Origin of the sequence: Paraburkholderia sp. WC7.3g, from assembly GCF_050436345.1 — a bacterium.
GTDB lineage: Bacteria > Pseudomonadota > Gammaproteobacteria > Burkholderiales > Burkholderiaceae > Paraburkholderia > Paraburkholderia podalyriae.
Genome location: NZ_JBNDMA010000003.1, coordinates 1 through 54,890 on the forward strand (window position 1 = coordinate 1; position 54,890 = coordinate 54,890).

The window sequence follows — 54,890 nt, forward strand, 5'->3', positions numbered from 1 at the left end:
GCCATCCGAAGCATTTGCCTGTGGCGCTCGTGCTCAAAGGGATTGCTGTCGAGCCGCCATGGATCGTCTGCGTCCAATTCCCGACGCAGCAATTCGAAGTTCGTTTGATGTGTCAATTCCGCCTACCTTTATGGTGCGCCGCTGCAAGTGTCCGGACCTTGGGCCGGGACTGGTGCTCCGCTGGAAACCGGCGTGTTGGTACAAGAACTGCACGGCGGCCAAACGCTATTGTTTAACGTTCTAAAAATAGCTCGCGAGCGCTGTTACCTAGTTTCAGAACTTCAGCCACTCATTGGAAGGGCGTCGTTACCCGTGACAACGCCCGTGAGGGATGTAGCCGAACCCGACGCTGTTCCCACAATCCGCGCAGCTCATTGACGAGGGCTTCACGTCGAATCTGCTCAGGCGTAATCGTATCGAGAAGATGTCCGAGCACGGCTTCGCCTTCGATCCGCATCAGCAGATCGAACAACTCATGTGAAATACGCACACTGTCACAGTTCGAGCCGCCAGTGCGAATTTCGCACACCGTCTCCTGACGATCCCGCGCTGTGTGAGCGCGGACTCGATAGAGCGATGCATGGGGCGGCAGTGAAACCGCGAGCGCAGTCCAATGTTCCTGCGTTGCGGGCCGCTTTTTGACGAGGAACGGCCCGACTACAAGTCCATCCAGCTCTGTCGTCAGAAATGTGGCAATCGCGTCTGCAACTGAATCTACGATCGGCTCAGCGTTGTTATTAAAGGAAGTATTGAGCAGAATTGGGATTCCTGTGCGCTTCTTGAACGCATTAATAACGTCCCAGTAGGCGGGATTGGTCTTGCGCGATACTGTTTGCAGCCGCGCTGTACCGTCAATGTGCGTGATGGCGCCGAGCAAGGCACGCTTGGAGTCGCGCACGCGAACTAAAAAATTCATAAAAGGGAATTCGCGGGTACCCTCTGGGAGGTCAAAAAATTCGTGCGCATCGTCCTCGAGCACTGATGGCGCGAACGGTCGGTAACCCTCGCGCTTCTTGACCATGGCGTTGATCCGGTCCTTGTTTGCGGCCGGCCGGGGATCGGCAAGAATGCTGCGGTTGCCAAGCGCGCGTGGCCCGAACTCCGAACGACCCTGAACCCAGCCGATCACGGCGCCATTGGCCATCCAGTCGGCTGCTCTGCCTGCCACGTCATCACTGCGTTCAACGTCGAGGTGTCCGGCCCACGCATTCAATTCTTGCTCCACGACTAGATCGCGCCCAATATCGGGCCCCCAATAAACGTCCTGCAATCGCTCACGCGGCGGGGGCCGACCGAAGTCGTTTGACATCATAAGGGCAGCGCCTAGTGCGCAACCGGCGTCGTGCGCTGCGGGCTGCACGAAGATGTCTTCGAAAAGTCCCGAATACAGCAGCTTACCGTTCATGGTGCAGTTATGAGCTACTCCTCCGGCTATACACAGCCGCTTCATACCGGTGACCTCGCGATGATGGCGGAGAATGTGAAACACGATGCGCTCAAGCGCTTCCTGCAATGAAGCACCCACATCTCGATGCTGCTGTGTGAATGGCATTCCCTTTCGCCGGACCTGGATGCTGCGGAGCAACGTCGGACCGATGCGGTCCAGGTAGACGCGGTACTCACCGTTGGCGGACAGTTGATAGAATTGCTCAAAGAGCCCGCGATAGGGAGCGGGATCCCCATAAGGTGCAAGCCCCATGACCTTGTATTCGTCGAACAAGCCGTAACCGAGATACCGGATGGTTTCGAGATAAAACAGCCCTAGAGAATCATGCTCTGCGAAAGTCGCGAGTTGCGTAATTTCGGTTCCAGATCCGAGCGCCAAGAGCCCCGAGAGGAAATCACCGCCGCCATCGACCGCGAGGATCAGACTTTGCTCGAATCCAGACATCGCAAACGCGCTCACGGCATGCGCCAGATGGTGACTCACGAATGAGACTCGCGAAGGATCGACCTCGGTACCGAATTCTTGCATTAGTAAGTTACGCAGAAACAGCTTGGCATCCACCGGAATGGAGATGTTCGGCTGGGACAGGAACAGGCGTTCGAGCATAACGTTGCAATAGGCCTCGGTAGCGTAAAACGCGATGCGGTCGATATCGCTGAGCTGAATCCCTGCGGATGCGAGGCAGTATTGAATTGAACTGCTCGGGAACTTGTTAGAGTGCTTGATCCGGTTGAGGCGCTCCTCTTCGACGGCCGCTATTACGCGTCCGTCCCGGACAAGCACCGCAGCGCCGTCGTGCAGAAATGTGTTCGGCAGTGCGAGTGGATTTTCATGAACTTTGTCTAGCCCGCCGCTCACTCCTAAGCACAGCATGTCTCTCTCCTTCATCGTGGTAGGAAGCCCCTATTGGCAAGACTCGAACCCTACCACCTAAGTAAGGTAGGGTATCGCTCGCCGCTGCGAACATCGGTCAGACGTCACCAGCCCCAAAGAATCTCGCGTAGGGTCCGTCTGCAAAATGGCGCCGCAATTCATGAAAATTCTGTACCGTTTGGTCCAGGGGTCGCGTTTCCTGGCGCTGAAGGATGGCGCGACCAGAAAGCTGAAGCGCTGGAACCCCGAGGAAATCCCCAATCGTTGCCAAACATGCGGCGGGTTCGCGAGGAGGCTCCCGATGCATGTGATTGATCGACAACTGCTGCAACGTCATTTCCTCGGCTTCGCTCAGTTCTACGACACACTTCATCCACTACCTCGGCACCATGAAGGGGCCAGCAGGTTTGCGAAATTGAAATGGATCTACCAGGAACACTATCCTCCATGCCGTATAATTCGTAAAATCGATTGTTTTGATGGAATACATTTACATTATGGATAACTTGGGATCATGCGTTTCAAGGGCCTCGATCTAAATCTCCTCGTCGCGCTCGATGCTCTGATGACCGAGCGTAATCTCACCGCTGCGGCACGCAGCATCAACCTGAGCCAGCCGGCCATGAGCGCGGCCGTCGGCCGGCTACGCGCCTATTTTTGCGATGAACTATTTACGATGAGGGGCCGGGAATTTGTCCCAACACCGCGTGCAGAAGGGCTCGCTGCTCCAATCCGCGAGGCTCTGGTGCACATCCAGCTCTCCGTTATTTCCCGGGACGTCTTCAACCCAGCCAAATCGGATCGCCGCTTCAGGATCATCCTTTCCGATTTCATGTCAGTCGTATTTTTTCGAAAGATCGTGGAGCGTATTGCACGGGAAGCTCCCGCCGTCAGCTTCGAATTGCTGCCACTTGCCGATGACCCCGATGAGGTTATCCGGCGCGGCGAAGCCGATTTTCTGATCTTGCCGGAAATGTTCATGTCGAGCGCGCACCCTAAAGCGAAGCTGTTCGAGGAGACACTCGTGTGCGTAGGCTGCCGCACGAACAAGCAGCTATCAGGGCAGCTTACATTCGAGAGATACATGTCGATGGGGCACGTTGTGGTCAGGTTCGGGCGTACGCGGCAGCCCTCCATCGAGGAATGGTTTTTGCTTGAGCACGGTCTCAAGAGGCGGGACGAGGTCATCGTGCAGAGCTTTAGCATGATCCCGCCTATGCTATTAAACACTGACCGTATAGGGACGATGCCCTTAAGGCTGGTCAAGTATTTCGAAAAAACGATGCCTCTGCGGATCGTCGAACTTCCGCTGCGACTTCCCGCATTTACCGAGGCCGTCCAATGGTCTGCCCTTCACAACAGTGATCCGGCAAGCAATTGGATGCGGGAGATAATATTGCAGGAGGCGTCACGCATGGTTCCTCCGCGTGAGACCACGCGAAGACCAATCCACCCAAGTTAGGAAATGGGATCTTTCAGCAAGGTTTTTGCGGCATGGATTTGTGGGGTTTCGAGGGTTTTGTGGCGATATAACGTGTATCGCCACACCAGGCCTCATTCGGCGCGGTGACGGCAAACGCCTGGATCGAGCAGGTTCGGCGCGACCGGCAAGCCGTGTGTCAATTTGGTTGTTTCCTGAATGGCGCCGCGGTGATGGACAACGCTGCAACTGCGCGATCGCTGGGTGCTGAAGATCATCATTAATGAAGTCTATCGCTCACAGTACGTGTGTGGGGCGCCACGGGGAGCGTCGTCGGTCCACGCCAGCGGCCGTTATGTAATACAGGTTTCTCGGACGGTTGTGAGGTATCCGTCAGCGTAACCCGTCAGAAGTTGGAATATAGTACGAGACCAACAACGCCGCGAGAGATCAGGACGAGGTGAGCGAGATCCCGCTGCGACAGTGCGACGGCTCTCTGGATGTCAGAACGCGTAACCTTGATCGTGCCAGTAGTGCCAGTCAGCGACGGCGAGTCGTGTCGGTTTATCGCTGTTCACCGGGACGATCTGAGCCAGGGGTGCCACCACGTCACGTTGGCCCCACCGCGCCCAGACGAAGATGCCAACCCGACATAGGTCTTCATGAGCGAGTCCGGTGACCGAAACGTGTTCCCCCGGGTGCAGTGGTGAAGAGGCCATTGCCTGGCGAATGCCGGCCTCGAATGGAAACGAGAGCTGCTCTTCCAGATAGCAGTACCACGACATCGCCCGCTCTTCCTCGGTATAGGCGTCGACCACCACTTCCATCTCAATGCGATGTTCACGTTTTGCGTCGATCTTGGGCTTGGCCATGATGTTGTCTTCCGACCAGAGTTGATAGGGCTATAGATCGACGATACGCCACAGCAGACCGTAGGAAACACGCCAGTGACCCTCGGAATCTGTCACGGCAATCGAGGCCGTTTTCGAGTTGAGTCTGACGATGGTGCCGACACGCTCGCTCAGGTGTTTGTCGGTGAAACCGACGGTGTCGCCGACGAGGAACTCGTCGCGTTGTGCGCGCGGTGGCGGTGCCGGTTCAGGATGAATCGGGGCTGCGCTATCGGGAACGATCGCCGCGTACGGTAGCGCCCAGCGGCGCCGGCTCGCATTGTCCTGAACGACCGCCTGTGTTTGCCGAAGCTCAACGACGGTTCCCTGCAATGGAGGGGCCAGCGGGTTGTCTGGGATATAACTGATAGCCATGCCGAGGTGCAGGCGCTGCCGTACTTCCAGGATGCGTCGGGGATCATCGAGCATTTTTCCGACGGCGAGATAAAGGCGATAGAGTTCGGCGCTGGGCGCCTGCCGGAGTGAGTCGAGAATGTCCATGAATGTGATGGCGTTTAACGGGCGAGCGGCAACAGTTCGTGCACGCGATTGACAGGATACGATGGCAGCTTCTCGAGCGTGTCCTTGAGCCACGCGTACGGCTCGAAACCGTTCAGGCGAGCCGTGCCGAGCAGCGAATACATCGTGGCGCTCGCGCGGGCGCCGCGCGGGGAGCCCGCGAAGAGCCAGTTCGCCCTTCCGAGGGCAATGGGTCTGATTTGCCGCTCGAGAGCGTTGTTGTCCGGCAGCAGGATACCGCTCTCAGTGTAGCGAACGAGCGCCGGCCAGTGACGTAACGCATAGCCGAAGGCCTTTGCAAGCGGCGCCTGAGCCGGCAAGCCGATGACGTTGCCTTCCAGCCATTGCCGGAACAGCACGAGTAGCGGCAGTGCCTCAGTTTGCCGCGCCGCATATTTGAGCTCAGGCGTCTGGTCCTTGATCCGCGACTCGATCGCATACAACTGCGTGATCCACTGCAGCGCCTGCGCTGCAAGTCCCGGTTTGCTTTGCGCCTTCGCGATTTCGAAGAAGCGTCGGCGGCAATGGGCCCAACATCCAACCTCGACGATATCTCCGGTTTCGTAGAGTGCGCCATGTCCACTGTATGCGTCCGCCTGCAGATAGCCTTTGTACTTTTGCAGGTAGCGCAGCGGATGCGAACCGGAGCGCGACTCAGCGAATTCGAACACGACCGCCGGCGGGTGGTCAACCCAGACACCGTTCTCCTCGCGCTGCCCCGCGCCCAGGTATCCCCATAATCGTGCGGTGCGCGTCGCCGTGCGACCCTTCTCGAGTAACGGCAGCGTTGTGTCGTCCACGTGCATGCGCGGGGCCTGCAACTGGTGAGCCCGTAGCGGCGGCAGCAGCACTTCGAGCAGCTCGGCTGCCGCCAGCTTCCATTCACACAGCGTTGCCCGGGGCAGGTACACACCACGGCGCGCGTAGCGCGTCTCCTGGCGATTCAAGGGAAGATGATCGACGTAGGTATTGACCAGGATGTTAGCCAGCAGGCTCGCGCTCGCATTGCTCTTCGGCAGCGGTGAAGGCTGGGCGCTCGCCGTCACGATGGTCGACTCACCATCCTTCTTCGCCGCGTATCTGAAGCGGATGTGCTCAATGACGGTGAGCCTGGATGGCTCGTAGTGCAGCGTCTCGCTGCGCTCTTCGCCGATGCATTCGAGTGAATCGAATGCCGCCTTCTGTTCGTCGCTCAGATCGTATTCAATGCGCGTGCGCGGCAGGTCCTTCGGCAGGGCAGGACGTCCCTTGCGGGTGTGGCCTGCAACCGGAACCTCATCCGGCTCGGGCGGAACCGGTAACTCCGTAGCGGCATCGAACAGATCCGCCTGGGCCGCCAGCCGCTCGGAGCTGACCCCGAAGTGCGCGCGGTTCGCCTGGGCAATCTGGTGCTGCAGGATTTCCAGTTGCTCCCACAGCACGCATGCCAGCCTGTTCTGTTCGAGCGCGAAGGCTTGCAGCGCATCGGGCTCGACCGGCAAATCCGCGACAGTGATGGCGGTGGGCGGCATGCCTGTCATGATGCCCAACTCGCGCGACGTTTACAAGATCGGAGAGCGTTGTATCTGCGCAGGCAATAGCCAGTTCAGCTCACGCGCTTCACTGCGACGGCACGATGCGGCTCGCGCGCCGGGATCTCGATGCCTTCCAGCCAGGCGTTGAGTTCAGCGAGCGTGAAGCCACGTTGGGCGAGTGACGACGGTGATGGAAAATGTCCGTGTTCAAGCCGCTTGTACCAGAGCGCGAAACCGGTGCGATCCCAATATAAGCACTTGACCTTCGTGCGATCCCGACCAACGAACACGAACAGATTGCCAGAGGCCGGCTTCTGGGCCAGAAGCGGTTCGACCAGATACGACAGGGTGTCGATCGACTTGCGCATGTCGACCGGATCACGGCAGATGTAGGCACGAACGTCGGCGGCGATCAGCAACGCGCACCTCCAAGCTGCCCGAGCACGAAGCGCACGATGCGCTCGGCGTGCGCGCCCGTCAGTTCGATGCGAACGCCGGCGAGGGACAGCGTCACCCGATCACGCGTAGACGACGTGTCCACTGTCGGTGATGGCACCGCTGGCGGCGCCCCGATGCCCGCATGGGCAACGACGAACGCCGCGTCAGGGGTGACCGCCAGCGGACGCTCGGTTTCATCCTCCAGGTTCGACAGTTTCTTGCGCCACAGATCGAACGTACTGACGGCAAGTCCCTGCTCACGGCAGAAGTGACGCTCGCCAAGTCCGCTTCCTTTCCATGCCATGACCATCTCTCGCCAGAACGCCTCGCCCTGCCGAGGCCGCCGCGTGCCCGTCGATACAGTCTCTCCCGCGGTGTTCTCCATCGCATTGCTCCGTCGTTACGATGGCTACACCTTCGCACCGCGCGTATGTGCGTTCAAGACGGGATGCGCTGACGGATACGTTGTGAGTGATCGCGATGGTTCGGCAGCCTGCCACCACTCCGTGCACCGAACTCACAACTTAACGCCGGACTTCCACGGCCAGCGAGCGCTGGTTTCAACATTTTCTCGGTCCTTCTGGATCTGCTCGTGGTTGAGCCTGGCTTCGCTGGGGACCGCAACTTGGTTCGTCCAGATTCGGTCAGCGTCGGCTTCAGTCGATCCCGCATGCACCTCCTCGCTAGCTCTCAACAACGGCAGACCGACGCCAAACCGCGAAACTTCGCCCTTTAACGCGGCGGTATCCGCCTGCCATGTCTCCGCGTTACTGACAAGCAGACCGCGCTGGACTGTGGAAGTGAGACGCTTGCGATTCAACTCAGGCGCCAGCTTCACTCCCTACAGGGAACAAATACTTGGTAATCTGTTCCCGAGTATGTTCTATCTCGATGACATCAGTAATCAGCCCATTAATTTTCAACGATTCTGGGTTTTCAATTTCATCGGTCAGTTTTCGCATTATGGATCTGGTGGTCTCATCAGATTCAGACATCACTTTCTTCATCGTGTCCGGGCTGAAAACGCCGATGTGAGCCTGCGGATACGCCAGTACGGCCACAGGGCCAAATCCAGGACCGCACATGGCGTAGACGCCACCCGTATACGCTTTTCTCGCAACGAGCAGTAACTTTGGTACCTTGCATCGAACATGTGCTCTGAATAATTCCGCTGCGGCCGAAAATATGCCACTATTTTCAGCTTCTCTGCCGATCATAAATCCTGGGATATCGGCAATGAATACGATTGGCATGTTGGTTTTTGCGGCAATATTTATCATTTTTACCATTTTTGAGGCGGATTTCCGATAAATTGCACCTCCATTATGTCGGGGGTTGTTGGCGATAATTGCAGCGAAATTTCCTTTGATGCTCGCGTAGGCGGTCAACACTTCCTCCGCGTATTCGGCGCTTATTTCCGTAAAGCTGCCTTTGTCGATAAAGGAATGCAGCAAATGATGCATATCATAGGGTGCGCGATGATCTGATGGAATTATTTTTTCAAAATCAGCCGCATCGGGCTCTTCATATTCAAGGCCATAGGTTGCGTTGCCTTTGAAACTTCCGTGCAGTAATTTTCGTATGCACTCGAATAAACCTTCTTCATCTTTGAATACCAGTTGAACCGAGCCCGAGCGCTTGCTGTGAACGTCTGTTCCACCTAGCGAATAGAGATCGGACTCCTGGGCCAGCATTGCCTTCACCATATCCGGACGGCCCATACATAGAGCGCCTTTCTCAGTCATCAACACCAGGTCTGCGAGCATCAACGGTAAAGCAAGTGGGCCTGAGGTCGGACCGAGTATGACGGAAATTAGCAAATTCTCTTCTGCAAATTCTGCGAGGGATGCACTGACCCTGCCCATTCCAAATGGGGATAAAAGTAATCTGGCCATGTCCGGCGAGAGCACTTTCGTGGTGTCGAAACTGCCTGTCCCTCCTGCCTTGTCCTGAATGTAGATTAAGGGGGCGCCTTTATCCCGTGCCTGAGTTACTGTGCTGATGATCTGCTCGGCAGTGCGCCACTGTCCGCCTCCCTGAAATTCACAGTCTGCTCCCCGATTCATGACCAGAAACGTTTTTACCGAATTTATGGTTCCTTCGCCGCAGATGAAATGACTTTTTGCGGCAGGTTGACGGTCAACAAAACTATCTGCGTCAAAGAGCACGTTTATTCTTTTCAACGAGATTTGCATTAGCTATATACCTCCTGGCAATGCGTATGAATGTTGGCTGTTATCGGTGCCGAGCGTCTGTGCGGTGTTGAAGAGCAGCCTCATTTTCAGGAAGCCAAAATGTCTTCTATAGACGTTGCTGCGGCCAGAAGACGGCGGTCCTGACCCCGCGCGGCGTCAATGCTCAACCCCACCGGTAATGCATCATCGGGAGCAACTGGAAGGGTGATAGAAGGTATCGCGGCGTTGCTGGCCAAGTCGGTGTTACGTATCACTTCGGCAAACAGTCCCGGCCTGCTGGCATCGCTCAGATGAGGGACGCTACGCGGAACTGTCGGGTACACGAGAAAATCGATCCCTTGAGTGCTGAACAGCGAGTCTATTTGTAGACGTAAGACGCCTATATTCTGGATTGCTGATGAATAATCTGCGGCAGAGATAAGCTGTCCACCAAGATTGGCGTGAATGATGTTGCGGACAATTTTGTCGCGAATATTATCAAATACGACATTTATCCTGTTTCCCCATCCTAGGGAAAGCAATGTGCGGGGAAAGTCCGTGAAGAATTCGTAAACCGGAATGGTGAAGGTTCCGGTTCTATTCAGGTCAGCAACAACCGCGTCATCCAGTTCAACGCACTGGAAACCAGCGCGGGTCATTCGCCTGACGGCATGCCAGCAATACTTTCTGACATCATCCTCCAGGTCAGTCCACATTGAGGCCGGAAGGCCTATTCGGCCGCGAGTATCTTTCTGTTTTGTCGGAAGGTGGCTATCAGGGGACAGCAGATCATATAGAAGCAATGCATCTTTCGCCGTCCGCGTCAGAAGGCCCGGAGAATCCTTCGTGCGAGAAACTGGAATGATTCCGACCGAAGACCAGCGACCACTTGTGGGCCTGAAGCCGGTGATACCACAGAAGGCGGCCGGTATCCTCACAGAGCCGCCGGTGTCCGTTCCGATCGCCATCGGAACGATACCGGCTGCCACTGCAGCGGCACAGCCGCCACTGCTGCCACCAGCCAAATGCCCCGGAGCCGCTGGATTTCCCACCGTTCCCCATTGAGGATTGACCGATGTGATACCAAAGCTGAGTTCATGCATGTTGTTCTTGCCGGCAACGACAGCACCGAGCGATTTCAGCTTTCTGACAACAAGCGCATCGCGCGTGGCTATACAACCTTCCATCCCCGGTGTCCCGGCGGTGACAGGGAGCCCCTTAACACAAATATTGTCCTTTAAAGAAAAGGGAATGCCGTAGAGCGGTGCGCCTTTCAGGGCATCATTCGCTTTAGCGAAATGCGCGTCTGGGCCGCAAGCACGGATGAAACAGTTGAGCTTTTTCAGATGCAAATCAGCGCCGAGTGCACGCTCCCGGATTTCAGCCGCTGAAAGTGCCCCGCTACGTATGGCACCGCAAAGCGATTCCACAGTGTTTTTCAAATACATAAAATTTCCACGAATAGGAGGTCATCGTGAGCGATATCAGTAACGATAAGCACTGCGGATCTCGTCAAGAGGATTGCCCGGTAAAAGATTTCCTCCTGCGCTGCGTATGACGGCGCAGGCGCTATTCACAGCCGTCTGCACAGCTCCCTCAATCCACCCCCCGGTAAAAGAGCAGCCACATCCTGCCAGATAAAGGCCGGAATCCCATGCGGGATCATTCGCGGTCTTGAACTGAAAGAAGAGACGCTGCGAGTAAACATCTTCGCCCGGATAGTTGAGCTTAAAGGCACCCGAAGAATGCGGATCGGTCAGCCAGTCATGGTGCAGGACGCTACGTTCATAGTCATCATCGGGGGGAACAAGGTGCCGCGCAAGTTCTGGATGGAATGTAGCAAGGTCGTCAACAAAGCGCTCACACCGTTGTTTTTTGTCGGGAACGCCCAGTAGCTTGTGAGCGTCATCCTCCCAAGTGTAACTAAGCAGAACCACACCCTGACCATCTGGCTTATCGGGTTCGTAATCAAGGCAATATACTCCTCTCGCAAAACTGTCAGACTGGATGGTGACTGGCAGGTCTTTCGTGATCCAGAACTTGTCGCGGGTGAGCATGAACAGCTTTGAGGAACCCGTAAGATGCGTTTCCCTGACGGCTCGTGAGACGTCGCGGCTGAGAAACGTTTCGTCGTCGGTCAGGCAATGAACCATCTGCATTGCCCTGTTGTTGCTAGTGACGATCACTCGGTCGAAAACCAATGCCTCGTCTTCGTCAGTTACCAGCTTTATCTTTCCATTTTCTTTGTAGATGCGACCCACGCTATTGAAGCGAACCCGTTCAGCAACGGAACGCCCTGCGATCTCCGCTCCCGCAAGGCGCTCAGCCAGTGTAGAGATTCCGCTTGAAATCAGGCGTTGATCATCCAGATAGCCGTTAACGACCAAGCGCAGTATTTCGGTGAATCCGGCCTGATAAACAGGTAGGAAACCGCCGGCTCCTATTCCCAAAGAGCCAAACAGCTCAAAGTCATAAGGCCTTTCCCAAGGGATACCTCCGGGGGGGCGAGGGCCAGTGAAAATCGCGACAATGGCGGCATAGAAAGAACTGTCACGGAACACATCGAGCCACGTTTGCCATGCCGCACGCGCTTCCTGAAAGCGATGTGACTTCAACATAACCGTGATTTCCGCCGGCGCTACAAGAGATGTGCCATTGATCACGCACCCGTCCTGTAAAAAGGCCCTCCAGCCTTCATGAACGACCCTGAACAAAGGTGGCGGCGAATCCCCCGCCGGCCAGGTATGGCGAGTGCCGCGATAATGCAATTCGGTATCAACCACTCCTGGATCGGGGAAAGACGCGGTCGTGGAAATGCCGTGTTTGTTCAAATAATGGAAAAGACCGGTTGCACTCGGAGGGACCCGCATTGCGCCCATTTCAGCAATAAGGCGCGGGTACCGCGGATCAAATACTTGTGACCATATTCGTCCTCCAATGCGATCGCGGGCCTCAAAGACCGTAACGTCGTTTACGCCTGCCCGCATCAATTCAGTCGCCGCCACAAGACCGCTGATACCGGCCCCCACGATGGCAACGCGCGGAGTTGGGGTGCCTGATGAAAAGGAGCCGATTCCCCCTTCAGACTCGCAGAGCTGGAGGAACGGCGCGTAGTCATACAATAGGTCAACAGTCGGTGATGGACTTTGTGAAGATGCGACGTGATTCTTCATGGATTTTCTCCTTTATGGCAATGCATCCACCTGCGGAACGATGATGGCTGGAAATAGCGCAGGGACCGTCGACAGAGGAGATCGAGGTTATTCATTCCGTTGCCGATAGCTGTGTTGCTCGTGGGCAGCAAAATGCTATTCATCGTGAATAGATGGATGCGACGATATCAAATCGGCTGTGGTCATATCAAACAAATAAAATTGATGTTTGTAGCAAGCTAACGTGAGGTTAGCTTGGTCTGCCATGACTGACTACTGATAAAGGGAGCTCGTTGATTTGTGAGAAGATCTTTCGGGCGTGCGCAAGCTATTTCGTCTGCATGAACAATCCGTTTGGCGTGGTGCCGGCTCTACACCGTCGCGTCGGCGGCAATGCTGCGGTTAAGAAAAGCAGCAAGAACGAAGACGCAAAGAAGCCTTAGCTTCCTGAGGATCATTCGAATTAGTAAGGCTACCGTTATCGGCGTGATCAAATTTGAGCGCTTTCAGCGCTTCGGCGAGGCGCAAATCGAGCGTTGGGCGATCGGTGGGGGTAACCAGCGCATGTTCGACGCGGGCGCGAAAGTCCGTCAGTTTTAGCACTGTACCGCCGATGTGCGAAGGAACCTCGACCTCTTCAAAGCCGGGCATCGCGCGCACGCGTTCGACCGCAGCGGCGCCGGCGAAGCGCCCAGTTACGGGCGTGAAGAACCGCACACCGCTCACGTACGTCGCAAGCCCTGCATCACAGAGGGGCGCTGGATCGGTGTCGCCGAGATGACTGCGTATCATCACTTCTGGCAAGGAGATGGACTTGCTGAGTTCGACCAGCCGGTAGATTCGATCACCTCCGAGCCGTGCGGCGATCTCGATGAGCACGGGGCCGTCGCGCGTCATGCGCGCCTCTGCATGGAAAACGCCGAGGTTGAGGCCGATTCGCGCGGCGACCTTCTCGACGTAAGCGACCAGCGCTGTTCGATGCTCTGGCGCCAACGCCGCTTCGACAATGTGCCCCATCGACGAAATACGGCTCGGCACTCAGCAGCTTTTCTGCCACCGCAAGCACGCGGGGCCCATGTCGGCCGACGTAACCTTCGATGCTGTACTCCGGACGCTCGAGAAATTGCTCAAATAGTAACAGGTGGCCGATTTCGCGGCCCATATCTACAACCCCGTGGCGCATGGCGCGCTCGACCGCGAGCTGCATCTCGACAAGAGAATTGACGCGCGTCACGTGCTGGCTACCGCGGCCGTCGACAGGCTTAGCAACGGCTGGAAAGCCGACCTGCGAGGCGGCCGTCACGATGTCACGGCGATCTGCGACTCGGGCGAATCGGGGCCCCCCAGTCCCGCAGCTGCGAGGCGTGAGCGGCTGCGGTACTTGTCGCGAGTGAGCGCTTCGAGCGGCAGATGCGGGAGACCGAGCGGAGCGGCCGCTTCTGCCGCTACGTCGACGGAGTATTCGAACCCAGGTACGATGCCATCGGCGCCAATGGCGCATGCGGCGGCTGCGACGGCGCTCGACGAAGCAGTGTCCACCACCGTGAACGACGTGACGGCCGCCCGCAGGTCACGCGGCACGAAGCGCTCGTCGCGGTCGGCGGAAAACACGTGCGCAGCGGCACCAAGGCGCGCAGCGGCGGCGACAAGCGCCGTGCCGGACGACGCCGGTTCAATCACTATGACGGCGGTCATGGGGACGCTCCTTATACAGCAACTGTTTCGCGTCGAAACATGGTCGCCACAAGTAGCTCGTCGAAGTATTCGTGGAGCAGTTCGACGAAGTGGCGCAAATAGGTTTCAGCCTGTTCGATTCCGCCCCAGCCGTCGATTGCCCGCTGCAGACCGACCCACATCACGTCATCGTGACCGTGAGATCCGTCGTGCTGAATGTGGCCGAGCGAACGCTTCACGAGATCGTGCCCGAACGCGCGCGCTCCCGATTCAGTGATGATCTTGTTATAACGATCCGAATACCATTGGACAAACCAGTTCCACACCATTGTCGGCAGCGGACCGTCGCGGCTAATACTCAAGTAAAGATAACCAATCAGCTTGTCGGTGCTGTGAAAAGGTGCGATGCAGTCGACCTCGGCTGCAGACAGGCCGAATTTTTCGATATCGCGCAGAAATAGCCCCTCGTGCCCATATTCTTCTGCGAGGTATTGCGCGAGAATTTGCGCGAGCGTGTTGTCCTTGAAGCCGATTTTGTACAGCGCGAACGCGTCGACCTCGTTGTTAAGGCGGATTCGCAACACTGTTTCGATGAGGTGGCGGCGATAGTATTCACTGTCGATCCAATCACCACGATGGAAGGCGGCGGTCTCCGGGGAAGTAGCGAACATCTGGGCGACTGCGTCTTGAGCGACTCGCTCAAGACGGGCTCGATCGTTGCTTGTATTCATATAACCATCCAGATGGAATGAAAAAACAAGGCGCACCGGTTGCTGTTTATGCCTTGGGCCGGACGAAGCAAGGACACGGCTGCCTTTACAATGCGCATGAGTCCCGTGGAGAGTCTGAGAATTCCCATACTGTGGGGGGCTAAGCCGCGCTGCAGTCGCTTTGCGGTGAGAGGGCGTACTGTCGGGCGCGCCTAGACGATTTTTGATGAGGGTGGCCTTTGCGAGCGGATTCGTGCCAATCGTTGCGGAACGCTCTCTCCTCGAATGTTTTTTGCCGACTGAAGCGAGCTGGTTCGATCCTCTCGTGTACCGCCGCCACATGGAAACTCCTTTCTAGAGGGGGGCTGGACCATGGCCACGAGCGCTAACACCGCAAAGCGGAGTGGTAGCCAGGTTGTGCTAATCGTGCTGTATGCCATCGCCGCGGGCAACGGCACGGTACGTCATTGGACCGCGCATATGGATGCGACGGTGGACATCGGCGCGATAGCACGCGCGAATGTCACGGATGCTTTCAGCAACGCGTATCTGGTTTGCTGTCCGTTCAATTCCCCCTCATCTATGCTCTCTGCGTGAGTGACAAGGATATTAACCGCAGCTGTATGCGTGGTATAACCTGATAATTTTTATGTCTGCATGAGGGAAATTGATGATTCGCGATCTCGACAGCACGCTGCTGCGTACGTTCGTGACGGTGGTAGAAGCCGGTAGCGTGAGCAATGCTGCGGTGGCACTCCATCGCACCCAGGCTGCCGTGAGCATGGCCCTTCGGCGTCTCGAAGACGAAGTCGGCCAACGCCTGCTCGAACGTTCGCCACGCGGCGTGAAGCCGACCTCGGCGGGCAGCGTGCTACTGCCGTATGCACACAAGGTCCTCGAAATTGGCCTCGCGGCCCGTTCCGCACTGACTGTCGGTGACGTCTCAGGCACGGTGAGGGTCGGCATTCTGGAAGACATCGCAATGAGTCACCTCCGCCACGCATTGCGGCAATTCTCAGCATTGTTTCCCGATGTCTCGCTGGAGATAGTCGTTGATGCGAGCCCGGCGTTATCGCAGCGGCTCGCAAGCAACACACTTGATTTCGCGATCGGCGATCCTGCACTGATCCACGCGGAGCCGCTCGTTACCTGGCGGCATCCGCTTCGCTGGGTCGCCGCACGTTCCCGCAATGCCGATCTGCGTGATGGCCCCCTGCCGATCGTCGCATTCGCCGGAGCATGTCGATGGCAGGAGAACTTCTTTGCGACGTTGCTTGACGCCGGCATCGCGTGGCGCGTCGCCTGCACGAGCACGAGCTTGTCGGCGATCCAGTCGGCCGTTGAGGCCGGACTCGGCATTGCTTTACTGCTCGACTGGCACGTGCGCCGCGATACTATGCGCGCGATCGATCCGCATGCTGTCGGGCTGCCGATGCCGCCTGTAGCTGAATTCGGTCTATTTAGCCACGCGAATTCGAACGACCGCACGTCCGCAGCAACCGCACTGCAGTGTTTCCTCTTTCGCTCTCTGCAACTCGGTTTGTCAGAAGACGGCGCACTCGGCAGAGAACACGCCGCCATGCCGCTACGTTTTCCCAATTGATCTACGTCGTGCCGTGGGTTGCGTCGAAGGGGCGATCTTTCGACGCGTCGACACCCGCAGAATAGTTGCGCTGAACTGCCTCGATCCTAGCGCAGACGGCCAGTCGGAGATTTGTTGCGAGATCAAGAAGCCAGCGGGCGAACTTTGACCAATGTCAATGAAAAGTCCGGATCAAATGTATTGACATTGTTTCCACGATTGTGGATACCGCAGAATCATCTTGCGCCAAAACAGAGATGACTGGTCAATTGGCCGGATTAGGCGATCTACCTGGATTCTCTACCACACATAGCGTCGAAAATGGCTCGTTGCCCGATTGATGAACGATGTCGTCAGATGCAACAGGGGCCGCGCTTCGAAGAAGGTGGCGTCACTCAGACATGACGCTCCTATAGAGCAAGACGTGCCGTTGTTTCCATCGAGCATCGATATATGTCAGTAAGCAAAACTAATCATGAAAAATGGGATGACGTGAAATTTTCGTAAAACCTACGATTTTTTGGTTAGTATCGTAGGCGCGCAGGGGACTGTTGTTGCCATTGTCGCGCCTATCCGACATCCTAGCTGCGTTTTGTCGACTTGGGCGACGCGCGTGCACTTATGGCATCCGGAGTCGCCGTGGCCTACGCGAATGTGACGCCTCCATTGTGTCGAGCCGTGTATCCGACGCCGTTGGCGAGCTATCGCCGGAGCTTACTCATAAGTCAGGAAGTTTGCGGACAGAAAATCTAAGCGTCGAGCATCGTGACTGGTCGGAGTTTTTTCATGAAAAGGGACGGCCGAGCCTTGGCTCATAGCACGCTTGAGGAAATGCGCATACTTGCTGCGAAACGCATGGCTGAAGGTGAGCCCCGGAGGATGTCGCGGCGTCGTTCGGGATGAATCGGTCGTGGGCGTATAAGGTTGAGCGCCCCGGTCAACACCAGAGCGTCAGTGCGGCATCCGCGGTCAACTCCAAGGGCGCTTTCTGGTTTGACACCTACCGGGGCGGACTCACGGGCATACTGTTCGTCATTTGTTCAAGAAACTGATGTTCCGGCGCAGAAGAGCCGTCCATCTCGTCGTGGATGGTTTGCCTGCTCACAAGAAGGCGTGCGTCAAAGACTACGTGACCGGCACGCAGGGCAAACTGACTCTGCATCCCTGCCGGACTACGCGCCGGATCTCGACCCCGATGAGTCGGTCTTGAGCCACGCCAAGCGTGCCGCCCTTACGAGACGTCCTCTGATGCGCGGCGAAAAGCTCGATCAACGCGTCGACGAACAACTCGCCAATACAGGCAACGATCCCTCTCTTGTTCGATCGTTCTTCAGACATCCATGTATCTCCTATATTTCTGACCTGTGAGCAAGTCTATGCCACATTTTCATTTCGATGAGAGCCTTTACGATTTCGATGTAGCCTACGAAGTAGTAAAGACACTGGTATCTTCTCTGAATGCCGAGGGAACGTTGGACAGGTCCCTGCGCTATCTGTCGTATGCGCTCGGCTGGCGCTCCGCGTTCATCGCCGTCGCCGAGCCGGATGGACATCTTGGCGGTCTGTGCCGCTGGATGCCATGCAGGCAGCATACGCGCGTGCATTGTGCAACGCGCACGTTGTCAAATATGTTTACAAAGCACTGCAAGGTCGGCCTGCATCGACCGGCTGTCGCCAGTCGGTTTCCACGGCTCGCTGAAAAAAGGCGTCCACGGCATGAAGTGGAGAAAATTCCTCTACAAGCAAGTGTGTGAGCGCGAGGCGTTGATTATCTGCAAGGCTTCAAACTGTGGCGATTTCGCGGATTGCTTCGGGCCAGAATGAAGATCTGGCTGGTCTAGGTAGCCCATCGTGCGCACCCGCGGGAAGTGTGCGGCGAGCGTCAGCCTTGACTACTGATGCAATACTGAAACGATCGCCATGAACTGCAATTGAGTTCTGCCATAGCCGTGCCGTGGAGATATTGTGAATCTGTCAGTTGATCTTCCGGCGGCGATTATCGGGACGCGGACTGTGCGAGCAAGGCTTCCACGACGTCCAAGCCTATGCAATCGATCGGGTCCAGTCTGCGCAGCTTGGCGATCAGCTTCAGTGCAACGGCGCGCTCACCGCGCCGCACGCTAATGAACGCGAGCGCCTTCAGTGTGAAGAGCCAGAAGCGGCCCGGACCAGGAATGGTGAAGTCGGTGTCGCCCGGCTGTACCGCACACCAGTCGCTGTCGAGCGACGCTTGCTGGGCGGCGACCGCCAAAGCCTTGGTCGCGACCTCCTGCGCCTCGCCAAATTCACCCCGGTTCGCATGGAACTTATACAGCAGATAGTAGGGTGGCAGGCAGCGCGGGTACGACAGGACCGCAGTCCACAACGCGCTGGCAACATCGTCATTGCTGCCGCCGCGGGTTCTCTCGATCAACTGTAGCACGGGGGGGGGGACGTTGCCGCCGAACAGGTCGGTCGATTCGATACCAGTAACGAGATTCATCAATTTACTCCGATATGGTGAGGCGTCCGGCCGCTTTTGCGGCGCGGAAGCCGATGTGACGATGGATGTGTTTGTCTACCCGAACTTGAACTGGATGCCATGCCCGCCGCGCGGATACACCCATTCGAGGTTGTGATGGTCCGTGCACAGAATGCGGCAACTACCGCATTCCAGGCAGCCGCCGGTAATCGTGGAGCCCGGTCAGCGAGCGAATTTTGCGGAGACTGGCCATGATCTCGTGCTTTTTGGTCTTCTTGTCGACGCCATTTACCGCAATAATGGTGCGGGCCGCTTGAGCGACGAGATCAGGGTATGTTGTAAAGAACTGTATCGCCGAAACACTTTGGTGCATGATGGTGTTGGTGACAGGGTGAACCCGGACCTGCGAGGAATCCGGGACCTGCTTGATGCAGACGACAATATGCATTGAGGTACTCCAGGTCAGGCGCCGCCGCGTGCCGGCAGCGACGCGCGCAGGTCGTCAACTGAGACGAGCCGCCACCCCTCCGCTTCCTGAAAGACCTTGAAGACTTTTTGCGCCGTGGGCGTGGATACAAGGAAGTCGTTGTCGGCCTTCTGCAGTAAGCATCGATAGACGGTGAGCACGGCCGTCGCGTTGTTACACGGCTGTCCTTTCTGTTGCTCGATGTACTGAAAGAAGCGCTTGAGGATGTGCAGGCGGCTCACGTTCACCACTTTCTCGTCGAATGCGATGTCGATGAATCGCGGGCAATCCTCGGCCGACGACAGGTGACGCAGTTGTTCGATAACTTCTTGCATGTCGTTACTTCTATTAGAGAAGTCTGGCCGCCGTAACCACACTCACCACACTTTCAACCGCGTGCTGCGGGTTTGGGTCAGGAAGCGGCGCAAATCGCCTTCACTCGGCGCCTGCTTGTACTGCGTGGCGAAAGAGCGGATGCGCGCGAGCAGGAGTGGGATGAGCCGCTCCGACACCCTCACGCCTAGAGCGTCGTAGGCCTCACGCACACTTTGAGATCCAGAATGTTTTCCGAGTATTGTCGACCGTTGCCGGCCGAGCTCTGCCGGATCGAATCCCTCGTAGGTCGTGGGGTGCTTCGCTAGGCCGTCGGTGTGAATGCCCGACTCGTGAGTAAAGATGCTCCTACCGATGATGCTCTTGTTGAAGGAAACTGCGCGGCCTGAGGCTTGTTCGACCAGCGACGAAATGTCGGGCAGCGCTCTGGTGTCGACGCCAGTGTCTCGTCGCAGCAGGTGCCGCGCGCCCATCACGACTTCTTCCAGCGCTGCATTGCCGGCGCGCTCACCTAACCCGTTGACGGTGGTGCTCGCATGGGTCGCGCCGGCCCCAAGGGCGGCCAGTGTGTTGGCTGTGGCGAGCCCGAGGTCGTCGTGCGCATGGATTTCGATCTCAAGATCGACGGCGACGCGCAGCGCTGCAATGGCGTAGAAGGTCTTAAAGGGGTCCAGGATACCGACAGTGTCGGCAAAGCGCACTCGCTGGGCCCCGTGCTGCTGCGCGCATTGAGCCACTTCTATGAGAAATGATGGATCCGCGCGCGAGGCGTCTTCCATGCCGAGGGAAATCCTGGGATGGTTTTTCGCTGCCTCGTCGACGACGCGTGCGATCTGCGCTAGTACCCAACTACGCGACTGCCGCAGCTTGTGTTGCAAATGAATATCCGAAACGGGAACCGAGAGATGAACGATATCGGCATCGCAGCGCAATGCCGCGGTGAGATCCTCGTCGGTGAGGCGGCCCCAAACCATCAGGCGGGCGTCGAGGTTCAGGTCGACGATTGCAGCGATGCACGCCATTTCGTCTTCGCCCATGGCAGGAATTCCGATTTCGAGTTCGTCCACGCCGGCTTGCGACAGTGCGGCGGCGATTGCGCATTTTTCCTCGGTGCGAAACGCGACGCCGGCGGTCTGCTCGCCGTCACGAAGTGTCGTGTCATTGATGAGCGGATTGAGCATGTCAGGTTTCTTGAGTTGTCGGCGACGGATCGCAAGCGTTGTGCCAAGCGAGCATCTACAGTCGGAGCACAATTTGCGGGATGTTGACCGGCACAATGTCCGGTTATGACGGTGCATCATCTGATTGTTCGTGTCGTGAATGTTACGTTCCGGACAATGCGGCCGCGCTGGAGGTGGCTCGCTCGGTTCCAGCCGCTAGCGGACAGAATGTCGAACTGATGTCGGTGGCGTCCCGCAGCGTTTTCGGAATTTCCGGTAGCTCGGCAGCCCGATAATCGTCGCCGACAAGCGGGTCTGGCAATGCCAGCTTCTCGTCGATCCCCGCAAGACCCGCCGCGTTCAGGGCCGCAAAAGCGAGATGCGGGTTCAGATCCGCACCGCCAATGCGGCACTCCACGCGGACGGCGTCCGGCCCTTCGCCGTAAAGGCGGAAACCGACCGTCCGATTGTCTTGGCTCCAAGCGACCTTGGTCGGCGCGAACGTACCGATCTCGAATCGCTTGTAGGAGTTGACGTGGGGCGCCAGAAAGAGGGTGATGTCCTTCGAATATTTCAGCAGGCCCCCAAGATAATGGTGCATCAGATTGCGACGTTTATATGCGGATGCGGTACGAACGCTTTGCCGCGCGGCGACGTTTCACAGGGGAATCTTTCTGTCCGTGCAAAATCTGGCGGTGGACGAGTGCCGAGCTGCTTGCGGTAAGGCTCAGTAGCTCCAAGTTTTCACGGAGTCGACGGATGCACAAATCGTTAGTCCTGGTTTGCGACGGACTCCAGGCATGCCGAGAGCGTGCGTGGGTCCTCATTGAAGCAGGGAACGATGACATCCACGCCCGGCAGAGTGTCGGAGTCGATCAGGCCGTCCGACAGCGATGACACGTTTGTCGGCTGAGCATAAAGCGCCTGCGTGCTTTTATAGATAGTCGAGAGCAGTGCATAAAACGAGACAGCGACAGTGTTAGTTGCGGCGAGCATGTTCATAGGGTATCTGGTTCGTCCGATGAGGTTGAGGAAGCGATCGGATTGCAAACCCCCGGTCATGCAATGCTGGAATCATGAGGGAAAGCGCCATGAGGGTCTGCTCGCGCCGACCAGCGTGAGTGCATCGCCCCAACTCATCGGGAGGGCATCCGTCGTGCAAGAGCACAATTGCATCCGGCCGGACAGAGGCCAGCACGGCGCTGACAATCGCGTCCACGCCGGGACGAGACCAGTCTCGCGGGTCTACCGACCAGTGGAGGGGCGCCAGACCGGCGCTCGCTGACGTAGTGAGCACTGCTTCGGTCCACATGCCATACGGGGCACGCATATACCGCAGCGAAGCATGGGGGCTCGCCATCCTGATGACCCTGCTTGTCGTTAGTATTTCCTGTTGTACTTCAGCGGGTTCGCATCTGGACAGGTCCGGATGAGTCATCGTGTGGTTTGCGACCTCGTGCCCTTCTGCGATCATCCGTCGGATCAGCTTCGGCTGGTCCGCTGCGTACGCGCCGATGACGCAGAAAGTCGCTGGCACCCGGTGTTCCGCCAGCACATCGAGGACGTCCGGTGTGCAAAGTGGATTAGGGCCGTCGTCAAACGTCAAATAAACGCTGCGACGTCCGGTGGTGTAAGCGCACTCGCTGCGCGCTTCGGATAAGCAGTGACTCACAGCTCTGGCCCGTTCCGATCAATTATCGTTCCGGTCGGCCAATCGCTCATTGACCGTCCAATCGGTAAGACGACAATGAGTACGTCCTCGATGCGCGTTGGCGGCGTGTCGAGATGCACTTCTCGAAGGGTCGACCTCACGCGAACTCCAGACACAATAGTCGCCAGACCGGGTCGGCCGAGCAGCCTTGCAATATGTTGCCGCAACGCATGTCGAACCGTGCCGAAGCCGAATGGAACGCCAAGTTCCTGCAACACGGGATACATCACGCGCATTAAATGAGGGATTCCGAGTCCCTCAAGATCCGGACGTACCGCGTACAATCCTAGTTCAGCCACTAGTAGATCGACTGCGCCAACCTTGATGAAACGACGCAGTGCGCCGATATGAGCCGCTACGCCGCGCGCGTCATAGCCGATTGCACGGACCTCTGGCCTCGCACCAGCCCAACTGTGATTGCCTTCGAATGGTTTTGCATTAAACGCCCCGGTCGGTCCGTAGGTCTTTTGGAAGAACTCGGACAGTTCGATATGGTCGGCGAGTCGCAACTCATTTTCCCAAACCAGCCTCCACCGCACCTGAGAGCGCGTGGAAAGAGGTCCTCTATCTGTGGACACGGCCAAATTCACGACTGCCTCCTATGCGCCGTCCGGCCTTTGAGGGTGGACCTGACGCACGCGAACGACTTGCTGAGAAAGCGGTTCGATTTCAAGAAATCATCTGCACTCTGGAACAGTTCTGGGATGAAGCCCGAAGAAAAGAGTATTTCCGTCAACGCTTCACGGACCGATTGAACCTCTTCCACGATGGAGATTACATCGAGTGCGCGTGCCTTTCGCACCGGATCTACCAAAGACTTCCCCCGCATCTTCCGCACGATCTGACCGCGATTGACACGAGATCCATTTGGCCGGGTCGCTGAAGCATTTGGCACCTGCAATCGGCTGCTCCCAATTCGTCGCGAAGCCCAGCCGAACTCGAGGGTTGCCTCAACTGTACGAAGGTAAGCGGCCGATATAGAAAGGGTTTGGAGAACTATGCGAAGTTTTGCCGGTAGTAAGCGCCTACGCGACCTGCCAGACGCTTGTCGCGTCGTGTCGGCGCGATCCAGCTTGCCCATGCCGCCGAAGACCGTGGCCGCATTGGACATGTGCCTCGGTTGATGCTCGGCGTACACCTGAGGATGTTTCTCGGAGTCAGGGCAAAGATCGACAACCATCTTGATATGCCCAAATTCTGTTTCTCCGGGCCGACGTTTTGCTACAGTATTCATGAGAGCGTCCACGAGAAATTGACTTGAAATTTGGTGCCGTATCCGCCGAGAAAGTTCAGCGAGTTCGGGATTTGCGATTTCCTTCGTCCAGGTGATGAAGCGTCGCCAGTGGTGCTTCATGTGCCCACCGTAATGGTGGTCATCGGGCCGTATACGCCGCTGTTGCGCCATGCGTGAGCCAGTCACAGATCGACTGCCCGCTCACGCCGAGTTGCTCGGCGGTGAGCTTGAGCTGATCCTGCGTCCGAGCAGCGACAGGGCCGCCGCTCGCGTGCGCGTGTCCCGATGCATGTGATTGATCGACAACTGCTGCAACGTCATTTCCTCGGCTTCGCTCAGTTCTACGACGCACTTCATCCGCTACCGCGGCATCACGAAGGCGCCAGCAGGTTTGCGAAATTGGAATGGATCTACCAGGAACACTATCCTCCATGCCGTACAATTCGTAAAATCGATTGTTTTGATGGAATACATTTACATTATGGATAACTTGGGATCATGCGTTTCAAGGGCCTCGAAGCGTTACGTGCCTGCGAAATCAGCTTTTCAAATTCGGGGGCATCCCGCGCTCGCGCAGTCTGGAAGGACGACAAATCGCTCATCGAATGGCTCAACGCGCGGTAGTTCGTTATGTGCCCTGACATTCGCGCCCCTCCCGACAGCAATACAAATGTGCGTCGATAGCCACATAACGGCCTCGGGCACAGAACATCGACAACGCGAAGTGCGCGATCGTCCGGGCCTGCACGTATGACCCCGAAGTCCAGCGCTCCTACGCAGGCCTGGCTGAAGGCTACGGTTTCAGGATCGATGCCTGTCCGCCGCACAACCCGCAGAAGAAAGGCGTCGTTGGATCGGGCGTCAAATACGTCAAGAAATCCTTCGTGCCGCTGCGCACGTTTCGTGATCTGGCGGACGCCAACCGGCAGGTGCGCGAATGGATCATGCAGGAAGCCGGCGTCCGTGAACGCAGCACGACACGCGAACAGCCGCTCGTGCGTTTCGCCATCGAGAAGCCGCTGTTGACGGCGCTGCCCGATGTGCCGCCGGTGCTTGCCGCGTTGTCGACGGTCACCGTGCATCGTGATGCGCACATCCGCCATCACAAGGCCATGTACTCGGTGCCGTTCGCCCTGGTGGGCAAGACGCCGTGGCTGAAGGCGACCGACACGGTCGTGCGGTTGTTCCATCAGCACGAACTCGTCGCCATTCATCCCCGGCTGCGCAAGCCCGGTGCGCGCTCGACCGTGCGCGATCATCAGCTGCCGTCGGCGCAGGCCTGGCTCGAACACGATCCGCAATGGTGTCTGGCTCTGGCCAAAGAGATTGGTCCGTCATGCCATGCGCTGATTCTGGCGTTGTTCAACGACCAGGTGCTCGTCAACCTGCGGGGCGCACAGGGCATCGTGCGGTTGCGCAGCAAGGTCGGCGACGCAAGGCTCGAGGCTGCCTGCCTGCGTGCGAACGGGCGCTGGCCCATTCCAGCTCCCGGTGGCGAACCGTCAAAACGATTCTGGACAAAGGACTGGAGAGCCAGCCCATGCCGCATTCCCCGCCAATGCTCACCGATACCTACGTCAACGGCGGCCGCTTCGGCCGCGATCTTCAATCTCTGCTGATCCATTAAACCGCCCATGAATCCCAGTCCCGAACTGAACACGACCCTCAAGCAACTGCGTCTGTCCGGCGTGCTCGACTCGCTCGAGCAGCGCAACTGGCAGGCCACGGACGGGCAGCTCGCGTACACCGAGTTCCTCGCCATGCTGCCGCACGACGAAGTCGCCCGCCGCGACCAGAAGTAGCTCGGTACCCGGCTCGCCCGCGCCGGCTTCGCGATGGGCAAGACACTGGAGACGTTTGACTTCGACCGCCTGCGAACCTGAACCGGACACACATCGACGATCTCGCTACCGGCCGCTATATCGACGAGAAGGTCGCCATCCTGTTTGGGCCACCCGGCACCGGCAAGTCGCACCTGGCTCAGGCACTCGGCAATTGCGCCGCCCGGCAGGGGCGCGATGTCGTGTTCGCGACACAAACTAAGTTACTGAACAGTCTGCAGGCAGCGCACGCGACCGGCACCTACGAGCGCAAGCTCAAGCAGCTTGCAAGCGTACCGGTCCTGATCGTCGATGACCTTGCGCTCAAGCCGCTGCGCTCGCCGCAGGATAAAGACTTCCACGACCTGATTGCGGAGCGGTATGAGGCCGCCGCGACCATTCTCACCGGCAACCTTGACTTCAGCGGGTGGGGCGAGGCATTCGCCGGCAACCGCATCCTCGGTGCCGCTACGCTCGACCGTCTACGCCACGGCGCCTACCGCATCGTGCTTGACGGCGATAGCATCCGGGCACCCAAACCGACGCCCGAACACGATCAAACTCGCGGGGGACACTTGTCGCCCCGACGTATCGGTCTGCTTTCCTTGATCTGGATCATGGTTTGCCTCGATTCAGTTGTGCGACAGTTAGCCGCGTAAATTCGAGATGACAAGGACGGGTTTGTGAAACAAACTTGGACATCGATTGAGTAAGGAGAATCACATGGCAATTGCGCACAATCGCCTTACCGCACCACAGACCGACACGTTTCGGCCTTCGGCAACCGCTTCGCGGACGAAGCCCATGGGTTCGAGTGGCACGTCATGCAAGACCTGCACGATGCGTCCGTTTTGCGCGGTGAACCCCGATGAGCTCGCCTGCGACCGGCAAATGGACGACCTCGTTCTCAGCTATCGCCACGTGAGAAAAGGCAAAGCATTGCACCGCGCGGGCGATTCATTCTGCAACGTCTATGCGGTTCGCACGGGATCGTTCAAGAAGCTCTCGCTGCTTCCGGACGGGCGGGACCAGGTCACCGGGTTTTACGTTGCCGGAGACCCGATGGGCTTGGACGGCATCGCTACCGGCCACTATGCAAGCGACGCCATCGCCCTTGAAGACAGCAGCGTATGCGTGATGCCGTTCGATCTGCTCGAGTTGCTGAGCCGGGAAGTCAAAGCGGTGCAGGATCACGTCTACCGAATGCTCAGCGCGGAACTCGTGCGGCAACGCGGCTTCAGTACGCTGCTCGGCACGATGGCGGCCGACGAGCGGGTTGCGTCGTTTCTTCTGGATCTCTCGCGGCGTTGGCGGGCACGCGCCTATTCGCCGACCGAATTCATCTTGCGAATGACGCGCGAGGAGGCCGGCAGCTTTCTCGGGTTGAAGCTGGAGACGGTCAGCCGGATATTGTCGATGTTCCAGAGGCAGAGGCTCATCACCGTGAACGGCAAAGAAATCCGCATCCTCGACTTCGCCGGATTGAACAAGGTCGCTCGTCTTTCTGCCTGAGGTAGGAAAGCGGCTTCCAACGCGGACAGGTTTCGGTTGTTTCATGAATCGCATCGCTTGTCCAATCCGTTCGTGATTGGCCCGCGCACTCGATCCTCCGTCCACACGACGAACGATGTGATGAACGTGCCATCCCGTCACCGCTGCGATGCGCTGCTGACATACGACGCAAGCCCGTTCCTGGCCCAACCAGAGGCGGATCAGTTGTCCTCGGCCCGACAGGGTGTTCACCATTTTCAAACCATAGCGGTCTTCGAAGTAGCGCTCCCATGCCGGGTCGAAGGGGTTGGCTTCGCCACGGACTTGCGTATGTCGCCGGATTGGGACGTCGGATGCTTCGCGTAGCCTCAATCGTCCTAGGTTCCCTTCTGCCGTTAGTTCACCGGTATCACGGCCAATCCAGTGCCGCGTTCCTTCACGATGGAAGTATCGCTCTGATCCATCGTGCGCCCTTGCACGGATGCCGCCCGCAGCACCATTTCCACAACGCCTGCCAGATGGCAGTGTCGACCGCGCTGTAGACTTCTTTCGAGACCACGTATCGATGATAGTTCGACCAGCATCGATGATCGGGTTGAGCAGGCCGATGAGATTGAACTGTTTGGCCGATGCATTGTCCTTGATGACTGCGCGCACTTTCGTCAGAAACGTTTGAACATTCTTTGTTGATGGCTTGATGAGTAGCTTGCCGTTCGGATATTTTCGAATCTTCTGCCCGAGGAAGTCGAACCCTTGCGAGATGTGCGTGATCCTGGTCTTTTCCGGGGAGAGCGTCAGTCCGCGCACCTGCAGAAAGACCTCGACCAGTGGCTTGACCTCGTCTTCCAGTAACTCTTTCGAGTAACCGGTGATCACAAAGTCATCGGCATAGCGAACCAGACTGAGGTAGCAATCAATGATGGACGACACCTGTAATCGGCTGCACCTGGAGTAGACAAATCGCAGTTGATTTGAGCGACAGCAATGGGACTCGCGTTCCCGGCGGAATCCGCGCGGCGAGATCGCAAAAGGAGAAAATAAGTAAATCAAGGCATCATAGTTTCACCGTCCTGCCATGAAAAGGCATTATCTCTTAAGTCAGTCCGTGAAATTAGGCGCGAGATCGAGGATGATATGCAACACAATACTCGTAAATCCGAACAAGGTGACAGGGAGGATGGTCACAACAACGGAGACGTCGTCATGCTGCATATCGCTTCCGTACGCGAAAGGCCTAGCTCAAAGTCCGAGACGGACCACGCGGTCCCTATTGTGCAGTGGTACGAGAGAGCGCTTACCGGCATCTTGGAAATATCGAAGGTACTCACCGCCTCCTGCCGGCTCGAAGTCATGTTGGCCAACGTCGTCGATCTTATGCAATCGTTTGTGCAGATGCGGCTCGGTATCGTCTCTCTCTTCGACGATGATGGCGTACCGGACATTACCGTTGGTGCCGGCTGGAGCGAAGGCAACGATGAGCGCTACCGGATGCGCCTGCCGCAGAAGGCGATTGACCAGATCATGGCGACGGACAGGCCGCTCGTTGCCGAGAACGTAGCGGTGCATTCGGGCTTCAGTGCCGCCGACATGGGCGTGCTCGGTGCCTCCGACAACCTGCGAGTGTCGTTCATCGGCGTTCCTATTCGCATCGACGCGAAAGTCGTGGGCACGCTGACCATCGACCGCATCCTGGATAATGGGGCGAACTTCCGGCTCGATTACGACGTGCGGCTGCTTACCATGATCGCCGACCTGGTGGGGCAGACGGTGAAGCTGCATCGCTTATTCAAGAGCGACCGCGAGCGACTGATGGCGGGGAGGGACGGGCTGCAAAAACAATTGTCCGAGCTCAAGTATCCTGCGCAGGAGCGTAAGAAGTTTCAGGTCGAAGGGATCATTGGCGACAGCCCGGCGCTGCGCGGCCTGCTCGAGAAGATCTCGGTGGTAGCCAAATCGAACAGCACAGTTCTGTTGCGCGGCGAATCCGGTACCGGGAAGGAGCTGGTCGCCAAGGCCGTTCACGAACTGTCGCCGCGCGCCAAGCGACCCTTCATCAAGCTCAATTGCGCGGCGCTCCATGAGACGGTGCTGGAATCCGAATTGTTCGGTCATGAGAAGGGTGCCTTTACCAGCGCCTTCAATTCGCGCAAGGGGCGCTTCGAGCTCGCCGACGAGGGGACGCTGTTTCTGGACGAGATCGGCGAGATCTCGGCCTCGTTCCAGGCAAAGCTGCTGCGCGTCCTGCAGGAGCAAGAATTCGAGCGCGTCGGCAGCAACCAGACCATTAAGGTCGATGTTCGCGTGATTGCCGCCACGAATAAAAACCTGGAAGAGGCGGTGGCAAGGAACGAGTTCCGCGCCGACCTTTATTATCGCCTCTGCGTGGTTCCCTTGCTGTTGCCGCCGTTGCGTGAAAGGCGCAGTGATATTCCGCTCCTCGCCGTTGAGTTTCTCAAGAATTTCAACAGCGAGAACGGCCGTACGCTGACCTTCGATGCGAGCGCGATTGAAGTATTGATGAACTGCGTTTTTCCCGGCAATGTCCGCGAGCTCGAGAATTGCGTGCAGCGGACCGCGACCCTGGCGCCGGGACCAGCGATCGTGAGAAACGACTTTGCCTGCTGCCACGGCCAGTGCCTGTCCGCGATGCTGTGGAAGAGCGGATCGGACGAAATCGCGCTGCCGCCCGGGCGAGTCGTACCAGTGCCCGTGAAGCCGGCTACGCCGCAGGCTGAGGCTGTTACGTCGGGCGCAGTTGCGGTCCAGCCTGTCGGCAGCGAGCGGGCTCCGTTAGCGGCTGGCGGCGCAGTCCTCGGAAGTGATGCGAAGATGACCAACCGCGAGCGTCTCATCGCCGCCATGGAAAGATCCGGCTGGGTGCAGGCAAAGGCGGCGCGGCTGCTTGGACTGACGCCGCGCCAGATTGGCTACGCGCTGAGGAAATACGGTGTCGAGATCAAGCGTCTCTGAAAGGACTGTCTGACTTGCGGCGTGTCGGGGCCGCGACATCGCGACTGAGGCGAATGGCTCGGACAAGTCAAATCTGGATTTGACGTGGACGTTGGCACGATCACGATCGTGGATGGCACGACAGGTTAGAGCGTGGTCGGCAAAGCCCGGGAATGTCCGAGCACCGTCGAGTGCGCGAAAGCGACAAGGAACCGACCAGCGAAACCCGTCGGCCTCAGCGGCACAGCCACCTTGAAAGTCCGAATGTACGGTTGCAATCTACCTACCCATCATCACCGATTGAAAACTTGGCAAACTGGCGGCGCCCATGTACTGACATTCGTTGAGTCGAAGTTCGGATCGACGGCGGCTGGCCGCAATGGCCAACATTAAGACATTCAGTAAAAGCGATTAACAACCCAAGTTGGTTCCTCACGCATCACTACCCGTCTACCTGGCCCGGCTTGATTCCGCCAAGGTATCGTGTGAGAGTTCGCCCGGAATTCCTCATTATCTCCGCCCAAGCAGAGTCCAGTCTCTCGCGGGGCATGGTCAGCGTAATGACACCGGCGAGTTGCCCGGACGGGCCGAACACCGGCGCGGCGATACCTGCCAATTGCGGATTGAGGTCTCCTGCTAGCGCGATGACCTGCTGGCGCCGGATCTGTTGACCGAGTGCCTCGTCGGCCTCGTGGCAGTAGGCTTGCAACACCCGGCCTCTGCCACGATCCAGCGGCAGTAGCTCGCCCACGCGGATGTGATCTCGCACGGGCTGTGGCGAGTCGACGCGATACAGGCATAGCCGTTGCGCACCTTGACGTACGTGAAACGCGGCGCTTTCACGGGTTGCGGTCACCAGTTCCTGCAGCACTGGCATCACCAGCGACTCGCTGGAAGACGATTGCGCAAAGACGGCATGTAGCCTTGCGACGCCGGACCCCAGCACGTAGCACCCATCGGCGCGGCGCACCACGAGATGCGCATGTTCCAGCGACGCGAGCAGGCGCAGCACGGTGCTCTTGTACAGGCGCGTGCGTTCCGCGAGCGCGCTCAATGACAGCACGGGCGTGCCGTTGCCGAAGGAAGCCAGCAGGGTCAGCGCACGGTCGACTGCTGCCACGCCGCCGGCTGCCAGATTGTCGTCGGCCAACGATGCGATGGCGGGCTGTTTGGACATCGTGCTTCTCCTCAGACGGACCGTTGCAGCAACGCTTCCACTGCGCCGAAGCCGATGTGATCCGCCGGATCGAGCTGCCGTAGTTGTGCGATCAACTGTGTGGCGGTTTCGCGTTCGCCGCGCCGCAGGCCGATGAAGGCGAGCGCCTTTAGCATGAACAGCCAGAAGCAGGCGGGACCGGGCGCGTGGAAGTTCGCGTCGCCGGCTTGTACCATCTGCCAGTTCTCATTCAACCCGGCGGCATGCGCAGATGCTAGTAGTCCCAGATGGGCCGCGTGCTCTGCCTCATCGAGTTCGCAGCGTCCGGCATGGAACTCGTAGAGCAGATAGTAGGCGGCAAGGCTTTGCGGAGAGGTCAGCGTGACGCTCCACAGGACCGCGACGATCTGCTCGGCCGGCGCGCCGTGCAGGCCTTCGATGAGGCGCCGCATGGCGGCCGACACCTCGCCGCCGAACAGTTCGGTCGACTCGACCCCGGACAGCAGGTTCACCACACCGTCTCCGCAGGGATGAGGCGCTGCACCGGTTCGCCGCCTTCGAGGTGACGCGTGAAGATTTTCTCCACGTCGCCCATCGTCACGCCGCTGTAGAGCACCGCGTCGGGATAGACGAGCACGTGCGCGCCCTGATCGCACGGGCCGAGGCAGCCCGAATACGTGATCGCGACGGTATCGGGCGCCTGGCGTTTCTGCTGTTCCGCCCAGAAGGCCTTCAGCAGCGCGGTCGAGCCCTCGCCGCCCGGCGCCCCGCGGATGCGGCGGCGGCCGGTTCTCGGTGCAAGCAAACACATGTCGTTCTTGTCTGGCAATGACGATGGTCCTCAACCGAACTTGAACAGGATGCCGTGACCACCGCGCGGGTAGTCCCACTCGATATTCTGGTGGTCGGTACAGAGGATGCGGCAACTGCCGCATTCGAGGCAGCCGTCGGTGATCAGCGTCACCGCGCCGTTGCCTTCGGCCTTGTAGCACGAGGCCGGGCAGACGAAGGTGCAACTCTTCGCGCTGCATTCGCTCTGGCAGACGTCGGCATCCTTGATGTGGACGTGCGGCCGTCCTGCATCGACGCGATAACGGTTCTGGAACAGCTTTTCCTCTACGTTGACGGGTAGGGTGCTCATCGGAAGGCCCTCAGGAGTTTGTAGGCGTCACCCGCGATGCCGGAAAGCGAACGGGCTGTGCGGAAGCTCGAAAAAATCTCGCGCTCCTTGCTTTTCTTGTCCTTACCGTCGACCGTGATCATCGTGCGCGCGGCGCGCGCCATGAGGTCGGGGTAGGTCGTGAAGAACTGCGGATTCTGGTGCAGCACGGCCGGCATGTCGCGGTACTTGTGCAGGTCTTTCATCACGAAGCTCTGATCGAGCGCGGCCTTGTAGGCCTTGAGCGTGCCGGCGCGGTAGCCGTGGCCCGCGGCTTTCGCGTGGATCACCGTTTCGGCGGCGAGGCGTCCCGTGGTCATCGCAAGATTCGATCCTTCTCGGTGCGCGGCGTTCACGAAACCGCCTGAATCGCCAACGATCATCCAGCCGTTGCCGTAGACCTGTGGGATTGCGTGAAAACCGCCTTCGGGAATCAGATGCGCGCAATACTCCTTCATCTCGCCGCCCGCAATCAGCGGTGCGATCGACGGGTGCTGCTTCATCTTTTCGAGGAGCACGTAGGGGCTCGTGCGGTTGGGGTTTTTCTTGAAGTCGCTCAGCATGCAGCCCACGCCTATGGTGAGCGATTCCTTGTTGGTATAGAGGAAGCCAGTGCCCATCATGCCGTCGGTGATCCTGCCGACCATCTCGATCACGACGCCGTCGTCCTCGCCGACGTTGAAGCGCTGGCGGATCGTCTCCTCTGGCATGAAGAGAATCTCCTTGACGGCGAGCGCAACGTTGCCGGCCCCGATCTCTCCATGAAAGCCCGCCTTGCGCGCGAGCGTCGAATTCACGCCGTCGGCGAGCACCACCACGTCGGCATAGACATCGCCGTGCTCGCGGTCGCACTGCACGCCGACCACCCGGTCGCCGTCCATGATCAGTTCCTTCACCGTGGTCTCGCAGAGCAGCAGTGCGCCGGCTTCGCGCACTTTCGATGAAAACCACTTGTCGAACTGCGCGCGGATGATCGTGTAGCGGTTATAGGGCGGCTTGTTGTAATCCTCGCTGCGCACATGTGTACCGACAAACGACGTATCGTCGAGCATCCACATCCGCTGCTCGATGATGTGGCGCTCCAGCGGCGCATCGTCGCGGAAGTCCGGGATGATCTCTTCGAGCGCGTTCGCGTACAGGATCGCACCCTGAACGTTTTTGCTGCCCGGATATTCGCCGCGCTCGATCTGCAGCACTTCCAGACCTGCCTTGGCCATCGTGTAAGCGGCGGCGTTGCCGGACGGACCGGCGCCGACCACAATCACATCGAACTGTGAAGGTTTTCTCATCGTGATTCTCCTCAGGCAGCCTGCTCGCGGCGCCGGGTCAAATGCTCCACAAAAGCCTGCTTCAGCGCGGGCAACACTTGCAACGCATTGCCGACAATCCCGTAGTGTGCAAAATCGAAGATGGGTGCGTTCGGGTCGGTGTTGATCGCCACGATCACGTCTGCGCTTTCCATGCCCACGCGGTGCTGGATCGCGCCGGATATGCCGGCGGCGATGTAGAGCTTGGGCCGCACCGTCTTGCCGGTCTGTCCCACCTGGCGCTCCCCCTCGACCCAGCCGGCCTGCACGCATGGCCGGGTCGCACCCACTTCGCCGCCGAGCACGTTCGCCAGTTCGAACGCCAGCTGGAAGTTCTCCGGGCTTTTCAACCCCTTGCCGCCGCTCACGATCACATCGGCATAGGGCAGGTTGATCCGGTTGCTGCTCGCATCCGGGATAAAGTCGAGCAGCCTCGTGACGATGTCCGTCTCGATCATCCCCAGCGTTCCATGGACGATGTTGCCGGTGCGTTTGGCGTCGCGCAGCGGCATCGGCATCACGCGCGGGCGCACCGTCGCCATCTGCGGACGGTACGCGAGCGTCATGATCGTGCACAACAGCGAGCCGCCGAAGGTGGGGCGCGTCGCCGCCAGCGCCCGCGACGCGGGATCGATGTTGAGTTCGGTGCAATCGGCGGTCAGCCCGGTCAGCAGGGTCGTCGCCACGGAGCCGGCGAGGTCGCGGCCCATCGACGTCGCGCCCAGCAGCAGGATCTCGGGCTGATGCCGGTTGACGAGGTCGGTCAGCCCTTTTGTGAACGGCTCGTTGCGATAGCCTTGCAAGACCGGGTCGTGGACGATGTACGCATCGTCCGCGCCGTAAGTGAAGGCTTCTGCGGCGAACTGTTCGAGCGGTTCATTCGCGCCGCCGAGCACAGCGATGCCCACTCGGCTGGCGAGCGTGTCGGCCAATTTGCGCGCTTCACCGAGCAGTTCCCACGAGACGCTGTGCACGTGTCCACGGTCGTGTTCGATAAAGACCCAGACGCCTTTGTAGGCCTTCAGGTGTTCCGGCAGTTCGAGGTTGCGTCCTGCGCGGCCGGCGGGTTTCTTCGCGGGGGCGGCGGGTGCGTTCATGACCCCTCCTTCATCAGCAGGTCAGCTTCCAGGGTAGGATGGCGCGTGAAGATCTTTTGCAGCAGGTTCACCGACACGTCGCAAAGACTCGATGCGTCGAGGTCGAGCATCTCCGCTTTCTCGCTGCGCGGCGTCGGTCCAAAGACTTTTCTGACCGCTGTCGGCGAGCCCTTCAGGCCGATCTTGCTGAGGTCTTCGATGCCGGCCTGTTCGCAGTTCCATTTGTGCACCGGATAGCCGGCCGCATGAATCATCGCGGGCAGCGTCGCAAAACGCAGTTCGTTGGTGTTCTCCAGCATTGTGATCAGGCACGGCAGCGCAGTCCTGAGCACCTGCACGCCGCCCTCGGCGCGTCGCTCGACGGTGATCGTCCGCGCATCGAGAACGGTCTCGACGATGCGCGACACGTAGGTCAGCAGTTGCAGCCCGAGGCGTTTCGCGATACCGGGGCCGACTTGCGCGGTGTCGCCGTCGATCGTCTGCTTGCCAGTGAACACGATGTCCACCGCCTGCTCCTTCGCGATCTGCTGGATACCCGCTGCCAGCGCGTACGACGTAGCGAGCGTATCCGCGCCAGCGAATGCACGGTCGGTGAGCAGCACGGCGTCGTCCGCGCCGAAGCTGATGCACTTGCGCAGCGCTTCCTCGGCCTGCGGCGGGCCCATGCAAAGCAACGTGACCTTGCCGCCGAAGCGGTCCTTCAGTCGCAGCGCCTCTTCGAGTGAAAACAGGTCATACGGGTTGACGATCGCTGGAACACCCTGGCGCATGATCGTGTTGGTGACCGGATGAACGCGGATCTGCGTCGAGTCCGGGACCTGCTTGATGCAGACGACAATGTGCATGGTCTTAACGATGTGCATGGTCTTGCTCCACCTGTCAGGCAAGGGTGCGCGCGGGCAGCGACGCGCGCAGACTGTCGAGTGAAACGTGCTGCCGTCCATTTGTGTCCCGGAACACCTTGAACACTTTTTCCTGCGCCGGCGTGGAGGTGACGAAGTCGCCGTAAGCCTTCAGCAGCAGCGCGTGATATGACGCGAACAGGGCGGGTTCGTCGCCTTCCGGCTGCGCGTCCTGTTGCTGGATGTACTGAAAGAAGCGCTTGAGGATGTGTAGTCGACTCACGTTGACGACCTTCTGGTCGAACGGAATGCCGAAGAACTGCAGGAAGTCCTCGGCTGAGGACAGCGCCTTGAGTTGCTGGACAAAGCTTTCCATCGCGTTTACTCCTTGCAAGCGGATGAGGATAGGTGTGGACAGAACGTCGGCTCGGCGAAGTACTTGTCGCAGGCGCCGCTGGTGGCGCACGGCGTCGTCGTGCCCGACTGTTCGGGTTTCACGACGCACTTCGTGAAGCCGACCACAGCGGCCGCTCATGACAATTCTCCGACGGTGTAGCGCAACTCGATAAGGAAGCGATACAGGTCGGCGGCGCTGGGCGTTTGCTTGTGCTGGGTGGCATGGTGGCGGATACGGGTCAGCAGCAGCACGAGCAGCTTTTCACTGACGGCCAGGCCCAGGGCGTCATAAGCCCGGCGCACGCTTTGCGAACCCGAATGCTTGCCGAGCACGACCGAGCGTTCGCGACCGAGTTCGGCGGGATCGAAGCTCTCGTAGGTCGATGCATTCGTCGCGAGCCCGTCTGTGTGGATGCCGGACTCGTGCGTGAATACGCTGGCGCCGACAATGCTTTTGTTCAGCGCGACCGGCCGTCCTGAAGCCCGTTCGACAAGCCGCGAGATGCTCAATGGCGCGGTCGTGTCGAAGCCGGTGTTGCGATCCATGATATGGCGCACGCCCATCACGATCTCCTCCAGCGCGGCATTTCCGGCGCGTTCGCCGAGACCATTGACAGTGGTGTTGGAGTGGGTTGCGCCGGCGCGCAGTGCGGCGAGGGTGTTCGCGGTCGCGAGCCCGAGGTCGTTGTGCGCGTGGATTTCGATTGCCAGATCGACCGCGTCGTGCAATCGCGCAATCGCTTCATAGGTCGAAAAAGGATCGAGGACGCCGAGCGTGTCCGCAAAGCGGATGCGTTGCGCACCGCACTGTTGAGCGTGCCGCGCCACGTCGGCAAGGAACGAGGGGTCCGCGCGCGAGGCATCCTCCGCGCCCAGCGCAACCTTGCGGCCGCTTTTGACGGCGGCGCTAATCACGCGATTTACCTGCGCGAGCACCCACGAGCGCGGCTGGCGCAATTTTTGTTGAAGGTGGATATCGGAAACAGGAATCGACAGGTGAATGATGTCGGGATTGCAGCACAAGGCCGACGCCAGGTCCGCGTCGGTGAGACGGCCCCAGACCATCAGATCGGCGTCGAGATTCAGCGCGACGATGGTCTGGATGCAATCGATTTCCTCGGCACCCATCGCGGAGATACCGATTTCCAGTTCGGGTACGCCGGCGCTTGAGAGCGCCTCGGCAATCGCGCATTTTTCGGCAACCGTGAATGCGACACCAGCGGTCTGTTCGCCGTCGCGCAGTGTGGTGTCGTTGATGATCGGATTCGACACGGGAAGTTGTCCTTTAGGCATTTGATCATACGGTTCGCAAGTACTGCGCCATGCACGGTTAGTGCGAATAGCCGCTTGCCGCGGGGCTTTCCGGTGTTCGCTGGCGCTGCGATGAAGCGGTTCCAACGAAGACCTGTCGCGAATGTCCTGTTTCGAACAGCCAGGTGTAGCGATGAAAACAGCGCTGCAGAAAGCGATGCGCGATGCGATGGGCGTGGTCAGCCAGGACGTGCGGACGCGGTCGGCGCGATGCAAACGCTGTAGGGATTGGCTATCCATAGCAACGGCGATGCGGGAAGATAAACACAGGCGGCGGCTATCAGCGCGGCTATGCGCTCGCGGCGATGACCGCTATGGCGCTTGAAGAGGCCGCACAGCGCTAAGGACGCATGCCCTCAATGCTCACGCGCGAGCTCGCGCGTATGTGGCGGCCGTTCGATCGTCAGGTCGGCGTCCCGCAGCTTCACGCAGCACGCGAGACGAGATTGCACGTCAAGGCCTCACGCATTGTCGAACTGGTTGTTCTCCTCGTCGTCGGCGGGCGCCAGTCAGTGGGATTTTCATGATTGCCTCACACGGAAAACGAACTGCCGCAGCCACAGGTGCTCTGCGCATTGGGGTTGTGAATGACGAAGCGCGAACCTTCCAGGCCGTCTTCGTAGTCGACGCGCGCGCCGGGCAGGTATTGCTGGCTCATCGAATCGACCAGCAGCGTGACGCCGTCCGTCACGATCTGCATGTCGTCGTCCGCCACCTGGTCGTCGAACGCGAAGCCGTACTGCAAGCCCGAACAGCCGCCGCCGGACACGTACAGCCGCAGCTTCAGGTTGGGATTGCCTTCTTCCTCGATCAGCGAGGCCACTTTCGCAGCGGCCTGAGGCGTGAATTCGAGTAGGCCGGGCATGACGCCGGGTGTGGCGGAAGCCGGTTGGGCGAGCGTTTCCATGGAGGTTCCTCTCAGGCTTGAATGGACTCACTTCGGGCTAGACGAGCAGGTCGGCTGCTCGGCGAGTTACAGGTCGTCGGCTGCTGCGTCTCGAATCGTCTGGCGCGAGCGAAAGTCAGACACGGCCGCCTTGATCGCGTCCTCGGCGAGAATCGAGCAGTGGATCTCGACCGGCGGCAATGGCAGTTCCTCGACGATCTGATGCGTGCACAACGTCCACGAGCGCATGCTGCGCTCGTGGACGCCGCCGCGCATTTGGCACGCGATCCGCATACGCGGCCCGAGCCCCACATACAGCGCGCCAATGCCTTTGGGGCCGTCCATCTTGTGAGCCGAGAACGACTTCAGATCGACCGGCAGAGCGGCGAGATCGATCGGCACCTTGCCGGCGGCCTGCGCGGCATCCACGTGCGGCAGGATGCCCTGGGCTCGGCAGAGCGCGCCGATTGCGGCGATGTCCTGGATCACGCCCGTCTCGTTGTTGACGAACATCACCGACGCAAGCACGGCGCCCGGCTGGAGCGCTGCTTCGAACACGGCGAGGTCCACGAAACCGCTTTCTTGCACCGGCAACACTGTGACCTCGAAGCCATCGCGATCAAGTTCGAGCATCGCGCCGAGCACCGACTGGTGCTCGGTCGTGAGCGTCACCAGGGGATTGCCTTTGGCGCGATGAAGGTGCGCGGCACCCTTGATCACGAGGTTGTTCGATTCCGTCGCTCCGGAGGTCCAGACAATCTCGTGCGGGTCCTCGTTGACGAGCGAGCTGACCTGCTCGCGGGCTAGTTCCACCGCTTCTTCGCCGACCCAGCCATAGGCATGCGAACGGCTGGCGGGATTGCCGTACATCTCGGTCAGGTAAGGCAGCATGCGTCTGATCACGCGCGGATCGACCGGCGTGGTGGCGGCATGATCCAGATGCACCGGGTTGGCGCCGCGCGGATGGAGGCCGGTACTGACGCGTTGGAAATCCGACATCGCAGGCTCCTGAAAGCGGGGTAATGCGACCTTCAGGGCAACTTGCATGCCAGTGGATTTTCACGCTCTAGTGGCCTCTTTCAGCTGGGCGTCCCGCGCCTCTGGGCGAAATACCGATCGCTGAAGTGCCGTCGTGGCAGCCGCCATACGGGCATCATGATCCGGATAAGGCGTCGGCACCGGCTGTCTGGTCTGGCAGCGCGGCCACTGAGGCTACCGCTGATCTGGATCCAGTGGCGGACGACCACACGTTCGCGACATCGCAAGCCGGGGAAGCCAGAGGGTGAACGCGAACGATTGAACTAGGCGATGGAACGCTGCGGCTCGGTCCAGGAAGGCGGCGCGCTTGCTGGGGATCACACCCCGGCAGATGGGCGATGCGCTGCGTAAATGCTCTATTGAGGTTCGCCGGATCTGGCGAGGATAGAGAATGCTTCGCCTGCCCAGTTTGTGCGGGTCCATTTCGCTGGTTCGGAACATGCTGTCCGGGTCGTGTGAGATTTGTCGCAACACCGACACGACGCAACGAAATTGTAGGGATACGTCGCGCGCCGGGATCAAACAGAACTGCGAAATATATCCTAACCCGTTGATTCCTGGCGTTCTTGTCGAGTGGCATGGATCTGGCTCTATGGCTTGCGCGCGGCCGCCGTTGGTTGCGAGGAGATATCCATGCAAGCGAGTTCAAATGCGAGCGACTTGCCCGCAGCCGCCTATATCAGCATCGGGCAGATTAAACCGCTCGGCGTGAAGATCGAAGACCCGTCCACCCGTGGCGGCTGCGGCACGCACGGTGGCGAGGGTAAGGCCAGTTGCGGCGCGCCGGGTAGTCTCGACGACTTGCCGCCGGACATCTGGGAGAAGGTCAAGGATCACCCGTGCTACTCGGAAGAAGCCCATCATCACTATGCGCGCATGCATGTGGCGGTGGCGCCGGCTTGCAACGTCCAGTGCAACTACTGCAACCGCAAATACGACTGCGCGAACGAGTCGCGTCCCGGCGTGGTCTCTCAGAAGCTAACGCCGCAACAGGCAGTGAAGAAGGTCGTTGCGGTCGCAAGCGAGATTCCACAGATGACGGTGCTTGGCATCGCCGGTCCCGGTGATTCGCTGGCGAGCCCGAAGAAGACCTTCGAGACGTTCCGGATGCTGCAGGAACAGGCGCCGGACATCAAGCTGTGCCTGTCGACCAATGGCTTGGCGTTGCCCGACCTCGTGGACGAAATCTGCAAGTACAACATCGACCACGTGACAATCACCATCAACATGGTCGACCCGGCGGTGGGCGAGAAAATCTATCCGTGGATTTTCTGGAAGCACAAGCGCGTGACCGGTTACGAAGCAGCCCGCATCCTTCATGACCGGCAGATGAAGGGTCTCGAGATGCTCACCGCACGCGGCGTGCTGACCAAGATCAACTCGGTGCTGATTCCCGGCATCAACGAGGAGCACCTGATCGAGGTCAACCGCGAGGTGAAGAAACGCGGCGCGTTCCTGCATAACATCATGCCGCTGATCTCGGAGCCCGAGCACGGCACTCACTTTGGCCTGAGCGGCCAGCGCGGACCGACTGCGCAGGAACTCAAGGCCGTGCAGGACGCCTGCATGGGCGGCGCCAACCTGATGCGTCATTGCCGCCAGTGCCGCGCGGATGCGGTTGGCCTGCTGGGCGAGGACCGCAGCGACGATTTCACGCTCGACAAGATCGAGCAGATGGAAGTGGTCTACGACCTCGACCGCCGCCGTGAATACCAGCAGCGCGTCGAAGCCGAGCGTCAGGCGCAGCACGACGCGAAGCAAGAAGCGCTGGCTGTCTCTCGCGAGATCGACGTCGCCGACGACATGAAGGCGCTGGTCGCGGTCGCAACGAAGGGCGGCGGCCGGGTCAACGAGCACTTCGGGCACGTCACGGAGTTTCAGATCTTCGAGGTCTCGGCAGCCGAAGCGCTGTTCGTCGGCCATCGCCGGGTGGACCTGTATTGCATGGGCGGTTACGGCGACGACGAGCAACTCCCGTCGGTCGTGCGCGCGCTCCACGACTGCCATGCGGTGCTGGTCGCGAAGATCGGCGCCTGCCCGAAAGACGAACTGGCGCAAGCGGGCATCGAGCCGGTCGATCAGTACGTCGGCGAATTTATCGAAAAAGCGGTGCTTGCTTGGTTCAACGACTACCGCAGTCGCATCGCCAGCGGCGCCATCGTGCACCGGGACCGCGGCGATGCTTCGATCCGCCAGGGTGCTTACACCTCGTCAGCCTCAGCGGCGTGACACCCCACACCCTTCCAGACAGGACAACAGGAGAGCCTCCATGCCTCTGAAGATTATTGCGTCCACCTGTACGGGATGCTCGGCCTGCGAACCCGAATGCCCCAATGTCGCGATCAGCGAGAAAGGCGGCGTGTTCGCGATCGACCCCAAGAAATGCACCGAATGCGAAGGCCACTTCGACGACCCGCAGTGCGTCGCCGTGTGTCCCGTGGACGGTTGCATCGTTCAGGTTTGAGTCTGGCTCGTGGCCGGGCCGGCCATTCATCCATCAGGAGACTACGCATCATGCTGTCCAACGTAACTGTTACGAGTGCCGCCGAGAAGTTCATGCGTCGTATCGTGCGCTTTTCGGGCCTGCCGGCTGGCGCCGGCTTTCGTCTGGTGGTGAGCGCCGGCGGCTGTTCCGGCTATACCGCGGAATTCACCGCCGAGCCGGCGCTGCAACCAGGCGAACAGGAACTCGACATCAACGGCCTGCGCGTATTCCTGCCGGCTGAGAGCCGGCTGATGCTCGAAGGCATAACGATCGATTTCGCCGACACGCCAACCCAGTCCGGCTTGATCTTCTTCAATCCGAACCAGGCCGCTTGTGGTTGCAGCAGCAGTGCGGAGTCGGCGCCGCCGGGCGTGGCGACCATCGATGTCAGCGCGATTGGCCGCGGGCGGCCGCCGCTGCCGCGTCAGATCTCCTGAAGAGGAGAGATGGCGATGGAGTCCGGCGACCGTGCCCTCGACGACGTAATGACCGCGTTTGCGCAGAGCGCGATTGGCGGCGGCTTGCCGTCGGGCGTCAATGCATTGATCGCCGAGGCGGGTCGGTTGCGCGAGCGCCCCGACAAGGCGCTCGCGCTGTTGCAACGCGCCCGAGCCGCCGCGCCGCGCCATCCGGTGCCGTTGATCGCGCTGTACCGCTTTTACTTCTACGGCCATCAATTGGCGCAGGCGCGTGCGATCGGCGAAGACGCGCTGGCGGTCGCCCGCACCGCGCTGGGCTCAGATCTCGGCGACGAACCGCTTGCGGCCGCGATCGTGACCACGCGTTATGACGCGGCCGCGCGTTTTTATCTGTTCACGCTGAAGGGCCTCGCGTACCTCAACATGCGTCTCGGCGACTTTGAAGAAGCGCGCATGCTACTGCGCGAATTGCGCCGGCTCGATCCCGAAGACCGGGTGGGGGGCGCGCTGCTTTCGCAGGTCTTGGATCGTCATGAGACCGGCGTCGGGTCCGACGATGCAATGGATGCGCTGAGTGCGTATCCGACGCGCGGCTGGACGGGGACGCAACCATGAGCGTACAGAACGTGCGCGTACCAGGCGGCGACATTGCACCGCGCCACTGGCAGGGCGGCCCGCTCGACTGCGCCGGCTGCGGGTACGTGCGGTTCCGCGAGTTGCCGGCGGAGCACGGTTGCGGGCCAGCGAGTCACGCCGGTGTGTTTTGTCTGCCGGCATTGCTCGGCGACCCGGACGAGATGGTCCGGCTGCAGCTCGCGTTGCGATTGCCGCAGGCGCAACTGGCGCGCCTGATCCACGATCCGCATCGCGAGGTGCGGATTCGCGTGGCGCAGCGCCTGTCGCCTGCTGCATTGGTCGGCATGCGGGGCGATGCCGACTACGGCGTGCGCGAATGGGTGGCGCAGCGTCTGCCGCTCGCGCGGCTGCCGCAGACGATCGGCGACCCTGATCGCGTAGTTCGGATGCGGCTGGCCGAGCGTCTTGAGATGCCCGCGCTGCTGCGTATTGCCAACGACAGCGAGGCCGAGGTACGCCGCATCGTTGCCGAGCGTCTGCCCGCGACGCTGCTATCGCGCCTCGCGTTCGATCCCGATTGGCGAGTGCGCTGGGAAGTCGCGCGGCGCGCCGCTGGCGAAATCGTGGCGTCGCTGGTGGATGACGCGGACGAAGAGGTGCGCGCGCTCGCGCGGCAGCGCCGGCCGTCGGGCGAGGTCGCGAACCTGATGACCACCGGACAGACGCAACGATCAGCAGGAGTGAAGCATGGCTGACATCAACCGCGACGACGACCTGATCGAGGTCGCGTTTCCCCCGCGCTTCAACTACGGCGAGCGCGTGATCGCACGCGCGGTGATCCGCAACGACGGTACGTACAACGGCAAGGACATCGGCGAAGTGCTGGTGAACAAGGGCGAGATCGGCTACGTCACCAGCATCGACACCTTCCTTCAGCAGTTCTATATCTACGCGGTGGATTTCGTCGAGAGCGGCCACCGTGTCGGCATGCGCGCGAAAGAGCTATGCACGCTCGACAACCTGCCGGACGACGTGCTGCAAGGCTTGGGCGAGCGGGCCGAAGCGCTCCACAAGATCGGCACGCGGGTCCAGCCGGAAACGTCGCAACCGCAGGAGCCGTCAGCATGAGTATCGAACCGGTTCAGCCTGCTTATCAGTGGGGCATGCGCGTGATCGCGCTGGATGACCTGTGCAACGACGGCAGCTTTCCGGAGCGTGGCCAGGACGATTGTCTGGCCGAGGCGGGTACGGTCGGCGAAATCGTCAACGTCGGCCAGGTGATTGAGAGCGGCGAGCCGGTCTATCTGGTGGAGTTCGGCAACTGTGTCGTCGGATGCACGGAGAATGAAATTGCGCCCGCACCCGCCGGCCTGCTACCCGAAGAAGGAGCCAAGTCATGACGGTTCAGGCGAGCGCGCCAGAAGCGGCGCCGCCGCGCGACGGTTTGCGCGCGGGCCGCCCGTTCGACCTGACCCAGCGCCAGATCGAGCAAGCGTTGCGCGAGCGTACTCGCTACCGCTATGTGCTGCCGCGCGTGCTGCGCGATGGGCAGGGGTTCCGTGTCGAGAGCCCGTGCTGCTCCCGCAATGTCGACGCGAATGGCGGGCTGATCGACATAGCCTGGCTCATGCGCGATGAAGACGGTATGTGGCACCTGAGCGCGCGCGATCATGCGTCGCACCGATGGATGCCCCAGCATGAGAGCACCGAGCTGGCCGAGCTGCTGGACACGCTGTGCATCGATCGCGAATGCGTGTTCTGGCCGTGAAGCAAACTAACGGAGCCGGGCGACGATCTATCCCGACCACAACGCGACCATGCCGCCAGCCTCCGCCGTGGCAGGCGATGCTGTCCATCCTGACGGATGTGTGGGGCAACGCGTCGTCGCAGCATGCCGTCGGTCAGCAGGCGAATGGCACGCTCGCTGCGGCCCGCGCGACGGTCGCGCGAGCGCTCGGTTGCAAGCCCGTAGAGTTGGTCTTCGCCAGCGGCGCCACCGAAGCCAATCACCTGACCGTGTGCGGGCTGCACGCGGCGGCGCCGGAGGGCCGGCACCGTGGCGTATTCAGCGCGATCGAACATGCAGCGCACCTGAAGCTGGCGCGTGCGCTGGCTGCACGCGGCGGTGCGGCTGTCGCTCGGCGAAATCACTACGGCGCAGGACATTGAGTACGTGCTCGCCCATCTGCCGCGGTTGCTTCGTCCACTGCTGGAGGAAGCAGCGCATCCCGCTTGAACCTGGTCTGAACCTGTCATCAATCTCCGGAGTCCGCAACCATGAAAGTCATGATCCGCAAGGACAGCAAGGGCGCGCTGAGCGCCTACGTGCCAAAGAAGGACCTGGAAGAGCCCATTGTCGCGATGGCGCAGCCCGGGATGTGGGGCGGTCTCGTCACGCTCGCGAACGGCTGGCAACTCGAATTGCCCGCGATGGCCGACGATACGCCACTGCCCATCACGGTCGAAGCGCGGCGCATTGCAGGCGTGGAGGAGTGAGATGAGCCTCAACGCCGAGCAATTGGACTTCGCGGCGGACCTGCTCCGCACGGCGCCGACGCTACGCGACGCCGCCGCGCAATGGCACGAACGTTATCCCGAGGTGCGCACAATGCATGTCAGCGCAACGGTGATGCGCGACGAGACAGCAGCGCTCCGGTTCGGTGTGCGCAGTATCTATTTCGCGATATCGGCCGGGTATTACAGGACCATCACGCAGCGGCCTGAAGAGGCCGATGCGTTGATCCTGACTGAGGACAAGGCGCATGGAAATCGATGAGATCGCGTTGAGCGAACCGGCTTGCGCGGCGCGCGAGATCGATCTCGTCAACGCGGTGCTGCAATCCTCGCGTTGGAGCGACGGGCCGATGCTTGATTCGTTCGAGCGCGCGTTTGCGGGCTGGGTTGGCCGGGAGTATGCGGTCGCGGTCGCGAGCGGCACGCTCGCCACCTGGATTGCGTTGCGCGCGACGGGGATCGGCCCGGGAGACGAGGTGGTCTGCGCGTCGCACACCTGGCATCAGGTGGCGCAGGCGATCACGCTGGCGGGAGCCGTGCCGGTGTTCGCCGACATCGACTACTGGAGCGGTTGTCTGAGCGCCGAGAAAGCCGCGCAGAAGATCGGCCCTCGCACGCGCGCGATCCTCGCCGGCAATACCAACGGCCACCCGGCCGCGTGGGCGCTGCTGCGCGAACTGGCCGACGCGCAGCGCTTGCGGCTGATCGAAGACAGTACTGAGGCGTTGGGCTCGCGCTACCGGGGCCGCAACGTCGGCTGTTTCGGCGACGTATCAGTGTTCGACTTCTCCAGCCCGTCCGCGCTGTGCACAGGAGCGGGCGGCATGCTCGTCACCGACGATGACGAACTCGTCCATGAACTGCGCTATCTGCGCGAGCGGCGCGTCACGGACCGCGCGTCCGTCTCGGTCGGCTCGCGGGTGCCGCTTCAGGCGGGCATCAGTGATCTGACCGCCGCGCTCGGTCTCGCGCAACTGGCCGAACTCGACATGCGCCTCGCACAGCGAAAGCAGGTCGAGACCTGGTATCACGAAGAGATGCAAAGCTTCGAAGGGATCAAGCCGGCCTACGTGGCCGAGGACGTCGAAGAAGTGCACTGGATGCTCTATGTTGTGCATTTGGGCAAGCGTTTCACGCAGAGCGCGCGCGCCCAGATGATCGACGACATGAAATCTTGCGGCATTGAGACGGTGGCCTACAGCCATCCGCTGCATCAGCAGTTCCACTACATGAACGCGGGCGATGCGATCGGCCGCAAGAGCGGCCTGTTGCCCGACACCGAGCGCATCGGCGATCGCGCGCTAGCGCTGCCGCTGCACACGCTGCTCGACACCGACCAGGTCAAGTACATCGTCAAGACGCTGAAAGACACCGCGACCAACGTGGGCGCCGGCGCCGCCATTTATCTGTGAGGCACACTCCATGACCGTTTCAGTCCAGACCATCGCCGAACGCCTGTGTGCGGGCGGCGTCATTCCGTACCTGGGACCAGCGCTGCTCGGGCTGTGCCCCGATACGGCCGTCCCTGCCACGCCGCTCGCGCTCGTCGAAATCATCACGGCCAAGATCAGCGTGCTGCACAAGATCCGCACCCGGCTGACCCAGGCGGCGCAGTTCATCGAAAACTTCAAGCATCGCAAGTCGCTGGTGAGCGTCATGAATGAGGCCTTCGCCATGACGCCGACGCCGTCGGCACTGCATTGCGCGCTGGCGGCGATCGGCGCCGGGCTGGTTGTCGACGGCTGGTACGACGACACCTTCGCCTGCGCGCTGGCGCAGGCGCGGCCGCAGGGCGGCTGGGCGCAGTTGCAGGGGCTGTCGCAGGCCGAGCATTTCGGCCATTGGTTCGCGGCTTATAGCGCAGACGGCGCGTTGTTGAATGACGTGCCGGCCTCGGGCGCGCTGCTCTACAAGCCGATTGGCGGCCATGCGCCGGCCTCTAACTACCTGGTCTCTGAAAGCGACTTCGTCGAAGTCATGACCGAGATTGATATCCAGACGCACGTTCCGCCCGCCGTGCAGGCGTGGCGCAGCGGTCGCAGTTTTTTGTTTCTGGGTTGCCGTTTCGATGAGCAGCTCACACGCAGTTTCGCGCGCCAGATCATGAAGCGCTCCTCCGACATGCACTGGGCCGTGCTGCCCGACAAACCGACGCGTATGGAGGCACGCTTTCTCGAAGAGCAGGGCATCACGTGTATCGCGATGCCGCTGGGCGGGTTCGCCGAAGCGTTGGTGGATGCCTTGCAACCCGCACTGGCCGCGTGAAGCGTGGCGCCGTAGGCGAGAGCATCGAGCACAAGTGCAACGGCAAGGCCGACTGCGGATCGCGCCACCTGTTCGTACGGGAAGGGCGCAAGAGCCTGTCGAAGATCCAGCGGCTCGAAAACGACAAGCTCGATACGGTCGTCGGCATCGGCTCCAAGTCGCGCCTCGCCTGTCAAGCCGTGCTGGCCGAAGAGCCGGTGACCATCGAACTGCTGACTTCGTCTGAGCGGCGAGATGACCGCGGTCGAATCGTTGGTGGTCGACGTGGCCATCGTCGGCGCGGGTCTACGCGGCCTTGCGCTGGGCGCGCGTACGGCATGCGCAGGACGTTTCCGTCGTGCTCATCGAAGCGCGCGAGCGCGGCCGTGCTGACGCAATGTTGCGAAGCCACCGGCTAGACGCTGGGCTTCGGTCCGACGGCGCGTCTGGTCGATACGGAGGCTGCCGTGCTCCCGGCAGCCTCCGTGCGGACCGGCAGCGCGTTGCTGATGCTGCGTGACCGCGGCGCCTAGCTTTAACTGCTAACCGGAAGTAGCGCTGCGACACGCGTGCTGCGTGCCCGCCGGGCGGTACTCGCGTTGCCGCAGCGGCTGGTGGCGGAGCATGTCAGGTTCGATCCGCCGCTGCCCGCGCTGCTTGCTGACGCGCTCGCGGCCACACCGACCCTGCTGAGCGCGGCGCTGGCGTTCAACAACACGTCCTGCGCGTTGTCAGAACTTCCCTGACGAGCACCAGCCGGACGCGGCGCTGCTACGTGCGATCGCGCTCGAATTGAACGCGCGTCTCATGCATGCCTTTCCGGACATCGATCCTGCGGCGGTGCCGGCATGACCCGCAGCGCCGCTATCGAAACCAGCGCGCGGCTGGCGATCATCGAGCAGGCCGGCACGGCGGCGATGATCCTGACCGAAGGCGTGGATCCGGGTAGCGTCGAGATACGGGCAGATGCCCTTCGCGCGTTCCAGCAGGCTGTCGGCGGTGGCCTGATCCAGCGTGCCGGCCATGAAGACGGTGAGACTGAGTGCCATCCCGTAGGCGCCCTCGAGGTTCATATACATCGACAGCGCGATTCCCCGTTCGGCTCAGCGCAGCAGCTTGCGGCGCTCGGCCGGCGAATAGTTGCTGAGGTGCCCTTCGCGCGCCGCCTGACGCCGAGCGCAGGAGATGATCGCGCGGCTCTTGCCGGGCGAGGCCGGCGCGCTGACCTGCTTGTCCAGCGCTGTGCCGCCGCATTGCGGGCAGACGGGCGTATGGCCGGCGCGCACCAGCGTTTCGAATGCGTGGCCGCAGGCCGCGCAGCGATAGTCGTACAGGGGCATAGTGATCAGATCTCCGTTTCAGGTGGATGGGGCGCAGCGGATCGCCCGTTGGTGCGAACTGTGGTCTGTCATTGCGGCGCAGCCTTCGTGCGGCATGTCCGGGGCCGGTGCGTGCGCGCCGAGCCCGATCCAGGTGTGCACCAGGGCCGCATTGAAGCCGACCATGCGGCGCTCGTCGCATTGCATCAGCGGCCGGCGGATCAGCAGCGGCTTGGCCAGCAACAGCGCCAGCGCGACATTGGCGTCGATCGTTTCCCGCACCACTTCGCTCGACTTGATGCGCGGTGCCGCGCGGTAGAACCTCTCGCTGACCGGCCGCGGCGCCACGGCCCGCAGCGTGCAGCGGTCCAGAGCCAGCTCAGTAGGTTGCGCAGGTCGAGTGTGGCCGGCCATGCGCAGCAGGGCTTTCTGGCGCGCATTGCCGGTGCAGCCGGGTTTTTGTAGATAGAGAGGTGGGCCATTGCCGGGGTTCTCAGGTTTGACGCAGCAGTTGCAGGCAGTCGAGGCTGGCCGCCATGTCGATGGCAGTGAAAGTCGTCCTGGTAACGGACAGCCGGATCGGCGCCCAGCCCGAGCAGCGTGCGCACTTAACAATGGAACGGGACACTAGCTGCGCTCGCTAGAACTTCATCCCGACGCCTATTCCCAGTACCAGTGGGTCGATGTCCAGTCGGCCCAACGAACTGTCGCCGACCGAGGCGTCCGTGTGCATCCAGATCTTCTTGATATCCGCGTTGAGAAAGACGGTCTTCGTGATCTGCACGTCGACGCCAGCCTGCACCGCAGGACCGAAGCTGCTGCGTGACACCTGGATGCCTGCGGGGCCCGCGCTCAGGCCGTCGTTGTAGAAGTACGTGTAGTTGACTCCCGCGCCGACATACGGTCGGATCATGCCAGCATGGTTGAAGTGATATTGCAGCAGCAGCGTCGGTGGCAGCACGTTCACGCCACCCAGATCGCCGAGGTCAGACGTCACGTGGTGTCGCGAGGTGCCGAGAATCAGCTCGATGCCGATCGCGTCGCGGATCATATAGGTCAGGTCCAACTCCGGCACGAGTGCGTTATTGACACCCACGCCGAGCGACGACAACGTGCCGCTGGTGTGTACTTCCGGCTCGATCGAGATGGCACGCAGACGCACGAGCACGTCACCGGCGTGGATCCCACCCGTCGGCACCTCGCCTGCCATCGTGCTTCCGTTCGCGCTTACGTCATCCGCGTATGCCCGCACTTCGAACAAACCGGTAGCGCACAGGCTTGCCACGATCATCACGGCCTTAATCACGTGCTTCATCGCTTTCCCCTTGTTGATGTATGCGGGGAATTGTCGACGCGCAAATCAGGGTGGCCCTTGCGCAAGATCAACCGGTCCCGAGCCCGAAGTCAAGATGCGACATCGGGTCACGCGTAGGAATGTCGAGATAGCGGGAGCCTTGAGGCCGGACTTCTGCCGTCACCATCAACACGAGCTCGCCGGGGCATGCCGTCCCGTTGCCCGGTCGCAGGCACGTAATTTCAGGCGGCCGGCTTCGCGAGATTGCGCGCCTGAGCGTAGCGCTATTCCAGAACGGACGTCCGTGTATATCACGAACACGTCCCGCGCCTCGCCTCTCACCTACACAGGACTATCGCGCTCACGACACCTCGTATTGACACAGATCAGCGCTTTCCGGGCTCCATGCAGGACAATCGGGGCAACCGTGTTCGCCGCGCTGTCCGCGCGGAAGGTCTGGAGATGGAGATGAAGAAACGAATACACCGCGAAGCAGACTATCAGCCGAAGCAGCGCACGCGGATGCGGGAAGCGGCATCCCGAACGCCTGACAGTCCGGAGATTCCCGCGGAGGTGGTTCGCCACTTCGACCGTTCGGGGCCTCGCTATACCTCATATCCCACCGCAGATCGATTTCACCCCGGGTTCGAGGAGCGAGCATACGAACGTCAGCTTGCCGCTCGTGCTACTGCCGAGAATAATTCACCGCTCTCGCTATATGTTCATCTGCCGTTTTGCAGATCACTCTGCTACTTCTGCGCATGCAACAAGGTCATTACGCACGACCATGGCTGCAGCGCTAGATATCTGAGCTACCTCGTTCGTGAGATGGACCTGGTCGCGTCACATCTCGGACCTGACCGGCGAACCGTGCAGCTGCATCTGGGAGGTGGAACGCCGACCTTCTTCCCCGTTGCCGAGCTCGAAGAGCTTGTCCAGCAACTGCAGAACCGCTTCGCGTTCTCGATCGACGCAGAACTCGCCATCGAAATTGACCCGCGGACCGTCAGCACTAAAACGCTTTCACTACTCGCGCGCCTTGGCTTCAACCGAGCGAGCTTCGGCGTACAGGACTTTGCTACCGACGTCCAGCAGGCTGTCAATCGCATCCAGCCACTCGATGTGGTGGAACGCGCACTCAGCGGCGCACGCGATGCGGGATTTTCCTCAATTAACGTCGACCTGATCTACGGTTTGCCGCAGCAGACTGTCGCCAGCTTTGCCCACACACTGGACGAGGTGATCCGGCTGGCGCCCGATCGCGTCGCGCTCTACAACTACGCGCACCTGCCAGACCGCTTCAAGGCCCAGCGATTAATTGACGCAGCCCGATTGCCATCGACCGAGGAGCGCCTGCGCATATTTATGCTCTCGGCCCAGCGCTTTCTCGATGCCGGATACATCTATATCGGTCTCGACCATTTTTCCAGACCCGACGACGAGCTGAGCATTGCGTTGCGCAACGGTAGCCTCCATCGCAATTTCCAAGGCTACACGACGTACGCGGAGTGCGATCTGGTCGGCTTCGGTGTGTCGGCCATCGGCAAGATCGGCAGCGCGTACAGTCAGTCGACGAGCTCGTTGCAAAGCTACTACCGATCACTCGACGAAGGCCGGCTGCCGGTCGAACGCGGAATTGCCCTATCGGCTGACGATGCGTTGCGTCGGGAGGTGATCATGACGCTCATGTGCAGCGTGCCGCTGAATTTCGCGGCGATCTCGCTAGCGCATCAGATCGATTTCGTTCGCTATTTCTCAAGTGAGCTTACCGCCCTGGAACCATACCAGGAGGCGGGACTGGTGAGCATCGATGGAAACGGCATCTCGATTCCCCCAAAAGGCCGGTTCTTCGTGCGCGCAGTGGCCATGGTGTTCGACGGTTATCTGGAGCGCCCCTCGAACTCGTCCTGGTCAAAACTGATCTAGCGGTACGACCGCCGATGGCTGGCGCAAACAACGCGACGCGACGTGTTCGTCGAAACCGTCAGCAAGGTGTTCCTCTGTTCACTTGGGCGCCGTAAAGTCTGTCCTTCGTTCCGCGCGACGCGCCCCGTCACGACCCTCGATTGCCAGATCGAGGCCATCCCTCGCAGCCTGGCTCTGCTTCTGTTCAGCCATGAAGACATCGGCGATCGCCTGATTTAGCCCGCGCGCTGCGTCAGTGCACCGCACCCCGCCGCTTTGTTCATCCTTGATCGACATCAATCACAAAACTGGCCGGTTGTCGGACCATGACGCTGCGAGTGTGACGCCGCATGCGTCAAGCGAGCTTCAGGTCAAAAGTGCCACAACCAAAATTTAACCACTATGACAGACAGAAAAGCCTTAAGGAAACGGTCGATAGCCATCGTCACAACATTGAGCGCCTGTCTATCGGGATGTGATCTGACAGTGCTTGATCCAAAAGGGAGCGTCGGCGCGGCCGAGAAGTCGCTGATCGCCACCGCCACGTGGGCGATGCTGATCGTCGTGATCCCGGTGATCCTGCTGACGCTGTTCTTCGCCTGGCGCTACCGTGCGTCGAACCGTCACGCGGTCTATGCACCTAAATGGGCGCACTCGACGGCGATCGAGATCGTCGTCTGGACGATCCCCTCCCTGATCATCCTGTACCTCGGTATCCTGACGTGGCGCACCACGCATGAGCTCGACCCGTACCGGCCGCTGCAGTCGAGCGTGAAGCCGATCGACGTCGAGGTGGTCGCGCTCGACTGGAAGTGGCTCTTCATCTACCCGGAGCTCGGCATTGCGTCGGTGAACCAGCTCGCCGTGCCAGTCGATACGCCGGTGAATTTCCGGATCACGTCGGACTCGGTGATGAACTCATTCTTCATCCCGCAACTCGGCACCCAGGTGTATGCAATGGTTGGCATGCAGACCGGTCTGCACCTGATCGCGGATGCACCGGGAAATTTCGAAGGCATGTCCGCCAACTTCAGCGGCAAGGGATTCGCCGACATGAAGTTCCGCACGCTCGCGACGAGCGCCACCGACTTCGACGCATGGGTGCGGAAGGTCAAGGCTTCGCCGGACCGCCTGAGCATGGACAAATACGCCGAAGTCGCGAAGCCGAGCGAGAAGCAGTCGGTACGCTACTTCTCATCGATCGACCAGCACCTGTTCCGCAACATCGTTGCCCGATACAACAACGGCAACGTCACGGCCTTCCGCGACGCCGCCTGTCGCACGCAGACCACGGAGTAAGCCATGTTTGGAAAACTCACGCCCGGCGCGATTCCGTTCGATCAGCCGATCATCATGGGCGCGGCCGCGTTCATGGCGCTCATCGTGCTGGCGGTCATCGTCACGCTCACGAAGCTCGGCCGCTGGAAGTGGCTCTGGACCGAGTGGCTGACAAGCGTCGATCACAAGAAGATCGGCATCATGTACATCATCGTCGCGGTACTGATGCTCACGCGCGGTTTTGTCGACGCCGTAATGATGCGGCTTCAGCTCGCGATCGCGTTTCACGGCCCCGGTTACCTGCCGCCGCACCACTACGATCAGATGTTCACCGCGCACGGTGTCATCATGATCTTCTTCATGGCGATGGCGCTGATGGTCGGCCTCTTCAATCTTGTCGTGCCGCTGCAGATCGGCGCGCGCGACGTCGCCTTCCCGTTCCTGAATTCGCTGAGCTTCTGGATGACGGCGATCAGCGCGATCCTGATCAATCTGTCGCTCGTGATCGGCGAGTTCGCGCAGGTCGGCTGGCTCGCGTATCCACCGCTGTCGGAGCTGCAGTTCAGTCCCGGCGTCGGGGTTGACTACTACATCTGGAGTCTGCAGCTCTCCGGCGTCGGTACGCTGATTACCGCGATCAACTTCTTCGTGACGATCGTCAAGCTGCGCGCGCCCGGCATGACGCTGATGAAGATGCCGGTGTTCACGTGGACCGCGCTGTGCTCGAACGTGCTGATCATGGCAACGTTCCCGATCCTAACCGTGACGCTCGCACTGCTCGGCCTCGACCGCTACGCAGGCATGCACTTTTTCACAAATGAGCTCGGCGGCAACGCGATGCTGTACCTGAACCTGATCTGGGCGTGGGGCCACCCGGAGGTGTACATCCTCGTGCTGCCCGCGTTCGGCATCTATTCGGAAGTGATCGCGACCTTCGCGAAGAAACCGCTGTTTGGCTACAGAACGATGGTCTACGCGTCGTGCGCGATCACGGTGCTCGCATTCCTCGTGTGGGCGCACCACTTCTTCACGATGGGTTCCGGCGCGGACGTTAACGCGTTCTTCGGCATTATGACGATGGTCATCGCGATCCCCACCGGCGTGAAAATCTTCAACTGGCTGTTCACGATGTACCGCGGTCGCATCGAGTTCTCCGCACCCGTGCTGTGGACAATCGGCTTCATGGTCACGTTCACGATCGGCGGCATGACGGGCGTGATGATGGCGATCCCGGGCGTGGACTTCGTGCTGCACAACAGCCTGTTCCTGATCGCGCACTTTCACAACGCGATCATAGGCGGCGTCGTGTTCGGCTATCTCGCAGGCTTCCATTACTGGTTCCCGAAGGCGTTCGGCTTCAGGCTTGACGAGAAGCTCGGCAAGCGGGCGTTCTGGTGCTGGTTCGTCGGCTTCTACGTGTCGTTCGTGCCGCTCTACGTGCTCGGCTTCATGGGCATGACCCGGCGCCTGAATCACTACGACAACCCGACCTGGCATCCCTGGCTGTTCGTCGCCGCATGCGGCGTGGTGCTGATCGCACTCGGTGTCGTGCACCAGATCGCCCAGGTCGTCGTGAGCGTGATCCATCGCAACGAGCCGGAATACGGCGACCTGACGGGCGACCCGTGGAACGGCCGCACGCTCGA

60 protein-coding genes and 10 pseudogenes (1 of these 70 running past the window's edge) are annotated in these 54,890 nt (G+C 60.2%); 28 read left to right on the forward strand and 42 right to left on the reverse strand.

From position 1 onward, the window contains the following. Both OKW43_RS31115 and OKW43_RS31120 read right to left on the reverse strand, forming a co-directional pair. The coding region (locus OKW43_RS31115) for an SAM-dependent methyltransferase (protein ID WP_429452526.1) at positions 1-116 on the reverse strand (116 nt) is incomplete at its 3' end. Positions 117-289: 173 nt separating this feature from the next. Further along, positions 290-2,320, reverse strand: coding sequence for a carbamoyltransferase family protein (locus tag OKW43_RS31120; protein ID WP_429451865.1), 2,031 nt, complete (start codon positions 2,318-2,320; stop codon positions 290-292). A 514-nt stretch (positions 2,321-2,834) separates the two neighbouring features. Here OKW43_RS31120 and OKW43_RS31125 point away from each other — a divergent pair. After that, positions 2,835-3,782 carry a LysR family transcriptional regulator gene (locus OKW43_RS31125; RefSeq protein ID WP_429451867.1) on the forward strand — a complete coding sequence of 316 codons (948 nt, stop codon included), beginning with the start codon at positions 2,835-2,837 and terminating at the stop codon, positions 3,780-3,782. 461 nt (positions 3,783-4,243) lie between these two features. On the opposite strand, the gene OKW43_RS31130 is transcribed toward OKW43_RS31125, so the two are convergent. From OKW43_RS31130 to OKW43_RS31185, 12 genes and pseudogenes are all read right to left on the reverse strand, one after another. Beyond that, complete coding sequence (locus tag OKW43_RS31130) at positions 4,244-4,612, reverse strand: calcium-binding protein (RefSeq protein ID WP_429451869.1); 369 nt, start codon at positions 4,610-4,612, stop codon at positions 4,244-4,246. Positions 4,613-4,642: 30 nt separating this feature from the next. Then, a complete protein-coding gene (locus OKW43_RS31135) occupies positions 4,643-5,131 on the reverse strand; it encodes a hypothetical protein (protein ID WP_187639766.1) in 489 nt (162 codons plus the stop codon). Between the two features lie 14 nt (positions 5,132-5,145). Then, entirely contained in the window at positions 5,146-6,669 is a 1,524-nt protein-coding gene (gene tnpC, locus OKW43_RS31140) for an IS66 family transposase (RefSeq protein WP_429451871.1), read from the reverse strand. 65 nt (positions 6,670-6,734) lie between these two features. Continuing rightward, positions 6,735-7,082 carry an IS66 family insertion sequence element accessory protein TnpB gene (tnpB, locus tag OKW43_RS31145; protein WP_147394152.1) on the reverse strand — a complete coding sequence of 116 codons (348 nt, stop codon included), beginning with the start codon at positions 7,080-7,082 and terminating at the stop codon, positions 6,735-6,737. Continuing rightward, positions 7,076-7,486, reverse strand: coding sequence for an IS66 family insertion sequence element accessory protein TnpA (gene tnpA, locus OKW43_RS31150; RefSeq protein ID WP_187633489.1), 411 nt, complete (start codon positions 7,484-7,486; stop codon positions 7,076-7,078). The genes tnpB and tnpA overlap by 7 nt, the downstream gene beginning before the upstream one ends. A gap of 436 nt (positions 7,487-7,922) precedes the next feature. Then, a complete protein-coding gene (locus OKW43_RS31155; protein WP_429451873.1) occupies positions 7,923-9,296 on the reverse strand; it encodes a carboxyl transferase domain-containing protein in 1,374 nt (457 codons plus the stop codon). 86 nt (positions 9,297-9,382) lie between these two features. Then, positions 9,383-10,723 (reverse strand): amidase family protein, encoded by a 1,341-nt coding sequence (locus tag OKW43_RS31160; RefSeq protein ID WP_429451875.1) that lies wholly within the window; start codon positions 10,721-10,723, stop codon positions 9,383-9,385. A 36-nt stretch (positions 10,724-10,759) separates the two neighbouring features. Further along, positions 10,760-12,448, reverse strand: coding sequence for an NAD(P)/FAD-dependent oxidoreductase (locus OKW43_RS31165; RefSeq protein WP_429451877.1), 1,689 nt, complete (start codon positions 12,446-12,448; stop codon positions 10,760-10,762). 381 nt (positions 12,449-12,829) lie between these two features. Continuing rightward, positions 12,830-13,324: a hypothetical protein gene (locus tag OKW43_RS31170; protein WP_429452528.1), complete on the reverse strand. Its 495-nt coding sequence runs from the start codon at positions 13,322-13,324 to the stop codon at positions 12,830-12,832. A gap of 3 nt (positions 13,325-13,327) precedes the next feature. Next, positions 13,328-13,730: pseudogene (locus tag OKW43_RS31175) on the reverse strand (ATP-grasp domain-containing protein); the annotation flags it as partial. Next, complete coding sequence (locus tag OKW43_RS31180; protein ID WP_429451879.1) at positions 13,727-14,122, reverse strand: hypothetical protein; 396 nt, start codon at positions 14,120-14,122, stop codon at positions 13,727-13,729. The pseudogene OKW43_RS31175 and the gene OKW43_RS31180, both read right to left, overlap by 4 nt. Before the next feature lie 11 nt (positions 14,123-14,133). Further along, the gene (locus OKW43_RS31185; RefSeq protein WP_429451881.1) at positions 14,134-14,832 is read right to left on the reverse strand and encodes a hypothetical protein; all 699 of its coding nucleotides are present in this window, start codon (positions 14,830-14,832) and stop codon (positions 14,134-14,136) included. A gap of 649 nt (positions 14,833-15,481) precedes the next feature. Between OKW43_RS31185 and OKW43_RS31190 the strand changes: the two genes are divergently transcribed. From OKW43_RS31190 to OKW43_RS31205, 4 genes and pseudogenes are all read left to right on the forward strand, one after another. Then, the gene (locus OKW43_RS31190) at positions 15,482-16,414 is read left to right on the forward strand and encodes a LysR family transcriptional regulator (protein ID WP_429451883.1); all 933 of its coding nucleotides are present in this window, start codon (positions 15,482-15,484) and stop codon (positions 16,412-16,414) included. A gap of 884 nt (positions 16,415-17,298) precedes the next feature. Then, positions 17,299-17,761, forward strand: a pseudogene (locus tag OKW43_RS31195) (transposase); the annotation flags it as partial. A gap of 8 nt (positions 17,762-17,769) precedes the next feature. Then, positions 17,770-18,147 carry a hypothetical protein gene (locus tag OKW43_RS31200; protein ID WP_429452575.1) on the forward strand — a complete coding sequence of 126 codons (378 nt, stop codon included), beginning with the start codon at positions 17,770-17,772 and terminating at the stop codon, positions 18,145-18,147. Further along, positions 18,110-18,217 carry a nitrogen fixation protein NifQ gene (locus OKW43_RS31205; RefSeq protein ID WP_429451885.1) on the forward strand — a complete coding sequence of 36 codons (108 nt, stop codon included), beginning with the start codon at positions 18,110-18,112 and terminating at the stop codon, positions 18,215-18,217. The genes OKW43_RS31200 and OKW43_RS31205 overlap by 38 nt, the downstream gene beginning before the upstream one ends. A gap of 172 nt (positions 18,218-18,389) precedes the next feature. Here the strand turns inward: OKW43_RS31205 and OKW43_RS31210 are convergent, their stop codons facing one another. The 11 genes and pseudogenes from OKW43_RS31210 to OKW43_RS31260 all read right to left on the reverse strand — a co-directional run bounded on the left by OKW43_RS31210 (position 18,390) and on the right by OKW43_RS31260 (position 24,115). Continuing rightward, complete coding sequence (locus OKW43_RS31210) at positions 18,390-18,875, reverse strand: hypothetical protein (RefSeq protein WP_429451887.1); 486 nt, start codon at positions 18,873-18,875, stop codon at positions 18,390-18,392. Positions 18,876-18,950: 75 nt separating this feature from the next. Next, positions 18,951-19,064, reverse strand: a pseudogene (locus OKW43_RS31215) (ferredoxin family protein); the annotation flags it as partial. Between the two features lie 139 nt (positions 19,065-19,203). Continuing rightward, positions 19,204-19,302 (reverse strand): annotated as a pseudogene (locus OKW43_RS31220) (nitrogen fixation protein FixA); the annotation flags it as partial. A gap of 14 nt (positions 19,303-19,316) precedes the next feature. Further along, the gene (gene nifW, locus OKW43_RS31225) at positions 19,317-19,655 is read right to left on the reverse strand and encodes a nitrogenase-stabilizing/protective protein NifW (RefSeq protein WP_429451889.1); all 339 of its coding nucleotides are present in this window, start codon (positions 19,653-19,655) and stop codon (positions 19,317-19,319) included. Positions 19,656-19,697: 42 nt separating this feature from the next. Continuing rightward, a complete protein-coding gene (gene nifV, locus OKW43_RS31230; RefSeq protein WP_429451891.1) occupies positions 19,698-20,834 on the reverse strand; it encodes a homocitrate synthase in 1,137 nt (378 codons plus the stop codon). Between the two features lie 142 nt (positions 20,835-20,976). Further along, positions 20,977-21,420, reverse strand: a pseudogene (locus OKW43_RS31235) (glutamine synthetase); the annotation flags it as partial. 164 nt (positions 21,421-21,584) lie between these two features. Further along, entirely contained in the window at positions 21,585-21,815 is a 231-nt protein-coding gene (locus tag OKW43_RS31240; protein ID WP_429451893.1) for a hypothetical protein, read from the reverse strand. Then, positions 21,793-22,485, reverse strand: coding sequence for a chitooligosaccharide deacetylase NodB (gene nodB / locus OKW43_RS31245; protein WP_429451895.1), 693 nt, complete (start codon positions 22,483-22,485; stop codon positions 21,793-21,795). Before nodB ends, OKW43_RS31240 begins: the two co-directional genes overlap by 23 nt. After that, complete coding sequence (locus OKW43_RS31250; protein WP_429451897.1) at positions 22,482-23,114, reverse strand: NodA family N-acyltransferase; 633 nt, start codon at positions 23,112-23,114, stop codon at positions 22,482-22,484. Before OKW43_RS31250 ends, nodB begins: the two co-directional genes overlap by 4 nt. Next, positions 23,111-23,878, reverse strand: a complete 768-nt coding sequence (locus tag OKW43_RS31255; RefSeq protein WP_429451899.1) for a hypothetical protein — start codon at positions 23,876-23,878, stop codon at positions 23,111-23,113. The genes OKW43_RS31250 and OKW43_RS31255 overlap by 4 nt, the downstream gene beginning before the upstream one ends. Positions 23,879-23,959: 81 nt before the next feature. After that, on the reverse strand, positions 23,960-24,115 hold the full coding sequence (locus OKW43_RS31260) for a hypothetical protein (RefSeq protein ID WP_429451901.1): 156 nt from the start codon (positions 24,113-24,115) through the stop codon (positions 23,960-23,962). Between the two features lie 353 nt (positions 24,116-24,468). Between OKW43_RS31260 and OKW43_RS31265 the strand changes: the two are divergent. The 3 genes and pseudogenes from OKW43_RS31265 to OKW43_RS31275 all read left to right on the forward strand — a co-directional run. Continuing rightward, positions 24,469-25,385: pseudogene (locus OKW43_RS31265) on the forward strand (Mu transposase domain-containing protein); the annotation flags it as partial. Between the two features lie 7 nt (positions 25,386-25,392). After that, positions 25,393-26,138, forward strand: a pseudogene (istB, locus tag OKW43_RS31270) (IS21-like element helper ATPase IstB); the annotation flags it as partial. Between the two features lie 163 nt (positions 26,139-26,301). Beyond that, positions 26,302-27,090 carry a helix-turn-helix domain-containing protein gene (locus OKW43_RS31275; protein WP_429451903.1) on the forward strand — a complete coding sequence of 263 codons (789 nt, stop codon included), beginning with the start codon at positions 26,302-26,304 and terminating at the stop codon, positions 27,088-27,090. Positions 27,091-27,505: 415 nt separating this feature from the next. Here OKW43_RS31275 and OKW43_RS31280 read toward each other — a convergent pair whose 3' ends face one another. Both OKW43_RS31280 and OKW43_RS31285 read right to left on the reverse strand, forming a co-directional pair. Next, positions 27,506-27,628 carry a group II intron maturase-specific domain-containing protein gene (locus OKW43_RS31280; protein WP_429451905.1) on the reverse strand — a complete coding sequence of 41 codons (123 nt, stop codon included), beginning with the start codon at positions 27,626-27,628 and terminating at the stop codon, positions 27,506-27,508. Positions 27,629-27,807: 179 nt separating this feature from the next. Then, positions 27,808-27,999, reverse strand: a pseudogene (locus OKW43_RS31285) (reverse transcriptase domain-containing protein); the annotation flags it as partial. A gap of 204 nt (positions 28,000-28,203) precedes the next feature. On the opposite strand from OKW43_RS31285, the gene nifA reads away from it, so the two are divergent. Beyond that, positions 28,204-30,039 carry a nif-specific transcriptional activator NifA gene (gene nifA, locus OKW43_RS31290; RefSeq protein ID WP_429451907.1) on the forward strand — a complete coding sequence of 612 codons (1,836 nt, stop codon included), beginning with the start codon at positions 28,204-28,206 and terminating at the stop codon, positions 30,037-30,039. A gap of 421 nt (positions 30,040-30,460) precedes the next feature. Here nifA and OKW43_RS31295 read toward each other — a convergent pair whose 3' ends face one another. The 11 genes and pseudogenes from OKW43_RS31295 to OKW43_RS31345 form a co-directional block, all read right to left on the reverse strand. Beyond that, the gene (locus tag OKW43_RS31295; RefSeq protein WP_429451909.1) at positions 30,461-31,195 is read right to left on the reverse strand and encodes an IclR family transcriptional regulator; all 735 of its coding nucleotides are present in this window, start codon (positions 31,193-31,195) and stop codon (positions 30,461-30,463) included. Positions 31,196-31,206: 11 nt separating this feature from the next. Further along, the gene (locus tag OKW43_RS31300) at positions 31,207-31,686 is read right to left on the reverse strand and encodes a hypothetical protein (RefSeq protein ID WP_429451911.1); all 480 of its coding nucleotides are present in this window, start codon (positions 31,684-31,686) and stop codon (positions 31,207-31,209) included. Beyond that, complete coding sequence (locus OKW43_RS31305; protein WP_429451913.1) at positions 31,683-31,979, reverse strand: (2Fe-2S) ferredoxin domain-containing protein; 297 nt, start codon at positions 31,977-31,979, stop codon at positions 31,683-31,685. Before OKW43_RS31305 ends, OKW43_RS31300 begins: the two co-directional genes overlap by 4 nt. 36 nt (positions 31,980-32,015) lie before the next feature. Next, complete coding sequence (locus tag OKW43_RS31310; protein ID WP_018423212.1) at positions 32,016-32,315, reverse strand: ferredoxin family protein; 300 nt, start codon at positions 32,313-32,315, stop codon at positions 32,016-32,018. Then, positions 32,312-33,622 (reverse strand): FAD-dependent oxidoreductase, encoded by a 1,311-nt coding sequence (locus OKW43_RS31315; RefSeq protein ID WP_429451915.1) that lies wholly within the window; start codon positions 33,620-33,622, stop codon positions 32,312-32,314. Before OKW43_RS31315 ends, OKW43_RS31310 begins: the two co-directional genes overlap by 4 nt. A gap of 11 nt (positions 33,623-33,633) precedes the next feature. Then, entirely contained in the window at positions 33,634-34,737 is a 1,104-nt protein-coding gene (locus OKW43_RS31320) for an electron transfer flavoprotein subunit alpha/FixB family protein (RefSeq protein WP_429451917.1), read from the reverse strand. Further along, entirely contained in the window at positions 34,734-35,582 is an 849-nt protein-coding gene (locus tag OKW43_RS31325) for an electron transfer flavoprotein subunit beta/FixA family protein (protein WP_121325639.1), read from the reverse strand. The genes OKW43_RS31320 and OKW43_RS31325 overlap by 4 nt, the downstream gene beginning before the upstream one ends. A gap of 34 nt (positions 35,583-35,616) precedes the next feature. Then, positions 35,617-35,955 carry a nitrogenase stabilizing/protective protein NifW gene (gene nifW / locus OKW43_RS31330; protein WP_429451918.1) on the reverse strand — a complete coding sequence of 113 codons (339 nt, stop codon included), beginning with the start codon at positions 35,953-35,955 and terminating at the stop codon, positions 35,617-35,619. Positions 35,956-36,110: 155 nt separating this feature from the next. Continuing rightward, positions 36,111-37,247, reverse strand: coding sequence for a homocitrate synthase (nifV, locus tag OKW43_RS31335; RefSeq protein ID WP_429451920.1), 1,137 nt, complete (start codon positions 37,245-37,247; stop codon positions 36,111-36,113). 571 nt (positions 37,248-37,818) lie between these two features. Beyond that, positions 37,819-38,193 (reverse strand): iron-sulfur cluster insertion protein ErpA, encoded by a 375-nt coding sequence (gene erpA, locus OKW43_RS31340; protein ID WP_429451922.1) that lies wholly within the window; start codon positions 38,191-38,193, stop codon positions 37,819-37,821. Between the two features lie 87 nt (positions 38,194-38,280). Then, positions 38,281-39,171: pseudogene (locus OKW43_RS31345) on the reverse strand (aminotransferase class V-fold PLP-dependent enzyme); the annotation flags it as partial. 672 nt (positions 39,172-39,843) lie between these two features. On the opposite strand from OKW43_RS31345, the gene nifB reads away from it, so the two are divergent. From nifB to OKW43_RS31420, 15 genes and pseudogenes are all read left to right on the forward strand, one after another. Then, positions 39,844-41,439 carry a nitrogenase cofactor biosynthesis protein NifB gene (gene nifB, locus OKW43_RS31350; protein ID WP_429451924.1) on the forward strand — a complete coding sequence of 532 codons (1,596 nt, stop codon included), beginning with the start codon at positions 39,844-39,846 and terminating at the stop codon, positions 41,437-41,439. A 40-nt stretch (positions 41,440-41,479) separates the two neighbouring features. Continuing rightward, a complete protein-coding gene (locus tag OKW43_RS31355; protein ID WP_026226294.1) occupies positions 41,480-41,674 on the forward strand; it encodes a 4Fe-4S binding protein in 195 nt (64 codons plus the stop codon). A gap of 50 nt (positions 41,675-41,724) precedes the next feature. Continuing rightward, positions 41,725-42,132, forward strand: a complete 408-nt coding sequence (locus tag OKW43_RS31360; RefSeq protein WP_090811332.1) for a HesB/IscA family protein — start codon at positions 41,725-41,727, stop codon at positions 42,130-42,132. A gap of 15 nt (positions 42,133-42,147) precedes the next feature. Next, positions 42,148-42,729, forward strand: a complete 582-nt coding sequence (locus OKW43_RS31365; protein ID WP_429451926.1) for a hypothetical protein — start codon at positions 42,148-42,150, stop codon at positions 42,727-42,729. Further along, positions 42,726-43,445 carry a 4Fe4S-binding leucine-rich repeat protein gene (locus OKW43_RS31370; protein WP_429451928.1) on the forward strand — a complete coding sequence of 240 codons (720 nt, stop codon included), beginning with the start codon at positions 42,726-42,728 and terminating at the stop codon, positions 43,443-43,445. Before OKW43_RS31365 ends, OKW43_RS31370 begins: the two co-directional genes overlap by 4 nt. Continuing rightward, positions 43,438-43,818, forward strand: coding sequence for a nitrogen fixation protein NifZ (locus tag OKW43_RS31375; RefSeq protein WP_187615850.1), 381 nt, complete (start codon positions 43,438-43,440; stop codon positions 43,816-43,818). The genes OKW43_RS31370 and OKW43_RS31375 overlap by 8 nt, the downstream gene beginning before the upstream one ends. After that, entirely contained in the window at positions 43,815-44,090 is a 276-nt protein-coding gene (locus OKW43_RS31380; protein WP_429451930.1) for a nitrogen fixation protein NifZ, read from the forward strand. Before OKW43_RS31375 ends, OKW43_RS31380 begins: the two co-directional genes overlap by 4 nt. Beyond that, a complete protein-coding gene (locus OKW43_RS31385) occupies positions 44,087-44,458 on the forward strand; it encodes a hypothetical protein (RefSeq protein WP_429451932.1) in 372 nt (123 codons plus the stop codon). Before OKW43_RS31380 ends, OKW43_RS31385 begins: the two co-directional genes overlap by 4 nt. A gap of 77 nt (positions 44,459-44,535) precedes the next feature. Then, positions 44,536-44,859, forward strand: a complete 324-nt coding sequence (locus OKW43_RS31390) for an aminotransferase class V-fold PLP-dependent enzyme (RefSeq protein WP_429451934.1) — start codon at positions 44,536-44,538, stop codon at positions 44,857-44,859. Positions 44,860-44,967: 108 nt separating this feature from the next. Further along, a complete protein-coding gene (gene nifT / locus OKW43_RS31395) occupies positions 44,968-45,186 on the forward strand; it encodes a putative nitrogen fixation protein NifT (RefSeq protein WP_007177241.1) in 219 nt (72 codons plus the stop codon). 1 nt (position 45,187) lies between these two features. Continuing rightward, on the forward strand, positions 45,188-45,466 hold the full coding sequence (locus OKW43_RS31400) for a hypothetical protein (protein ID WP_187613728.1): 279 nt from the start codon (positions 45,188-45,190) through the stop codon (positions 45,464-45,466). After that, positions 45,453-46,616 carry a DegT/DnrJ/EryC1/StrS family aminotransferase gene (locus OKW43_RS31405; protein WP_429451936.1) on the forward strand — a complete coding sequence of 388 codons (1,164 nt, stop codon included), beginning with the start codon at positions 45,453-45,455 and terminating at the stop codon, positions 46,614-46,616. Before OKW43_RS31400 ends, OKW43_RS31405 begins: the two co-directional genes overlap by 14 nt. Before the next feature lie 10 nt (positions 46,617-46,626). Then, on the forward strand, positions 46,627-47,469 hold the full coding sequence (locus OKW43_RS31410) for an SIR2 family protein (RefSeq protein WP_429451938.1): 843 nt from the start codon (positions 46,627-46,629) through the stop codon (positions 47,467-47,469). A gap of 8 nt (positions 47,470-47,477) precedes the next feature. Then, positions 47,478-47,687: pseudogene (locus OKW43_RS31415) on the forward strand (ferredoxin); the annotation flags it as partial. 330 nt (positions 47,688-48,017) lie between these two features. Next, positions 48,018-48,194 carry a hypothetical protein gene (locus tag OKW43_RS31420; protein ID WP_429451940.1) on the forward strand — a complete coding sequence of 59 codons (177 nt, stop codon included), beginning with the start codon at positions 48,018-48,020 and terminating at the stop codon, positions 48,192-48,194. On the opposite strand, the gene OKW43_RS31425 is transcribed toward OKW43_RS31420, so the two are convergent. From OKW43_RS31425 to OKW43_RS31440, 4 genes are all read right to left on the reverse strand, one after another. Further along, positions 48,180-48,527 (reverse strand): hypothetical protein, encoded by a 348-nt coding sequence (locus OKW43_RS31425; RefSeq protein ID WP_429451942.1) that lies wholly within the window; start codon positions 48,525-48,527, stop codon positions 48,180-48,182. The two genes, OKW43_RS31420 and OKW43_RS31425, sit on opposite strands and share 15 nt — an antisense overlap. 24 nt (positions 48,528-48,551) lie before the next feature. Continuing rightward, positions 48,552-48,788: an FmdB family zinc ribbon protein gene (locus OKW43_RS31430; RefSeq protein ID WP_018423182.1), complete on the reverse strand. Its 237-nt coding sequence runs from the start codon at positions 48,786-48,788 to the stop codon at positions 48,552-48,554. Positions 48,789-48,806: 18 nt separating this feature from the next. Then, on the reverse strand, positions 48,807-49,181 hold the full coding sequence (locus OKW43_RS31435) for an ArsC/Spx/MgsR family protein (protein WP_429451943.1): 375 nt from the start codon (positions 49,179-49,181) through the stop codon (positions 48,807-48,809). Between the two features lie 226 nt (positions 49,182-49,407). Beyond that, complete coding sequence (locus tag OKW43_RS31440) at positions 49,408-50,082, reverse strand: OmpW/AlkL family protein (protein WP_429451945.1); 675 nt, start codon at positions 50,080-50,082, stop codon at positions 49,408-49,410. Positions 50,083-50,583: 501 nt separating this feature from the next. On the opposite strand from OKW43_RS31440, the gene hemN reads away from it, so the two are divergent. From hemN to cyoB, 4 genes are all read left to right on the forward strand, one after another. After that, on the forward strand, positions 50,584-51,987 hold the full coding sequence (gene hemN / locus OKW43_RS31445) for an oxygen-independent coproporphyrinogen III oxidase (protein ID WP_429452530.1): 1,404 nt from the start codon (positions 50,584-50,586) through the stop codon (positions 51,985-51,987). Between the two features lie 42 nt (positions 51,988-52,029). Continuing rightward, the gene (locus OKW43_RS31450; RefSeq protein ID WP_429451947.1) at positions 52,030-52,206 is read left to right on the forward strand and encodes a hypothetical protein; all 177 of its coding nucleotides are present in this window, start codon (positions 52,030-52,032) and stop codon (positions 52,204-52,206) included. Between the two features lie 162 nt (positions 52,207-52,368). Then, positions 52,369-53,265: a ubiquinol oxidase subunit II gene (gene cyoA, locus OKW43_RS31455; protein WP_429451949.1), complete on the forward strand. Its 897-nt coding sequence runs from the start codon at positions 52,369-52,371 to the stop codon at positions 53,263-53,265. Positions 53,266-53,268: 3 nt separating this feature from the next. Next, positions 53,269-54,890 carry the 5' portion of a cytochrome o ubiquinol oxidase subunit I gene (gene cyoB, locus OKW43_RS31460; protein WP_429451951.1) on the forward strand. The gene runs 385 nt beyond the window's last position, so the window shows 1,622 of its 2,007 coding nt (coding positions 1-1,622); the start codon lies at positions 53,269-53,271; its stop codon lies beyond the right edge, outside the window.

Bases quoted from the DNA above. Each gene is read 5' to 3' on its own strand.
- OKW43_RS31120 (WP_429451865.1), bottom strand. From the start codon at position 2,320: ATGCTGTGCTTAGGAGTGAGCGGCGGGCTAGACAAAGTTCATGAAAAT.
- OKW43_RS31125 (WP_429451867.1), top strand. From the start codon at position 2,835: ATGCGTTTCAAGGGCCTCGATCTAAATCTCCTCGTCGCGCTCGATGCT.
- OKW43_RS31130 (WP_429451869.1), bottom strand. From the start codon at position 4,612: ATGGCCAAGCCCAAGATCGACGCAAAACGTGAACATCGCATTGAGATG.
- OKW43_RS31135 (WP_187639766.1), bottom strand. From the start codon at position 5,131: ATGGACATTCTCGACTCACTCCGGCAGGCGCCCAGCGCCGAACTCTAT.
- tnpC (WP_429451871.1), bottom strand. From the start codon at position 6,669: ATGACAGGCATGCCGCCCACCGCCATCACTGTCGCGGATTTGCCGGTC.
- tnpA (WP_187633489.1), bottom strand. From the start codon at position 7,486: ATGGAGAACACCGCGGGAGAGACTGTATCGACGGGCACGCGGCGGCCT.
- OKW43_RS31155 (WP_429451873.1), bottom strand. From the start codon at position 9,296: ATGCAAATCTCGTTGAAAAGAATAAACGTGCTCTTTGACGCAGATAGT.
- OKW43_RS31160 (WP_429451875.1), bottom strand. From the start codon at position 10,723: ATGTATTTGAAAAACACTGTGGAATCGCTTTGCGGTGCCATACGTAGC.
- OKW43_RS31165 (WP_429451877.1), bottom strand. From the start codon at position 12,448: ATGAAGAATCACGTCGCATCTTCACAAAGTCCATCACCGACTGTTGAC.
- OKW43_RS31170 (WP_429452528.1), bottom strand. From the start codon at position 13,324: ATGACGCGCGACGGCCCCGTGCTCATCGAGATCGCCGCACGGCTCGGA.
- OKW43_RS31180 (WP_429451879.1), bottom strand. From the start codon at position 14,122: ATGACCGCCGTCATAGTGATTGAACCGGCGTCGTCCGGCACGGCGCTT.
- OKW43_RS31185 (WP_429451881.1), bottom strand. From the start codon at position 14,832: ATGAATACAAGCAACGATCGAGCCCGTCTTGAGCGAGTCGCTCAAGAC.
- OKW43_RS31190 (WP_429451883.1), top strand. From the start codon at position 15,482: ATGATTCGCGATCTCGACAGCACGCTGCTGCGTACGTTCGTGACGGTG.
- OKW43_RS31200 (WP_429452575.1), top strand. From the start codon at position 17,770: ATGCCACATTTTCATTTCGATGAGAGCCTTTACGATTTCGATGTAGCC.
- OKW43_RS31205 (WP_429451885.1), top strand. From the start codon at position 18,110: ATGAAGTGGAGAAAATTCCTCTACAAGCAAGTGTGTGAGCGCGAGGCG.
- OKW43_RS31210 (WP_429451887.1), bottom strand. From the start codon at position 18,875: ATGAATCTCGTTACTGGTATCGAATCGACCGACCTGTTCGGCGGCAAC.
- nifW (WP_429451889.1), bottom strand. From the start codon at position 19,655: ATGCAAGAAGTTATCGAACAACTGCGTCACCTGTCGTCGGCCGAGGAT.
- nifV (WP_429451891.1), bottom strand. From the start codon at position 20,834: ATGCTCAATCCGCTCATCAATGACACGACACTTCGTGACGGCGAGCAG.
- OKW43_RS31240 (WP_429451893.1), bottom strand. From the start codon at position 21,815: ATGAACATGCTCGCCGCAACTAACACTGTCGCTGTCTCGTTTTATGCA.
- OKW43_RS31255 (WP_429451899.1), bottom strand. From the start codon at position 23,878: ATGAAGCACCACTGGCGACGCTTCATCACCTGGACGAAGGAAATCGCA.
- OKW43_RS31260 (WP_429451901.1), bottom strand. From the start codon at position 24,115: ATGAAGTGCGTCGTAGAACTGAGCGAAGCCGAGGAAATGACGTTGCAG.
- OKW43_RS31275 (WP_429451903.1), top strand. From the start codon at position 26,302: ATGGCAATTGCGCACAATCGCCTTACCGCACCACAGACCGACACGTTT.
- nifA (WP_429451907.1), top strand. From the start codon at position 28,204: ATGCAACACAATACTCGTAAATCCGAACAAGGTGACAGGGAGGATGGT.
- OKW43_RS31295 (WP_429451909.1), bottom strand. From the start codon at position 31,195: ATGTCCAAACAGCCCGCCATCGCATCGTTGGCCGACGACAATCTGGCA.
- OKW43_RS31310 (WP_018423212.1), bottom strand. From the start codon at position 32,315: ATGAGCACCCTACCCGTCAACGTAGAGGAAAAGCTGTTCCAGAACCGT.
- OKW43_RS31315 (WP_429451915.1), bottom strand. From the start codon at position 33,622: ATGAGAAAACCTTCACAGTTCGATGTGATTGTGGTCGGCGCCGGTCCG.
- OKW43_RS31320 (WP_429451917.1), bottom strand. From the start codon at position 34,737: ATGAACGCACCCGCCGCCCCCGCGAAGAAACCCGCCGGCCGCGCAGGA.
- OKW43_RS31325 (WP_121325639.1), bottom strand. From the start codon at position 35,582: ATGCACATTGTCGTCTGCATCAAGCAGGTCCCGGACTCGACGCAGATC.
- nifW (WP_429451918.1), bottom strand. From the start codon at position 35,955: ATGGAAAGCTTTGTCCAGCAACTCAAGGCGCTGTCCTCAGCCGAGGAC.
- erpA (WP_429451922.1), bottom strand. From the start codon at position 38,193: ATGGAAACGCTCGCCCAACCGGCTTCCGCCACACCCGGCGTCATGCCC.
- nifB (WP_429451924.1), top strand. From the start codon at position 39,844: ATGCAAGCGAGTTCAAATGCGAGCGACTTGCCCGCAGCCGCCTATATC.
- OKW43_RS31355 (WP_026226294.1), top strand. From the start codon at position 41,480: ATGCCTCTGAAGATTATTGCGTCCACCTGTACGGGATGCTCGGCCTGC.
- OKW43_RS31360 (WP_090811332.1), top strand. From the start codon at position 41,725: ATGCTGTCCAACGTAACTGTTACGAGTGCCGCCGAGAAGTTCATGCGT.
- OKW43_RS31365 (WP_429451926.1), top strand. From the start codon at position 42,148: ATGGAGTCCGGCGACCGTGCCCTCGACGACGTAATGACCGCGTTTGCG.
- OKW43_RS31370 (WP_429451928.1), top strand. From the start codon at position 42,726: ATGAGCGTACAGAACGTGCGCGTACCAGGCGGCGACATTGCACCGCGC.
- OKW43_RS31375 (WP_187615850.1), top strand. From the start codon at position 43,438: ATGGCTGACATCAACCGCGACGACGACCTGATCGAGGTCGCGTTTCCC.
- OKW43_RS31380 (WP_429451930.1), top strand. From the start codon at position 43,815: ATGAGTATCGAACCGGTTCAGCCTGCTTATCAGTGGGGCATGCGCGTG.
- OKW43_RS31385 (WP_429451932.1), top strand. From the start codon at position 44,087: ATGACGGTTCAGGCGAGCGCGCCAGAAGCGGCGCCGCCGCGCGACGGT.
- OKW43_RS31390 (WP_429451934.1), top strand. From the start codon at position 44,536: ATGCTGTCCATCCTGACGGATGTGTGGGGCAACGCGTCGTCGCAGCAT.
- nifT (WP_007177241.1), top strand. From the start codon at position 44,968: ATGAAAGTCATGATCCGCAAGGACAGCAAGGGCGCGCTGAGCGCCTAC.
- OKW43_RS31400 (WP_187613728.1), top strand. From the start codon at position 45,188: ATGAGCCTCAACGCCGAGCAATTGGACTTCGCGGCGGACCTGCTCCGC.
- OKW43_RS31405 (WP_429451936.1), top strand. From the start codon at position 45,453: ATGGAAATCGATGAGATCGCGTTGAGCGAACCGGCTTGCGCGGCGCGC.
- OKW43_RS31410 (WP_429451938.1), top strand. From the start codon at position 46,627: ATGACCGTTTCAGTCCAGACCATCGCCGAACGCCTGTGTGCGGGCGGC.
- OKW43_RS31425 (WP_429451942.1), bottom strand. From the start codon at position 48,527: ATGTATATGAACCTCGAGGGCGCCTACGGGATGGCACTCAGTCTCACC.
- OKW43_RS31430 (WP_018423182.1), bottom strand. From the start codon at position 48,788: ATGCCCCTGTACGACTATCGCTGCGCGGCCTGCGGCCACGCATTCGAA.
- OKW43_RS31435 (WP_429451943.1), bottom strand. From the start codon at position 49,181: ATGGCCGGCCACACTCGACCTGCGCAACCTACTGAGCTGGCTCTGGAC.
- OKW43_RS31440 (WP_429451945.1), bottom strand. From the start codon at position 50,082: ATGAAGCACGTGATTAAGGCCGTGATGATCGTGGCAAGCCTGTGCGCT.
- hemN (WP_429452530.1), top strand. From the start codon at position 50,584: ATGCGGGAAGCGGCATCCCGAACGCCTGACAGTCCGGAGATTCCCGCG.
- cyoA (WP_429451949.1), top strand. From the start codon at position 52,369: ATGACAGACAGAAAAGCCTTAAGGAAACGGTCGATAGCCATCGTCACA.